At 65.4% G+C, this 52,703-nt stretch carries 49 protein-coding genes (1 of these 49 only partly in view); 23 read left to right on the top strand and 26 right to left on the bottom strand.

The features are described 5' to 3' along the window. The coding region (locus tag KHY18_RS04165; protein ID WP_249728899.1) for an NUDIX hydrolase at positions 1 to 675 on the top strand (675 nt) is incomplete at its 5' end. A 16-nt stretch (positions 676 to 691) separates the two neighbouring features. On the opposite strand, the gene KHY18_RS04160 is transcribed toward KHY18_RS04165, so the two are convergent. From KHY18_RS04160 to KHY18_RS04145, 4 genes are all read right to left on the bottom strand, one after another. Next, positions 692 to 2,353, bottom strand: coding sequence for a Na/Pi cotransporter family protein (locus KHY18_RS04160; RefSeq protein WP_213294618.1), 1,662 nt, complete (start codon positions 2,351 to 2,353; stop codon positions 692 to 694). 461 nt (positions 2,354 to 2,814) lie between these two features. After that, on the bottom strand, positions 2,815 to 3,321 hold the full coding sequence (gene lspA, locus KHY18_RS04155) for a signal peptidase II (protein WP_213294615.1): 507 nt from the start codon (positions 3,319 to 3,321) through the stop codon (positions 2,815 to 2,817). Beyond that, positions 3,321 to 6,173, bottom strand: coding sequence for an isoleucine--tRNA ligase (ileS, locus tag KHY18_RS04150; RefSeq protein WP_213294612.1), 2,853 nt, complete (start codon positions 6,171 to 6,173; stop codon positions 3,321 to 3,323). Before ileS ends, lspA begins: the two co-directional genes overlap by 1 nt. A gap of 108 nt (positions 6,174 to 6,281) precedes the next feature. Continuing rightward, positions 6,282 to 7,331: a bifunctional riboflavin kinase/FAD synthetase gene (locus tag KHY18_RS04145; protein ID WP_213294609.1), complete on the bottom strand. Its 1,050-nt coding sequence runs from the start codon at positions 7,329 to 7,331 to the stop codon at positions 6,282 to 6,284. A gap of 165 nt (positions 7,332 to 7,496) precedes the next feature. Here KHY18_RS04145 and KHY18_RS04140 point away from each other — a divergent pair, with 165 nt between their 5' ends. After that, positions 7,497 to 8,066, top strand: a complete 570-nt coding sequence (locus KHY18_RS04140; protein WP_213294606.1) for an HNH endonuclease — start codon at positions 7,497 to 7,499, stop codon at positions 8,064 to 8,066. Positions 8,067 to 8,103: 37 nt separating this feature from the next. Here the strand turns inward: KHY18_RS04140 and KHY18_RS04135 are convergent, their stop codons facing one another. From KHY18_RS04135 to KHY18_RS04115, 5 genes are all read right to left on the bottom strand, one after another. Continuing rightward, complete coding sequence (locus tag KHY18_RS04135; RefSeq protein WP_213294604.1) at positions 8,104 to 9,303, bottom strand: PepSY-associated TM helix domain-containing protein; 1,200 nt, start codon at positions 9,301 to 9,303, stop codon at positions 8,104 to 8,106. After that, positions 9,303 to 11,762 carry a TonB-dependent siderophore receptor gene (locus KHY18_RS04130; protein ID WP_213294602.1) on the bottom strand — a complete coding sequence of 820 codons (2,460 nt, stop codon included), beginning with the start codon at positions 11,760 to 11,762 and terminating at the stop codon, positions 9,303 to 9,305. The genes KHY18_RS04135 and KHY18_RS04130 overlap by 1 nt, the downstream gene beginning before the upstream one ends. Before the next feature lie 105 nt (positions 11,763 to 11,867). After that, positions 11,868 to 12,833 (bottom strand): FecR family protein, encoded by a 966-nt coding sequence (locus KHY18_RS04125; RefSeq protein ID WP_213294600.1) that lies wholly within the window; start codon positions 12,831 to 12,833, stop codon positions 11,868 to 11,870. 42 nt (positions 12,834 to 12,875) lie between these two features. Continuing rightward, positions 12,876 to 13,352 carry an RNA polymerase sigma factor gene (locus tag KHY18_RS04120; protein WP_213294598.1) on the bottom strand — a complete coding sequence of 159 codons (477 nt, stop codon included), beginning with the start codon at positions 13,350 to 13,352 and terminating at the stop codon, positions 12,876 to 12,878. Between the two features lie 159 nt (positions 13,353 to 13,511). Further along, positions 13,512 to 14,438, bottom strand: a complete 927-nt coding sequence (locus KHY18_RS04115; RefSeq protein WP_213294639.1) for a LysR family transcriptional regulator — start codon at positions 14,436 to 14,438, stop codon at positions 13,512 to 13,514. Between the two features lie 107 nt (positions 14,439 to 14,545). Here KHY18_RS04115 and KHY18_RS04110 point away from each other — a divergent pair, with 107 nt between their 5' ends. Both KHY18_RS04110 and KHY18_RS04105 read left to right on the top strand, forming a co-directional pair. Further along, complete coding sequence (locus KHY18_RS04110) at positions 14,546 to 15,217, top strand: orotate phosphoribosyltransferase (protein WP_213294596.1); 672 nt, start codon at positions 14,546 to 14,548, stop codon at positions 15,215 to 15,217. Further along, positions 15,214 to 16,473, top strand: a complete 1,260-nt coding sequence (locus KHY18_RS04105) for a hydantoinase/carbamoylase family amidase (protein WP_213294593.1) — start codon at positions 15,214 to 15,216, stop codon at positions 16,471 to 16,473. The genes KHY18_RS04110 and KHY18_RS04105 overlap by 4 nt, the downstream gene beginning before the upstream one ends. 32 nt (positions 16,474 to 16,505) lie before the next feature. Here the strand turns inward: KHY18_RS04105 and KHY18_RS04100 are convergent, their stop codons facing one another. After that, entirely contained in the window at positions 16,506 to 17,129 is a 624-nt protein-coding gene (locus tag KHY18_RS04100) for a DUF2238 domain-containing protein (protein ID WP_213294590.1), read from the bottom strand. Between the two features lie 167 nt (positions 17,130 to 17,296). Here KHY18_RS04100 and KHY18_RS04095 point away from each other — a divergent pair, with 167 nt between their 5' ends. Beyond that, complete coding sequence (locus KHY18_RS04095) at positions 17,297 to 18,244, top strand: bestrophin family protein (RefSeq protein ID WP_213294587.1); 948 nt, start codon at positions 17,297 to 17,299, stop codon at positions 18,242 to 18,244. Positions 18,245 to 18,248: 4 nt separating this feature from the next. Here KHY18_RS04095 and KHY18_RS04090 read toward each other — a convergent pair whose 3' ends face one another. The 3 genes from KHY18_RS04090 to KHY18_RS04080 form a co-directional block, all read right to left on the bottom strand. Continuing rightward, on the bottom strand, positions 18,249 to 19,364 hold the full coding sequence (locus KHY18_RS04090) for an acyl-CoA dehydrogenase family protein (protein WP_213294584.1): 1,116 nt from the start codon (positions 19,362 to 19,364) through the stop codon (positions 18,249 to 18,251). Positions 19,365 to 19,373: 9 nt separating this feature from the next. Continuing rightward, on the bottom strand, positions 19,374 to 20,555 hold the full coding sequence (locus tag KHY18_RS04085; RefSeq protein ID WP_213294582.1) for an acyl-CoA dehydrogenase family protein: 1,182 nt from the start codon (positions 20,553 to 20,555) through the stop codon (positions 19,374 to 19,376). Between the two features lie 132 nt (positions 20,556 to 20,687). Then, entirely contained in the window at positions 20,688 to 21,374 is a 687-nt protein-coding gene (locus KHY18_RS04080) for a YceH family protein (protein ID WP_213294580.1), read from the bottom strand. Positions 21,375 to 21,394: 20 nt separating this feature from the next. Between KHY18_RS04080 and purN the strand changes: the two genes are divergently transcribed. After that, positions 21,395 to 21,979, top strand: a complete 585-nt coding sequence (gene purN / locus KHY18_RS04075) for a phosphoribosylglycinamide formyltransferase (protein ID WP_213294578.1) — start codon at positions 21,395 to 21,397, stop codon at positions 21,977 to 21,979. Positions 21,980 to 22,275: 296 nt separating this feature from the next. Here the strand turns inward: purN and KHY18_RS04070 are convergent, their stop codons facing one another. Further along, positions 22,276 to 22,563, bottom strand: a complete 288-nt coding sequence (locus KHY18_RS04070) for a DUF1653 domain-containing protein (protein ID WP_213294576.1) — start codon at positions 22,561 to 22,563, stop codon at positions 22,276 to 22,278. A gap of 109 nt (positions 22,564 to 22,672) precedes the next feature. Here KHY18_RS04070 and KHY18_RS04065 point away from each other — a divergent pair, with 109 nt between their 5' ends. Together KHY18_RS04065 and KHY18_RS04060 are read left to right on the top strand one after the other, a co-directional pair. Continuing rightward, positions 22,673 to 23,944 carry an RsmB/NOP family class I SAM-dependent RNA methyltransferase gene (locus KHY18_RS04065; RefSeq protein ID WP_213294575.1) on the top strand — a complete coding sequence of 424 codons (1,272 nt, stop codon included), beginning with the start codon at positions 22,673 to 22,675 and terminating at the stop codon, positions 23,942 to 23,944. Positions 23,945 to 24,060: 116 nt separating this feature from the next. Further along, positions 24,061 to 25,275 (top strand): DesA family fatty acid desaturase, encoded by a 1,215-nt coding sequence (locus KHY18_RS04060; RefSeq protein ID WP_213294574.1) that lies wholly within the window; start codon positions 24,061 to 24,063, stop codon positions 25,273 to 25,275. A 4-nt stretch (positions 25,276 to 25,279) separates the two neighbouring features. Here KHY18_RS04060 and KHY18_RS04055 read toward each other — a convergent pair whose 3' ends face one another. The 4 genes from KHY18_RS04055 to trxB form a co-directional block, all read right to left on the bottom strand. Continuing rightward, a complete protein-coding gene (locus KHY18_RS04055; protein WP_249728897.1) occupies positions 25,280 to 26,455 on the bottom strand; it encodes a S8 family peptidase in 1,176 nt (391 codons plus the stop codon). A 227-nt stretch (positions 26,456 to 26,682) separates the two neighbouring features. After that, entirely contained in the window at positions 26,683 to 26,853 is a 171-nt protein-coding gene (rpmG, locus tag KHY18_RS04050) for a 50S ribosomal protein L33 (RefSeq protein WP_008904999.1), read from the bottom strand. Between the two features lie 20 nt (positions 26,854 to 26,873). Continuing rightward, on the bottom strand, positions 26,874 to 27,107 hold the full coding sequence (rpmB, locus tag KHY18_RS04045) for a 50S ribosomal protein L28 (protein WP_159910637.1): 234 nt from the start codon (positions 27,105 to 27,107) through the stop codon (positions 26,874 to 26,876). A gap of 198 nt (positions 27,108 to 27,305) precedes the next feature. Further along, positions 27,306 to 28,256 (bottom strand): thioredoxin-disulfide reductase, encoded by a 951-nt coding sequence (trxB, locus tag KHY18_RS04040; protein ID WP_213294571.1) that lies wholly within the window; start codon positions 28,254 to 28,256, stop codon positions 27,306 to 27,308. A gap of 231 nt (positions 28,257 to 28,487) precedes the next feature. On the opposite strand from trxB, the gene KHY18_RS04035 reads away from it, so the two are divergent. Beyond that, positions 28,488 to 30,812: a DNA translocase FtsK gene (locus tag KHY18_RS04035; RefSeq protein ID WP_213294568.1), complete on the top strand. Its 2,325-nt coding sequence runs from the start codon at positions 28,488 to 28,490 to the stop codon at positions 30,810 to 30,812. Between the two features lie 27 nt (positions 30,813 to 30,839). Continuing rightward, positions 30,840 to 31,472, top strand: a complete 633-nt coding sequence (gene lolA / locus KHY18_RS04030) for an outer membrane lipoprotein periplasmic chaperone LolA (protein WP_213294565.1) — start codon at positions 30,840 to 30,842, stop codon at positions 31,470 to 31,472. Here the strand turns inward: lolA and brnQ are convergent, their stop codons facing one another. Beyond that, complete coding sequence (brnQ, locus tag KHY18_RS04025; RefSeq protein WP_213294564.1) at positions 31,473 to 32,786, bottom strand: branched-chain amino acid transport system II carrier protein; 1,314 nt, start codon at positions 32,784 to 32,786, stop codon at positions 31,473 to 31,475. 291 nt (positions 32,787 to 33,077) lie between these two features. Between brnQ and KHY18_RS04020 the strand changes: the two genes are divergently transcribed. Further along, positions 33,078 to 34,382, top strand: a complete 1,305-nt coding sequence (locus KHY18_RS04020) for a replication-associated recombination protein A (RefSeq protein ID WP_213294563.1) — start codon at positions 33,078 to 33,080, stop codon at positions 34,380 to 34,382. Between the two features lie 3 nt (positions 34,383 to 34,385). Here KHY18_RS04020 and KHY18_RS04015 read toward each other — a convergent pair whose 3' ends face one another. Beyond that, positions 34,386 to 35,153, bottom strand: a complete 768-nt coding sequence (locus KHY18_RS04015) for a sulfite exporter TauE/SafE family protein (protein ID WP_213294562.1) — start codon at positions 35,151 to 35,153, stop codon at positions 34,386 to 34,388. A gap of 94 nt (positions 35,154 to 35,247) precedes the next feature. On the opposite strand from KHY18_RS04015, the gene KHY18_RS04010 reads away from it, so the two are divergent. The 3 genes from KHY18_RS04010 to KHY18_RS04000 all read left to right on the top strand — a co-directional run bounded on the left by KHY18_RS04010 (position 35,248) and on the right by KHY18_RS04000 (position 38,415). Next, entirely contained in the window at positions 35,248 to 36,264 is a 1,017-nt protein-coding gene (locus KHY18_RS04010) for a LysR family transcriptional regulator (protein WP_213294561.1), read from the top strand. Positions 36,265 to 36,734: 470 nt separating this feature from the next. Beyond that, entirely contained in the window at positions 36,735 to 37,382 is a 648-nt protein-coding gene (locus KHY18_RS04005) for a DUF47 domain-containing protein (protein ID WP_213294560.1), read from the top strand. A 22-nt stretch (positions 37,383 to 37,404) separates the two neighbouring features. Beyond that, positions 37,405 to 38,415, top strand: coding sequence for an inorganic phosphate transporter (locus tag KHY18_RS04000; protein ID WP_213294559.1), 1,011 nt, complete (start codon positions 37,405 to 37,407; stop codon positions 38,413 to 38,415). Between the two features lie 57 nt (positions 38,416 to 38,472). On the opposite strand, the gene KHY18_RS03995 is transcribed toward KHY18_RS04000, so the two are convergent. Beyond that, positions 38,473 to 38,928 (bottom strand): hypothetical protein, encoded by a 456-nt coding sequence (locus tag KHY18_RS03995; RefSeq protein ID WP_213294557.1) that lies wholly within the window; start codon positions 38,926 to 38,928, stop codon positions 38,473 to 38,475. A gap of 32 nt (positions 38,929 to 38,960) precedes the next feature. Continuing rightward, entirely contained in the window at positions 38,961 to 39,494 is a 534-nt protein-coding gene (locus tag KHY18_RS03990; protein ID WP_213294554.1) for a GNAT family N-acetyltransferase, read from the bottom strand. A 124-nt stretch (positions 39,495 to 39,618) separates the two neighbouring features. On the opposite strand from KHY18_RS03990, the gene rpsP reads away from it, so the two are divergent. The 6 genes from rpsP (at position 39,619) to KHY18_RS03960 (ending at position 43,885) form a co-directional block, all read left to right on the top strand. Further along, on the top strand, positions 39,619 to 39,870 hold the full coding sequence (rpsP, locus tag KHY18_RS03985) for a 30S ribosomal protein S16 (RefSeq protein WP_159910627.1): 252 nt from the start codon (positions 39,619 to 39,621) through the stop codon (positions 39,868 to 39,870). A 248-nt stretch (positions 39,871 to 40,118) separates the two neighbouring features. Beyond that, positions 40,119 to 40,688 (top strand): ribosome maturation factor RimM, encoded by a 570-nt coding sequence (gene rimM / locus KHY18_RS03980; RefSeq protein ID WP_213294551.1) that lies wholly within the window; start codon positions 40,119 to 40,121, stop codon positions 40,686 to 40,688. A gap of 51 nt (positions 40,689 to 40,739) precedes the next feature. Continuing rightward, positions 40,740 to 41,507, top strand: coding sequence for a tRNA (guanosine(37)-N1)-methyltransferase TrmD (gene trmD, locus KHY18_RS03975; RefSeq protein WP_213294548.1), 768 nt, complete (start codon positions 40,740 to 40,742; stop codon positions 41,505 to 41,507). A 136-nt stretch (positions 41,508 to 41,643) separates the two neighbouring features. Then, positions 41,644 to 42,054, top strand: coding sequence for a 50S ribosomal protein L19 (gene rplS / locus KHY18_RS03970; protein WP_159910624.1), 411 nt, complete (start codon positions 41,644 to 41,646; stop codon positions 42,052 to 42,054). 111 nt (positions 42,055 to 42,165) lie between these two features. Next, complete coding sequence (locus KHY18_RS03965) at positions 42,166 to 42,858, top strand: CoA pyrophosphatase (RefSeq protein WP_249728896.1); 693 nt, start codon at positions 42,166 to 42,168, stop codon at positions 42,856 to 42,858. A 40-nt stretch (positions 42,859 to 42,898) separates the two neighbouring features. Further along, positions 42,899 to 43,885 carry a CobD/CbiB family protein gene (locus KHY18_RS03960; RefSeq protein WP_213294545.1) on the top strand — a complete coding sequence of 329 codons (987 nt, stop codon included), beginning with the start codon at positions 42,899 to 42,901 and terminating at the stop codon, positions 43,883 to 43,885. A gap of 27 nt (positions 43,886 to 43,912) precedes the next feature. Here the strand turns inward: KHY18_RS03960 and rsgA are convergent, their stop codons facing one another. From rsgA to KHY18_RS03945, 3 genes are read right to left on the bottom strand one after another with little or no spacing between them, the layout of a single operon-like run. Beyond that, complete coding sequence (rsgA, locus tag KHY18_RS03955; RefSeq protein WP_213294542.1) at positions 43,913 to 44,869, bottom strand: ribosome small subunit-dependent GTPase A; 957 nt, start codon at positions 44,867 to 44,869, stop codon at positions 43,913 to 43,915. Beyond that, the gene (locus KHY18_RS03950; RefSeq protein ID WP_213294539.1) at positions 44,866 to 45,204 is read right to left on the bottom strand and encodes a 4a-hydroxytetrahydrobiopterin dehydratase; all 339 of its coding nucleotides are present in this window, start codon (positions 45,202 to 45,204) and stop codon (positions 44,866 to 44,868) included. The genes rsgA and KHY18_RS03950 overlap by 4 nt, the downstream gene beginning before the upstream one ends. Continuing rightward, complete coding sequence (locus KHY18_RS03945) at positions 45,201 to 46,526, bottom strand: M48 family metallopeptidase (RefSeq protein ID WP_213294537.1); 1,326 nt, start codon at positions 46,524 to 46,526, stop codon at positions 45,201 to 45,203. The genes KHY18_RS03950 and KHY18_RS03945 overlap by 4 nt, the downstream gene beginning before the upstream one ends. Before the next feature lie 30 nt (positions 46,527 to 46,556). Between KHY18_RS03945 and orn the strand changes: the two genes are divergently transcribed. After that, positions 46,557 to 47,150, top strand: coding sequence for an oligoribonuclease (gene orn / locus KHY18_RS03940; RefSeq protein WP_213294535.1), 594 nt, complete (start codon positions 46,557 to 46,559; stop codon positions 47,148 to 47,150). A gap of 293 nt (positions 47,151 to 47,443) precedes the next feature. Then, positions 47,444 to 49,528 carry a DEAD/DEAH box helicase gene (locus KHY18_RS03935; protein WP_213294532.1) on the top strand — a complete coding sequence of 695 codons (2,085 nt, stop codon included), beginning with the start codon at positions 47,444 to 47,446 and terminating at the stop codon, positions 49,526 to 49,528. A gap of 111 nt (positions 49,529 to 49,639) precedes the next feature. On the opposite strand, the gene KHY18_RS03930 is transcribed toward KHY18_RS03935, so the two are convergent. Next, entirely contained in the window at positions 49,640 to 50,620 is a 981-nt protein-coding gene (locus KHY18_RS03930; protein WP_213294529.1) for a helix-turn-helix domain-containing GNAT family N-acetyltransferase, read from the bottom strand. Between the two features lie 192 nt (positions 50,621 to 50,812). Here KHY18_RS03930 and KHY18_RS03925 point away from each other — a divergent pair, with 192 nt between their 5' ends. Continuing rightward, a protein-coding gene (locus tag KHY18_RS03925) for a membrane-bound PQQ-dependent dehydrogenase, glucose/quinate/shikimate family (RefSeq protein WP_213294526.1) crosses the window boundary here: on the top strand, positions 50,813 to 52,703 show its 5' portion. 527 nt of this gene lie beyond the right edge of the window; 1,891 of the gene's 2,418 nt are visible here — the first part of the coding sequence; its start codon is at positions 50,813 to 50,815; its stop codon lies beyond the right edge, outside the window.

Raw genomic sequence — 52,703 nt, 5'->3', positions numbered from 1 at the left:
CTGCGCGCGATGGGCATCGATATCGTGCGCCGCGATGCGGCGGGCGAAACCGGCTGGTGGCTGCAGGTGCAGGCCGGCGAGGGCGCGACGCTGGCGCTGAACCGGCTGGCCCAGGTGCTGCGCGCCGACGGCCGCTGCGGGCCCTGGCGCAACGAGCAGCTCGCGGTGCGCAATGCGGCCGGCGAGTCCATCGCGACCGTGGAGCGCGGCGCGGTGCGCGTGCTGGGCATTCCCACCCTGGCCGTGCACTTGGTGGGCGTCGCACCCGACGGCAGGCTATGGGTGCAGCAGCGCGCGGCCGACAAGGCGATGTTTCCGAATCGCTGGGACACGCTGATGGGCGGCATGGTGTCTGCGCAGGACGATCTCGACACCGCGCTGGCACGCGAAACCTGGGAAGAGGCCGGTCTGCGCCTGGAGGCGCTGCGAGACCTGCGCCATGGCGGATTCTTTGAATTGAACCAGCCCAGCGACGAAGGCGACGGCTGCGGCTATATCCGGGAGCGCATCCATTGGTATGTGGCGACCGTGCCCGATGGCGTGCTGCCCGACAACCAGGACGGGGAAGTCCAGGGCTTTGCGCTGCTGCCCGCCGACCAGGTCCAGGCCTGGGCCGGCGAGGAGCGCTTCACGCCCGAGGCGGCGCTGGTGTGGGCCGGGTATTGGGGCTGGTAAGCCCGCCCCGGCACTGTCACTCCTGCTTGGCCAGGGGCTTCTCGCGCAATCGGCTGGGCGCCAGCGCGCCGGCCGATTCGAGAATGGGATAGGCCACCGAGCACAGCAGCGAGTTGATGCGCTTGAGTTCGCTGATCAAATCGATGTGTAGCGAGCTGGTCTCTATGCTGGGCATGGTGTTGTCCGACAGCCGCACCAGATGCGAGGCCGAGTACGCCAGCTCCAGATCGCGAAACCGCGCCTTTTCTTCGAGCAGCTTCTGCGCGTCGCGCACATTGCCCGTGAGGAACACGCTCATCGCCAGCCGCAGGTTGTCGAGCAGGCGGGCATGCAGGTCGTTGATTTCCTGCAGGCCGGCCGCGGAGAACTGCCGGCCCTTCTTGATCTTCTTGGTCTCGATGTCCTGCAGCACGCGCTCGATCAGGTCGCCGATCTGCTCCATGTTGATGGTGAAGCTGATGACTTCGGTCCAGCGCTGGCCTTCCTTCTCGTCGAGCTCGGCGCGCGAGATCTTGGTCATGTAGTACTTGATCGCCGAGTACAGCTCGTCGACGGTGTCGTCGAGATGGCGCAACTCTGCCGACAGCTTCAGGTCGTCGTTGACCACGACCTTGTGCATGCCGATCAGCATGGCTTCGACGATGTCGGCCTGGTGCAGCGCTTCGCGCGCGGCGCACGAAATGGCCAGCGACGGGGTAGCCAGCGCCGACGCGTCGAGGTGGCGCGGACGCAGCGGATTGCCCGAGCCCGGCGCGGGCTTGGGCAGCAGCGTGGTGACCCATTTGGCGACCATATTGGTCATGCCTATGAAGAACAGCGTATTGAAGATGTTGAACGCGAGGTGGAACAGCACCACGTTGCGCGCACCGTCGCCGATGATGGGTCGCACATGCTGCATCCACAGTCCGACCGCGGGCAGGGCCAGCGCCACGCCCATGATCTTGAACAGCATGTTGCCCACGGTGACCTGGCGCACTTCGGCGCTGGACTTGGCCGTGGTCAGCACGGCGACCAGGCCGCTGCCCAGGTTCGCGCCCAGCACCAGGCCCAGCGCCACGTCGAGCGGCACGGCGCCCGAGCTGGCCATGGCGGCAATCAGCAGCACGATTGCCAGGCTCGAATAGGCCATGACCGCGAGCACCGCGCCCATCAGCAATTCGAGGAAGATATCGCTGGTCATGGAACCGAGCAGCGTGCGTATCACGTTGGACTCGACCAGCGGTTCCGTGGCTTCGACGACCAGGCGCAGCGCCAGCAGCATCACGCCCAGGCCGATCAGCACCCGGCCTATGCGCCCGGCCGTGCTGTCCTGGCGCGTGATGAACAGCACCACGCCGACAAAAATCAACAGCGGAGAGAGCCAGGAGAGATCGGTGGCGAACAGCACCGACATCATCGCCGTGCCCACATCGGCGCCGCGCATCACGGCCAGCGCCGAGGGCAGGGTGATAAGGCCCTGGCCGACGAACGACGAAGTCATCAGCGAAGTCGCGGTGCTCGACTGCACCAGCGCGGTCACGCCTATCCCGGAGAGCACCGCGGAAACGCGGTTGCCCATGCTGCGGGCAAGCAGATTTCGCAGGTTCGCACCGAAGACGCGCAAGACCCCGGTTCGAACCATGTGGGTACCCCACACAAGCAGTGCGACGGCGGCCAGAAGGTTGAGTAAGTGTTTCATGGGCAGAACCAATCACTATAGCGCGATGTGCGTGTCTGCGCCACAAAAGTGGTCGAAATGACGCGTTTGCGCGCGTTTATGCGCGTTTGACCTACGTGGCGCAGTGTTGGAGCTCGCTCATCCATGCGCAATGTTAAGCGAGGCTTGGGCTCGAAATTCCGTTCGTGCTGAGCGGGGTAAGCGAGCCGAAGTCTCGCAAGGCATCAAAAAGAAACATCGGGCCTCGACCCCCGTTCGTCCTGAGCTTGTCGAAGGATGAACGGCCTGCGCTCAAGTCATGAGGACGGGCCGTTCATGGTTCGACAAGCTCACCACGAACGGGTCACTGTTTTGTCGCCGTTTGCAAAAAATAGACCACCTTCTAAGTCATTGATTTGGTTGACAAAAACCTGTCTCTTGAGATCCGTCGCGACCAAGGATGAACGGCTTGCCCTATGACCACAGGGCCGGCTACGGCCGTTTCAGGCGCCGCTCTTCTTGCGCATGCGACGCAGCTCGTCGAGGATCAGCAGCACCGCACCGATGCTGATCGCCATGTCGGCCACGTTGAACGCCGGAAAGTGCGACGTACCCCAGTAGAAGTCGAGAAAATCGACCACATAGCCATGCTGCAGGCGGTCGACCACATTGCCGATCGCGCCGCCCAGGATGCTCGACAGCGCCAGGCCCAGCAGCCGTTGGCCGCGGTGGGCGTGCAGCTGCCAGACGATGACCACGGTCGCGACCACGCCAATGCCCGTGAACAGCCAGCGCTGCCATCCGCCGGCGTCCGCCAGGAACGAGAACGCCGCGCCGGTGTTGTGCGCGCGCACGATGTTGAAGAAGCCCGTGATCGGCGTGAAATCACCGAGCTGGTAGTACGCCAGGATCCACTGCTTGGTGAGTTGATCGACGACGATCAGCAGCAGCGCCCAGGCCAGCCACGGCCAGATGGCCGGGCGCGAGGCGGTGGGAATGGCTGTGACCATCAGGCGACTTTCCGGTCTTCACCGGCGCCATGCAGATTGCTGTCGCAGCGGCCGCACAGCGTCGGGTGGGCGGGGTTGACGCCCACGTCTTCGCGGTAGTGCCAGCAGCGCTCGCACTTGTCGTGCGCGCTCGGGGCCACGGTCGACTGCAGTGCAGCGCCGGCCACGGCCTGCGCGGCCGAGGTGATGAACACGAACTTCAGGTCGTCGCCCAGGCTTTGCAGCAGCGCCAGATCTTCGGGTTCGGCCGCCAGCGTGACTTCGGCCTGCAGCGACGAGCCCACTTGGCCCGTGGTGCGCACGGCTTCGATGTCCTTGTTCACCAGATCGCGGATTTCGCGGATGCGCGCCCACTTGGCGAGCAGCGCCGCGTCGCCCGCGGGCAGGTCGCTGAACTTCTCCAGGAAAATGGTTTCGCTGTCGCCGAAGATCTTCCAGGCTTCTTCCGCGGTGAACGACAGGAACGGCGCCATCCAGCGCAGCATCGCATGCGTGATCTGCCACAGCGCGGTCTGCGCCGAACGGCGTGCCAGGCTCTTGGGCGCGCTGGTGTACAGGCGGTCCTTGAGCACGTCGAGGTAGAAGCCGCCCAGGTCTTCCGAGCAGTACAGCTGCAGCTTGGCGACCACGGGGTGGAATTCGTAGACCTGATAGTGGCCCAGGATCTCGCCTTGCAGCTGGTGCGCGCGCGCCAGCGCGTAGCGGTCGATTTCGAGCATCTGCTCGAAAGGCACGCTGTCGGTCGCGGGGTCGAAGTCGCTGACGTTGGCCAGCAGGAAGCGCAGCGTGTTGCGGATGCGGCGATAGGCATCGACCACGCGCGCCAGGATCTTGTCGTCGATGGCCAGGTCGCCCGAGTAATCGGTCGAAGCCACCCACAGGCGGATGATTTCGGCGCCCAGCTTGCTCGACACGTCCTGCGGCGCGACGGTGTTGCCCACCGACTTGCTCATCTTCTTGCCCTGGCCGTCGACGGTGAAGCCGTGGGTCAGCAGGCCGCGATAAGGCGCGCGGCCGTAGATGGCCGAAGCCAGCAGCAGCGACGAGTGGAACCAGCCGCGGTGCTGGTCATGGCCTTCGAGGTACAGGTCGGCTTCGGGGCCGCTGTCGTGGTGCATGTCGGGGTGGGTGCCGCGCATCACATGCCAGAACGTCGAGCCCGAGTCGAACCAGACTTCGAGGATGTCGGTGCTCTTGGTGTACTGGGCGGCTTCCTCGGCGCCGAGGATTTCCTCGGTGCTCACGCGGCTCCAGGCCTCGATGCCGCCTTGCTCGATCATGGCCGCGGCCTGGTCGATGATTTCCATGGTGCGCGGATGCAGTTCACCCGAGTCCACATGCAGGAAGAACGGCAGGGGCACGCCCCAGCTGCGCTGGCGCGAGATGCACCAGTCGGGCCGGCCGGCGATCATCGCGCGCAGGCGCTCCTTGCCGTTTTCGGGGTAGAACTGGGTCTGCTCGATCGCCGCCAGCGCGGTCTCGCGCAGCGTGCCCGGCGCCTTGTCCTTGGTGAACACGCCTTCGCCTTCATCCATGCGCACGAACCACTGGGCGGCCGCGCGGTAGATCACCGGCGTCTTGTGGCGCCAGCAGTGCGGGTAGCTGTGGGTGATGGTCTGGCTGTCGAGCAGGCGGCCGGCGTCGCGCAGCGTCTCGATGATGACCGGCGCGGCCTTCCAGATATGCTGACCCGCGAACAGCGGCAGCTCGGGTGCGTACACGCCGTTGCCCTGCACGGGGTTGAGGATGTTGTCGTACTCCAGGCCGTTGGCGACGCAGGAGTTGAAGTCATCCACGCCATAGGCAGGTGCCGAGTGCACGATACCCGTGCCGTCGTCTGCCGTGGCGTAGTCGGCCAGGTAGACGGGCGACAGGCGGTTGTAGCCGGCGTCGACTTCGGCCAGCGGGTGGCGGAAGTTCAGGTGGTCGAGCTTCTCGCCCAGCGCCGTGGCCAGCACCGTGCCTTCGATATTCCAGCGGGCCAGACACTTCTCGACCAGCGCGCTGGCGACGATCAGCACGCCGCGCTCGGTGTCGACCAGGCTGTATTCGAGCGCGGGGTTGACGTTGAGCGCCTGGTTCGCGGGGATGGTCCAGGCGGTCGTGGTCCAGATGACGATATAGGCGGTCTTGGACAGCTGGGGCAGACCGAAGGCCGCGGCCAGCTTTTCAGGCTCGGCCGAGGGGAACATCACGTCCAGCGTCTGGCTCTTCTTGTCGGCGTATTCGATTTCGAACTCGGCCAGCGACGAGCCGCAGTCGAAGCACCAGTACACGGGCTTGAGGCCGCGGTAGACGTAGCCGCGCTCCATGACACGCTTCAAGGCGCGCAGTTCGGCGGCCTCGTTGGCGTAGTTCATGGTCTTGTACGGGTTGTCCCAGTCGCCGAGCACGCCCAGGCGCTTGAAGTCGGCCATCTGCTGGGCGATCTGCGCGGTCGCGAACGCGCGGCTCTTGGCCTGCATTTCGTCGCGCGGCAGATTGCGGCCGTGCAGCTTCTCGATCGCGTTCTCGATCGGCAGGCCGTGGCAGTCCCAGCCCGGCACGTAGAGCGCGTCAAAGCCTTCGAGCTGGCGGCTCTTGACGATCATGTCCTTGAGCACCTTGTTGACCGCGTGGCCGATGTGGATCTGGCCGTTGGCATACGGCGGGCCGTCGTGCAGGATGAACTTGGGCGCGCCGCAGCGTGCGTCACGCAGCTTCTTGTAGACACCCTGGTCTTCCCATTCCTTGGTCCAGCCGGCTTCCCGCTTGGGCAGGTCGCCGCGCATGGGGAACGGGGTGTCGGGCATGTTCAGGGTGCTGCGATAGCTGCTGGCAGCGGCGGGGGTATTTTTGGCTTGATCGGACATGGAAACCTTCAAAGCGAAGCGTTGCCCGGGGAAGTGGCCCGGACATGGAAAGCGGGGCGGGAGTGGAGCGCGGGCGACATGCCCAGCTCCTGAAGCGCAGGGCGCGCGTCAAATTCGATCGCGGGTCGTTTGCCGACGGGTTTCGGTGTAAGTGGGCGCGGGCAGCGCGGCAAACAGCGCGCGCGCATCATCGCAGTCCTTGGCAATCCCTTCGGTGAGAGATTGCAGACTGTCGTACTTCAACTCGTCATGCAGTTTGTGCAGAAGTTCCACGCGGATGATTTTACCGTATGCCCCTTCAGCCCCCAGGTGGGCGGGCCAATCGAGGCAGTGGGTTTCGAGCAGCACGCGCCCGCCGTTGACGTCGTTCGGGTCCAGCGAAGGGCGCACGCCCAGGTTGGCGACGCCTTGCAGCGGCTGGTCGGACAAGCCGTGCACATGCACGGCGAAAATGCCGCCGGCCGCGGGCTTCCAGTGCGCGAAGCGCAGGTTCAGCGTGCGAAAGCCGTCGTGCGCGCCCGCGCTCGACTCGGCGAGCTGGCGGCCGAGCTTTCGGCCATGCAGAACATGGCCCGAAATCGTATACGGGTGGCCCAGCAGGCGCGCGGCGGCGTCCATCTGGCCCGCGGCCAGCGCGTCGCGCACCGCGGAACTCGACACGCGCAGGCCGTGCACTTCGTAGCTGTTCATGCGCGCCACGTCGAAGCCGCTGCGCTGGCCCGCGGCGTCGAGCATGGCGTAGTCGCCGGCGCGCTTGGCGCCGAAGCAGAAATCGTCGCCGACCAGCACATAGCGCGCGCCCAGACCTTCGAGCAGCACTTCGTCGATGAAGGCCTGGGGCGACTGGCTGGCCAGTTGCTGGTTGAACGGCAGCACCACGACCTGGTCCACGCCGCAGCGCTCCAGCGCTTCGAGCTTGTCGCGCAGCGTGCAGATGCGCGCCGGCGCGAGCCCGGGCTGGTTCAGCACCTTGGCGAAATAGTCGCGCGGATGCGGCTCGAACGTGAGCACGCAGGTGGCGACGCCGCGCTGCCGGGCTTCGCCCGCGAGCAGGGACAGCATGGCCTGGTGTCCGCGGTGGACACCATCGAAATTGCCAATCGTCAGGGCACAGGCTGGTTCACGCCCCGAGTGCTGGAAGCCGCGGAAAATCTTCATCAATATGCTTTGGTTTTGATAGCGATGCGCGCATGTCCATCCAGCGCAGCCTGCGGGTTTTCGCTCAAAGCGAGTATATTGCCAGAGACACGTTGGCTCCGATCCACGGGTTGTTTCGGTCGGGCCGATGTTCCTTGGCGATGGTGATTGCAAAGGAGGCATGTTGTGAAGGTGCTGAAATTGTCCGCGCAGGGACTGCCCCAGTCCTGGCTCACGCTCGAACAGGCGGTGTTGTATTACGCCGCCGATGCCGTGCGCTGGGAGTCCGGGGGCGCGATCGCCTGTTTTCGCGGCGGCCACAACGCGCGCACCGGCCTGCAGTCGGTGATCCACGTCAACAGCATCATCGGCACGCGCGGCATGCCCGCCATCAACCCGCATGCGCTCAAGCCCGGCCTCACCAACAGCAAGCTGTTCGCGCGCGACCGTTGCGTCTGTGCCTACTGCGGCCAGCTTTTTGCCGACAGCGACCTGACGCGCGAGCACATCCTGCCCCAGGCCGCGCGCGGCCAGGACCACTGGATGAACGTGGTCACGGCCTGCCGCCCCTGCAACCACCGCAAGGGCGCGCGCACGCCCGAGCAGGCGCGCATGCCGCTGCTCTATGCACCCTATGTGCCCAGCCTCTGGGAAGACTTCATCCTGCGCAACCGCCGCATTCTGGCCGACCAGATGGAGTTTCTGACCGCGCATCTGCCCAAGAGCTCACGCATGCTGCTGGGCCCCGAGGGCTGAAGCCGATTTTTCCCGGACCCGCGCCGCCGGAAAGTTCTCAGCGCCGGGCACGGGCACGCCGCTTGCGCAGCCAGATCAGCACGCCGGTGATGCTCAGCATGGCGATGCCGGCGCCTGCGCCGGTCATTGCGACCTTGTAGGCGCTGCCGCCTACCGCGGCCATGTGCAGGCTGCTGATCCAGGTGATGAACGTGTCGCCGCCCGCCGCTCCCGTGGGAAACCAGGTGGCGACCAGCGCGCCGCTGTTGCCGTCCAGAAACAGCCGCGTGCTGCCGCCGCGGTCCTTGATGTCCAGGCTGCTGCGCACGTCATAGCGGTAGAGCCCCCGAACGGGGTCGTAGGCCAGTGAGCTTTCGCGCAGCACGGAAAAACCATGCAGTGCGGCCTGGGCCTGCATGAGCGCCCGGGCACGCAGATGCGCCGCACGCCAGTCCAGGGCGGGCTGCCGCAACGCTTGGGACCGACGTGGCAGATCCGCGGTGCCGGGCTGTTGCATGCTGACGGTCCGCAGCAGGGGATCGTGCCATTGCGGCAGATTGAGCGCAAAGCTGCTCCAGGCGAGAACGAACAGCACCGGCCACAGCCACAAGCCGCCGGCGCGGTGCAGATCGAACGTCGCCCGCCAGCGGCTTTGCAGGTCCAGCTTCCAGGCGCGCGCCCAGCGCGCAGACCAGGCGGAGCGAGGGCTTTTCGACCGGGCCGGCAGCGTGAGATAGAAGCCCGCGAAGCTATCGAGCATCCACAGCAGCGACACCAGTCCCAGCAGCCAGGTGCCTACCGTCCCGAGCGCAAGAGAATAGTGCAGGCGATAAAGAAAGGGCATGAGGTTGCGCCAGGTCTGCGACACATCGCCCCATCGGCGCTCTCCCAATATGCGCGCGCTGTAGGGGTCGATGAAGACCTGGTCGTTCTCGAGCCGGCCTGCGCCGGGCAAAGGCCGCAGCAGAAACACCGCCGCCTCGCCGGGCTCGGGCGCGAGGGGCACGCGTGCCGCCAGGGCCTGGGGATGGCGCGCCTGCACCGCTTCGCGCAGCGTCAGTGCATCGAGCGCGGGCGCGCCCGGGGACGGCGGCTGCACGCGGAACCAATGCGGATTGATCGCGGCGTCCAGCTCCGCATGCCAGGCCAGCAAGCTGCCCGTGAGCCCGGCCATGAGCAAAAAGGCGGCCAGCGTCAGACCGGCCAGCCGGTGGGCCACCACCATCCCTGCGCGCAGGGACGCTCCAGGCCTGGGCATCACCAGCGGTAGATCAGGTTGGCATTGGCCTGGCGCGCGTCGCCGTAGCGGCAGATGGCGAACTCGCAATAGGTGAACTTCTTGTTGGCCAGGTTGCTGACGTTGAGGCTCAGGTCCCAGTGCGCGTCGATGCGGTAGGCGAGCATGGCGTCGATCAGCAGGTAGGCCGGCATGGGCGTCGCAATGCCGGATGCCTGCGTCGTTCCCTTGTAGCGGGCGCCGGCCGCCAGGCGCAGCTGCGGCAGACCGAATGCGCCGAAGTTGTAATCGGCCCAGAGCGCGGCCTGGTGGTACGGCGTGTCCTCGCTGCGCTGGCCGATCTCGCTGGCGATGGTGCTGCGGGTCACACGCGCATCGGTGTAGGCATAGGAGGCAATCACGCTGAGCGCGCGGGACAGCTCGGCCTTGGCTTCGACTTCGAAGCCGCGGGAACGCATGCGGCCTGTCTGGCGGTAGCTGTTCTGCCCGGCGTCGAACTTCAGCACATTGGCCTGCTCCAGCGTGTAGACCGCGGCGCTCAGCAGCATGCGGCTGCCTTCGGGCTGGAAGCGCACGCCAGCTTCGTACTGCTTGCCGCGCGTCGGACGGAAAGTCTGGCCCGAGACTTCGGACACGGACACCGGGAAGAACGATTCGCTGTAGCTCAGGTACGGCGCCAGGCCGTTGGCGGCCTTGTAGACCAGGCCGGTGCGCCATGTGGTGGCTTCGTCCTTCTGCACGGCATTGCTGCCGTCACGGTGCGCGGTCTGATCCTGTTCGGCCCAGTCATGGCGCATGCCGAACAGCAGCGACCAACGTTCACCCAGGTTGATCTGGTCCTGCGCGTACAGGCCGGTCTGCGTGGTCTGCAGGCGCGAGCCGCGGTTCAGCGAAGGGGAGCGATTGACCACCACCGGCTGGCCGTAGTTGTAGGTGGCGAGGTTCAACGACGAGGTGTTCGCGCGGAAGTTCTGCGAGTCGTAGTCCATGCGGTAGATGTCCAGTCCCGCCAGCAGCTTGTGTTCCGCGCCCCACAGCGAACCGTTCCACTCCACCCGGGTGTCGGAGGCCAGGCCCTTGGCATGCTCCTGCCGGTCGCTGTACTGGCGGCGCAGAATGCCCGTCGAGGCCGCCGCGCCAATGGCCGCGGCGCCGGTCTGCGCCTGCAGATAGTTCCAGGTCACCTTGGACTCGAACAGGCGCAGGCGGTGGTTGATGCGCGTGCCGGCGTTCAACGCGTGGTCCAGCTCATAGCCCAGCGCGAACATCTCGCCGTTCATCTTGTCGTAGCCGGGCTCGCCGATGAAATCGCCGCGCGCGATGGTGTAGGGGCCCTTGCCGACGCCGTCGACCAGCTCGAAAGGCAGGGGCGCCGAAAAGCGCGTGTCGGTCTTCTGGTAGAAGGACAGCAGCGTGAAGGACGTGTCCGCGCTGGGCCGCCAGGTGAGTGCCGGAGCGATGTAGAGCTTGTCGTCCTGAACATGCTTTTCTGCGGTGTTGCTGTCGCGCGCCAGCATGGTCAGCCGGTAGTCGAGCGTTTCGCTGCCGGGCACCGCGCCGCTGAAGTCGGCCGTCAGTTGACGGCGGTCGTGGTTGCCCAGCTGCAGACCCAGCTCGCGCAGGGGCTCCGACGTGGGGCGCTTGCTGACAGCGTTGACCACACCGCCGGGTGAAAGCTGGCCGTACAGCACCGAGGCCGCACCGCGCAGCACTTCCACGCGCTCCAATCCATAGGGCTCCTGAATGCCGTCGTAGGAATTGCTCTGCAGTCGCAGCCCGTCGCGCATGGAGCCGCTGTTCGCGGACTCCACATCGATGCCGCGAATGCGGAAGCGGTCGGCCGTGCGGTTGAAGCTCGTCGGCTGGCTGGTGAAGCCGGGCGTGTAGTTCAGCGCCTGGGCCAGGGTTTCGGCCTGGCGGCTGCGCAGTTCCTCGTTGGTCACCACCGAAATCGACTGCGGCGTCTCGATGATGGGCGTATCGGTCTTGCTGCCCGACATGGCGCGTCTGGCCACATAGCCCGACAGGGGCCCGGTGGGCGTCTCGGCGTCGACGGCCGCCGTCACCGTGACGGCGGGCAGCGCCGGGTGGGCATTGCCCACGGGCAGCTGCGGGCGGATGGAGATGGTGCGCGGGCCGCTGTGCACGGCGGTGAGGCCGCTGCCAGCGAGCGCCCGGTCCATGGCCTGCTGCAACGTGAGGCCGCCGGGCAGGGCCGGCGCCACTTTGCCTTGCAGCAGCGCCGCGTCGGCGCCAATCGCCATGCCTGTCTGGCGTGACAGCGCATTGAGCGTCTGTGCCAAGGGCTGGGCCGGCAGCGCGTTGGGTACGCGCTGTTCGCTGGCGGGCGGCTGTGTCTGGGCATGGACGGCGGCGGCGCTGCCCAGCGCGGCCAAGGCCGCGGCACAGGCCAAGGTGCGTACCGCCCATGATGGAGCGTACAGTCGCGCGGTCCGCGCTGCGGGAGGGAGTCTGGTCATGAGAAAGTGCTTCTGTTGGAGGGTTTCCTGCAGAAGACTCACGAAAGCCCCGAACCCTGACAAAAAATCTTCGCCTTTTTTCACACCGCGTCATGGGCGCGTGGCTCAGCGCAGCTCCACCTGCATTTCGCCCGCGGCATTGCGCAGCACGCGCACCGGCAGCATGTCGGGCAGACCGGTGAGGAATGCCTGCGGTTGGCGCAACGGGAAACTTCCCGAAAGCCGCAAGTGCTTCAGGCGCGGGTGGCTGCCCAGCCGCAAAGGCTGCTGCAGATAGTCGTTCCATTGGGCCAGCACCTGGCCCAGCGGCGTGTCGTGGAACACCAGCCATCCGCTGCGCCAGGCGCCCACGTTGTCGGCGGGAATTTCCGTGCGCGGGCCCAGGCCCTGGCCGTTCGCCTCGACCGCCTGCCCCGCCGTCAAGGTGACTGCCGCGGCGGGCTCCACGCCGGTGGATGCGCCGGCGCCATCTCCACGCAGCACCGCGACCTGGCCTTCAGCCACTTCCACGCGCATCTGACCGTGGCGGGTGCTGACGCTGAACGTGGTGCCGAGCACACGCACCAGGCCCCATTGCGTCGCGACGGTGAACGGGCGATCCGTGTCTCGGGCCACATGGAAGCGCATTTCGCCCTGCATCAGCTGCACTTCGCGCCGGTCACGGTACAGCACGATGCGCGTGCGGGTGTGCGGCGCCAGGCTGACTTCGGAGCCGTCAGGCAAGCGCATTTCACGCTGCTGCGCATGTTCCGTTTGCAGCGCCAATTCGTAGACGGGCTGCTGCCAATACCAGCGGCCGCCACCCCACAGCAGCGCGGCGAGGCCGCCCATGCCCAGCACTCCCAGGGCGTTGCGCCGCGTGCGCGCGGGACTCTGGCGCTGGGGCACCGGAATGTCCGACTGCAGGAAGCTCGCGTCGGTGCTGTCCCACAGGTTTTGCGCGGTCTGCAGCGCGGCGCGGCATTCGGGCGAGCCGGTACGCCACTTTTCCAGTTCGCTCTGCGCGGCCGCGGCCTTTTCGGCGTCACCGTGGTGCACGCGGCCGACCAGCAGCAGGGCGGTTTCCACCATTTTGCGCGGAGGTTCAGAAAATGCCATGGCTGGTTTTCGTTTTCAGTGGCGCGACGGCGCATGGGCCGCGCAGTCGAGAATGCCGCGCATGACGTGGCGTTCGATATTGGTTTCGGTGGTCCCCAGGTGTTCCGCGGCTTCGCGGTAGCTGTAGCCATAGATGCGGACCAGGATGAAAACGTCGCGGCGCTTGCGCGGCATGGCCTCCAGGCGCGCCAGGAAGCGGTTCAGCTGTTCACGCGCTATCGCGCTGCTTTCGGCGCAAGGGGCATGGGAAGGTGCGACCAGCGCCAGCGCGTCGAGCACGCGTTGTTCGGTCGCACGGCGCGTCGCACCCCGCGCGGCCAGGTTGCGCGCGGTCTGGTAGAGCAGGGCGCGGGCGTCGAGAACGCTGCCGCCAGAGTGCTGCAGCGCGTAGATGCGCGCGTAGGCGCTCTGTACCAAGTCGGCGGCGACATCGCGGTCGCCTGCGCTGCGCGTGAAATACCGCAGCAGTTCTCTGTAATAGCGCTCGGGCACAAGCACACCTCAGCCGGATGACGGAAAGAGAACTCCTAGCTTGGCTGAGATGCGGGAAAAGCGCCCTGTAGCTGGGGAGGAGGGAGCCTGGATTCTACCGGCGCGCGCGCAAAGACTGCGCTGGCGGCTGGGAGAACCTGCGCTGGCAACGCGGCCCGTCTAGACCTGCTTTTCCTGCACCAGCGCCGCCGCGAAATGCCGCGCGGGCGCGGGCAGGTCGGCAAAGCGCGTCGCATACAGGTTGAGGCCGCGTTCGGCCCAGGCGTCGGTCAGCGGCACGGCATGCAGCTCGCGCGTTTCGCCCAGCCGCTGGTAAGCGCCTTCGGGCATCACACCCACGCCCAGTCCGCATTCGATCATGCGGCACATCGCGCTCAGGCTGTCGACTTCGATGCGCTGGCGCAGCATGCGCCGGCCCGAGCGCGCTTCGCGGTCCAGCGTTTCCTGCACGATGGAGCTGTCGCGCAGGCCGACCTGCGCATAGTCGAGCGCCTCCTCATAGGCGAGCTGCGTGTGGCGCGCCAGCGCGTGGTCGCCCGGCATGATCAGCACCATGCGTTCGCGCCGGTAGGGCATGGATTCGAGGCCTTCGGCTTCGTCGCAGGGGCTGCACACGCCCAGGTCGGCCAGATGGTCGCGCACCGCGCGCGCCACGTTGCGGCTGGTCGCCTGGCGCAGGTCGATGCGGATGTCGGGGTGGCGCTGCGCGAACAGCGCGATGTGCTCGGGCAGGAACTGCTCCACGGCCGAGGCGTTGGCGCTCAGGCGCACCAGGCCGCGCACGCCGCGCGCGTATTCAATCAAATCGTCGCGCAGGTGTTCCACGTCGAGCAGGATGGTGCGCGCGTGTTCGAGCAGCACTTGCCCGGCAGGCGTGGGGCGCACGCCGCGCGCGTGGCGCAGCAGCAGCGGGGTGCGCGCCAGCGACTCGAGTTCGGCGATGCGCTTGCTCACTGCAGACGCGACCATGCCGCCATGCTCGGCGGCGCGCGCGATGCTGCCGTGCTCGCAGATGAGCACGAACAGGTCGAGCGAAGCGAGGTCGATCTGGCGCAGAAAGCTGCGCGAGGAAGTGAAGTCGGACAAGGGCATGCAGCGCGAGCCATCGTGGTTGGGAACGGCTTGAGGAATTTTAGCCACTTCTGGTTGGACGGCTTGGTTCTTAACATGGCGTTTTGCCCACGGACATTTCCATGCTTCTTTCCGACTCCGACGCACCCCGCGTTGCCCAGGCCTTGGTAGGGCTGGGTGCCGTGCGCATTGCCGCGCACCAGCCGTTCTTCTACACCTCGGGCTGGGCCAGCCCGGTCTATGTGGATGCGCAAGTGCTGATGTCGGATGTCGCGCTGCGCGGCGAAATCATGGACCTCGCGGCGCGCTGCGTGCAGCCGGTGATCGCCGCGCGCGGCATCAATGCCATCGTCGGCACCGAAAGCTCGGGCATTGCCTTTGCGGCATGGCTGGCCGAGCGACTGGAGCTGCCCATGCTCTATCTGCGCAAGCGCCCCGTGGGCTGGGACATCACGGCCCAGCTCGAAGGCCGGCTGCCCGCCGATGCCAAGGTATTGCTGGTCGACGACGTGACCACCGACGGCCGCTCCAAGGCCGGCACCGTCGCGGCGCTGCGCCGCGCGGGCCCCGTTGTTGAAGACGTGCTGGTGCTGCTCGACTACGCGCTCTACGCCCAGGAGGCCAGCACGCTGGCCGAGCATGGCCTGTCGCTGCATGCGCTCGCCACCTGGAAGCATCTGCATGAAGCCCTGCTGGCCAGCGGCCAACTGAGCAGCGCGCAACAAGCCACGCTCGCCGACTTCTCGGCCTCGCCCGTGGCCTGGTCGCTGCGCAACGGAGGGACCGGCGCATGATTGCCTGCACCACTGTGACCGACACCCGTGCGCTGGCCGAATCGCTGCTGGCCGACATCCGCGAAGCCACGCGCGACGGCCTGGGAGTGACGCGCGAGAGCTATGGCAAGGGCGAGAACACCGCGCTGCGCATTCTCGCGGACAAGGCCGATGAACTCGACCTGCGCCACGAAACCGACCGCGCCGGCAATCTGTGGCTGAGCCTGCCCGAAGACCAGCGCGACGCGCCTTATCTGGTGATAGGTTCGCACGCCGATTCCGTGCCGCAGGGCGGCAATTTCGACGGCCTGGCCGGCATCGTCGCCGGCATGCTGATCCTGGTGGGCCTGCGCGGCCGCCATGAAGACGCGCCGCCGGTGCGCGTGCTGGCGCTGCGCGGCGAGGAAAGCGCTTGGTACGGCAAGGCCTACCTGGGTTCGCTGTCGCTGCTGGGCAAGCTGCCTGCGGCCACGCTGGCGCGCCCGCGCCGCGACGGCCTCGATACCTTGAGCGAAGCCATGACGCGCTGTGGCGCCGATGTCGCGGCCATAGGCCGCGGCGAGGCGCTGATCGACATCGCCGATATCGCTGCCTACCTCGAAGTGCATATCGAGCAGGGCCCGATCATGGTCAACCGCGGATGGCCCGTGGCCCTGGTCACCGGCATACGCGGCAATGTGCGCCACAACCTGATCCGCTGCATAGGCGAGTCGGGCCACTCGGGCGCCGTGCCGCGCTGGCTGCGCAAGGACGCGCTGCTGGCCGTCGCCGAGCTGCTGTCGCGCATGGACGAACACTGGCGCGTGCTGCTGCAGATGGGCATGGACATGGTGATGACCACGGGCATTTGCTCCACGTCGGCGCAATCGCATGCGGTCTCGGTCATTCCCGGCGAAGTCGCTTTCAGCTTCGAAGTGCGCAGCCAGGACACGCAGACGCTCGAACGCTTCTACACCTTGATGCGCGAAGAGTGCGCGGCCATCGAGCGCGCGCGCAACGTGCGCTTCGAATTCGACGACCGCCTGTTCACCGAGCCGGCGATCATGGATGCGGGCTGGCTCGATCGCATGGAGGCGGTCGCCGCACCGGGCGACAAACTCGAACGCATCGCCAGCGGCGCCGGTCATGACGCGGCCGTGTTTGCCAACGCGGGCGTGCCTTCGGGCATGGTGTTCATCCGCAACGAGAACGGCTCGCACAATCCGCACGAAGCGATGGATATCGATGATTTCCTGGCGGGCGTAGCATTGCTGCAGCGCAGCATGCTGTCGGTCTGAGAATGCGCCAGGCGCGGGCCGGCCGGCGCCCTTCAGCGGGCGGCGGTCAGTTGTGCGATCTGTCGGTCCTGCCAGCGCGACAGCGACAGCAGGGCAACCACCGCGCCGAGCAAGGCGAAGGCCATGTCCGATTGTGTGTCCCAGGGATCGCCCTGCGTGCCCAGAAATTCGTCGGCGCCCTGGCCCAGCGCAATTGCCGCGGCCCATTCGATCAGCTCGTAGCTGGCGCTGATGGCCAGCACGATGCAGACGACGACGAAAGCCAGCATTCTTGCGCCTTTGACATAGCCGCCGCGCAGCAGGATTTCACGCGCCACCAGCGCCGGCACGAAGCCCTGGGCGAAGTGGCCTATCTTGTCGTAGGGGTTGCGCGACAGGTCCAGCCACGACTGCATCTCGAAGCCGAATGGCACGCGCGCGTACGAGTAGGTGCCGCCGACGATCAGCACCAGCGCGTGCAGGCCTATGCAGACGTAGAGCAGGGGCGTGAGCGGAAAGCGCGAGCGCGTGGCCCACAGAATCGGCAGCGCGATGAGCACAGGCGCGACTTCGAGCCACCAGGTGGTGCGATCGAACGGCGCCACCGAAGACATGATCAGGGCGATCAGGCACAGCAAGGTCAGTGCGGACAATGGCTTGAAAGCGGAATTTCCCATTTGCATTGAGCGCCTTTTTTTGTACTGGCGAAAGTGCGCCGCATATCCAGTGAGGAACGCATGGCCTTGCGCTCTATTCGATAATCTTTGGCTGTGCTGAATATTTCGATGGCATGACCGTCGGAAACTGCATTGTAGTGTTGACCTTTTCCTGACTGCCCCCCGCAATGATCGTTCGCGAGCGCCCGGCCGGTTTCCGGCTTTTCCTCATCTTGCGGGGCTCTGTGTTGCAGCGCATTCGCCTGTCACTGACCATCAACACGCTGCTGGCGATTGCGGTGACGCTGGCCCATGGCAGCCTGTTCTCCGTGAAGATCACGCTGACGCCCATTCCCTTCACGCTGATCGGCCTGCCGCTGGCGATCTTCCTGGGCTTTCGCAACAACACCGCCTACGACCGCTACTGGGAAGGCCGCAAGCTCTGGGGCGAGATGGTGATCCAGGCGCGCACGCTCGCGCGCCAATGCCTGGGCCTGATCAATCTGCCGCAGGCCGTCGATGCCGCGCAGCGCGACACCGATGTGCGCGTGCGCATGGTGCACCGCGCGATCGCCTATGCGCATGCGCTGCGCCTGCAACTGCGCGACCAGCCCGAATCCGACGACGTGCAGCGCTGGCTCACGGCGAAGGAGTGGGAGGCCTTGCGCCGCAAGCCCGTGGGCAAGCGCGCCGACGCGCTGATGATGACCATGGGCCAGGAGCTGGGCGACTGCGTGCGCCGCGGCGAGATCGACCCCTGCCTGGCCACGCGCTTCGACACCACGCTGACCGAAATGCTGGGCGCGGCGGCCTCGTGCGAGCGCATACGCCACACGCCCATGCCGTTCTCCTATGCGCTGCTGCTGCACCGCACGGCCTACATGTATTGCTTTTTGCTGCCGTTCGGCCTGGTCGACATCACGGGCTTCATGACGCCGTTCGTCGTCGCCATCGTCGCCTATACGTTCTTCGGCCTCGACGCGCTGGGCGACGAGCTCGAAGAGCCGTTCGGCATCGAAAGCAACGACCTGCCGCTGGACACTATCTGCCGCGGCATAGAGATCAGCCTGCTCGAGGCCTTGAACGACCCGAACGTGCCGGTTCCTCTGCAGCCGGTCAATTACCAGCTGACCTGAGACTTCAGGCGAACACTCCCGCCGTCTCCTGCATCCCCGCCGACACTTCGCCCAGATGGTGCAGGCTGTCGCCGAACGTCATCTCGAGCTGCGTGAGCCGCTTGAAATAGTGGCTCACGATGTACTCGTCGGTCACGCCTATGCCGCCGTGCAGCTGCACCGCCTGCTGGCCCACAAAGCGCATCGCCTGGCCCAGCTGCACGCGCGCACGCGCTATCGCCAGGTGGCGTTCTGCGGCCGGGGCGGTGATCTTGAGGCTGGCGTAATAGCTCATCGAGCGTGCGAGTTCGAGCTGCATCTTCATGTCGGCGACGCGGTGGCGCAGCGCCTGGAAGCTCGCGATCACCACGCCGAACTGCTTGCGCTGGTTCATGTAGTCGACGGTGATCGCCAGCGTCTGCTCCATCACGCCCACGGCTTCGGCGCACAGCGCGGCGTTGGCTACATCGGAGGCCAGCGTCAGCGCCGTGAGGCCGTGCTGGGTCAGCAGCGTGGCCGGCGCATCGGTGCATTGCAGTTCGGCCGCGCGACCGCCGTCCTGCGTGCCGTAGCCGCGCAAGGCGACGCCGCTGGCGTTGCGCTCAACGAGGAACAAGGCGATCTGGCCGCCCAACTGTGCCGGCACCAGGAAAGCGTCGGCCTGGTCGCCCACGGGCACCAGGCTCTTGTGCGCCGTGACCACATGGCCGTTGCCCGAGGCTTTGGCCGTGGCGCTGCAGACATCGAGGCGGTAACGCGCCTTGCGCTCCTGTTGGGCGAGCACGACCAGGGCCTCGCCGCTGGCGATCTTCGGCAGCCACTGCGCCTGGACATCGGCGGGCGCGTACTGGCTCAGCACGGCGCTGGCGACCACGGCCTGGGCCAGCGGCTCGAGCACGATGCCCCGGCCCAGCTCTTCCATCGCGACCATCACGTCGACCGGGCCCTGGCCCAGTCCGTCATGCGCTTCGGGCACGGCCAGCGCGGTGAGCCCCAGTTCGGCGAGTTCGGTATAGGCAGCGCGTGAAAAGCCGCCTGCGGCCACGATTTCACGGCGGCGCTCGAAGGTATAGCCCTTGCTCACCCAGCGGCGCACGGCGTCGCGCAGTTGCTGCTGGTCTTCGGAAAAATTGAAATCCATGATGTCTCCTCAGCCGAACACGGTTTGCGCGACGATATTGCGCTGGACTTCATTGCTGCCGCCATAGATGGTGGTCTTGCGCATGTTGAAGTAGGTCGAGGCCAGCGGCGCATTTGCCACATCGCCGCCGGGGAAGTCGCCCTGCCAGCCGGCTTCCATGGCCTCTTCGATGAAGGGCAGGCTGAACGGGCCCGCGGCCAGCATCATCAGCTCGCTGTAGCGCTGTTGAATCTCGCTGCCCTTGATCTTCAGCAGGCCCGCGATGTCCAGCGGGTTCTTGCCCGAAGTCTCGGCCGAGAGCACGCGCAGCACCATCATTTCGAGCGCGATCACATCGATTTCGAGCAGCGCGATCTGGTCGCGAAAGCGTTGGTCTTCCCAGACGCCTTCGGCCTTGGCGATGCGCTTGAGGCGCTCGAGTTCGCGCTTGGAGCGGTTCACGTCGGCGATGTTGGTGCGCTCGTGCGACAGCAGGTGCTTGGCATAGGTCCAGCCCTGGTTCTCTTCGCCGATCAGGTTCTCGACCGGCACCTTGACGTTGTCGAAGAACACTTCATTGACTTCGCATTCGCCGTCGAGCAGCTTGATCGGGCGCACGGTCACGCCGGGCGTCTTCATGTCGATCAACAGAAAGGAGATGCCGGTCTGCGGCTTGCCTTCGGTGCTGGTGCGCACCAGGCAGAAGATCCATTCGCCATACTGGCCCAGCGTGGTCCAGGTCTTCTGGCCGTTGACCAGGTAGTGGTCGCCCTGGCGCTCGGCGCGCGTCTTGACCGATGCCAGATCGGAGCCCGAGCCCGGCTCGCTGTAGCCCTGGCTCCACCAGACTTCGCCGCTGGCGATGCCCGGCAGAAAGCGCTGCTGCTGCTCGGCATTGCCGAAGGCCATGATCACCGGCGCGACCATCACCGGGCCGAACGGAATGACGCGCGGCGCGCAGGCCAGCGCGCATTCTTCCTCGAACAAATGCTTTTGCACCGCGCTCCAGCCCGGCCCGCCGAAGGCCGTGGGCCAGCCATGGCCCAGCCAGCCGCGGTTGCCCAGAATCTTGGCCCAGCGCTGCAGGTCGTCGCGCGACAGCCGCAAAGCGTTGCGCACCTTGTGCGCGATGTCCTCGGGAAGATTGCTGCGGACCCAGGCGCGAACTTCTTCGCGGAAGGCCTGCTCTTCAGGGGTAAATGCGAGATCCATGCGTCAGTCTCCTGTGATGGGAGATTTGTAGCACGGGCGTGCTTTTTTGTGCTGTCCGCAGCGGGACACCCGGTGCCCGGCGCCCGGTGCGTCAGCGCCGGGCGCCGTTGCGCCGGGCTTGCCCGAGGATGCTCAATCCTGCGTCGGTGCGGAAGTCGGCTCCACGCCCAACTGCTGGCACAGCGCATGCAGCTGGGCTTCGAGCTGCTCCACGCGCGCTTCGAGCGCGGCGATGCGCTGCTCGGCGCCGCTGCTGGCCGCGGCACGCGCGGCGGGCGCCGCGGGCAGGGCCGACAGATCGATGGGGCCGCCCAGCAGCGTCGCCCAGCGCGGTTCGCGCGCGCCCGGCGCACGCGGCAGCAGCACCACCAGCGGGCCGCCTTTTTCCTCGCTGCGTTCCTGCAGTTCGTCGAGGAAAGCTTCGACCGAAGAGATATCGGCAAAGCGGTGCCAGCGCTCGGCGTTCAGGCGCAGCTCGGCCGCGGTCTGCGGGCCGCGCAGCAGCAGCAGCGACAGCAGCACCGCCGACTGCTCGGGAACGCCCACGCCGCGCGGAAAGTTGTGCTCCCAGCGCTGGGTGCGGTTGCCGCTCACGGGCGTGACCAGGCTCTGGCGCAGCAGATCGTCGAGCGCCTGCTGTACGTCGCCTTCATCGAGTTCCATCACGGGGTCGCGGCTGCTCTTCTGGTTGCAGCCGTTGAGCAGGGCATTGACCGACAGTGGATAGCTGTCCGGCACCGTGCGGGCTTTTTCCATCAGCGTGGCAAGCACGCGCGCCTGGACGGGATTCAACGGGGTGGAGCGTGGGTCAAAGGGCATGGATGAGACAATCGGTGGCAATGAAAAACATCGTGATTTTGATCTCTGGCGGCGGCTCCAACATGGCAGCCATCGTGCAGGCCGCCCGGCAACAGGACTGGGCCCAGACCTTGAACGCGCGCGTCGCCGCGGTCATCAGCAACAAGGCCGACGCCAAGGGCCTGGATTTTGCGCGTCAACATGGTATCTCCACCGACGTGCTCGACCACAAGACCTTTGCCAGCCGCGAAGCGTTCGACGCGCGTCTGAGCGAAGTCATAGACCAGTACCAGCCCGCGCTGGTGGTGCTGGCCGGGTTCATGCGCATTCTGACGCCAGGCTTCGTGAGCCATTATGCGGGCCGGCTGGTCAATATCCACCCTTCGCTGCTGCCGGCCTTTACGGGTTTGCACACGCACCAGCGCGCGATCGATGCGGGCTGCAAGTTCGCGGGCGCGACGGTGCATGAAGTGACGGCCGAACTCGACGTGGGCCCGATTCTGGAGCAGGCCGTGGTGCCGGTGCTGGAAGGCGACACCGCGCAGACGCTGGCCGCGCGCGTGCTGGTGCAGGAACACGCGATTTACCCGCTCGCGGTAGCGCACTGGCTCAAGAAGCAGGCTTGATAAGCTGCTCTTTCAGGCAAGCTCACCAAGAACGGGTTTTACCGTTCGCGCTCTTCGTTTTTCGCCCCTACCCCCCGTTCGCCCTGAGCTTGTCGAAGGGTGAACGGCCTGCGCTCCAGGCATGAGGACGGGTCGTTCATGGTTCGACAAGCTCACCACGAACGGTTCACAGTTTTGCCGCCGCTTCCCCTAATTGACCATCTTCTAAGTCATTGATTTAGTTGAAAAACTGTTTCTTGAGAGCCTGCCTCGCCGGCCGCGTCGAAGGATGAACGGCCTGCGCTCAAGTCAGGCCGTCATGCCCGCGCAGCGCTCTCGGCTTCAGGCGAGTAGTCGCCCAGTCGCGTGAACCGCAGCTGGCGCTGACCGTCGATTTCCACGCTTTCGCCGAACATGGCCGCGGGCCTTACCCAGAGGCCGCGCGCGCCGTAGAGCGCGCGGTACAGCGTCATGGCTTCCAGCGTTTCGCTGTGGCGCACCATGTCGATCACTTCGTAGAGCCCGCCCTTGTAGTGGCGGTAGAGGCCTGGCGGCGTGGCGTGCAGGGGTGGCAGATCGTGGTCGGTGGCTTCGGTGGCGGACATGTGAAAAACAGATGAAATTCGAGGAAAACAGCGCAATCTAGCCTGTTTACGGGTGCGCGCAGTGGCCAGCGCAGGCAGGGGGAACTCCGCAAATGGGACAATCGGCCCCATGCATCCCAACGCCCTCCTTGATGCTTGCTCCGAACTGGTCAAGCGCACCCTGACATTTGAACACCCGGCCGATGCCGTGGTGTCCCGCTTTTTCCGTGAAAACCGTGGACTGGGCCAGCGCGAGCGCGCCGCCCTGGCCGAAACGGCTTACACCGTGCTGCGCAAGAAACTGTTGTTCGAAAGCCTTGCGCGTTCGGGCAGCGGTCCGCGCGAGCGCCGTCTGGCCATTTTGGGCTATCACGGCCCGCGCGACTTCCTCAAGGCCGCGCTCAACGACCAGGAACTGGCCTGGCTGGCCCAGTGCGATGCGGTCAAGCCCGAAGAGCTGATGGAGTCCCACCGCCACAACATGCCGGCCTGGCTGGTCGAGCCGCTCAAGGCCCAATTGGGCGACGGCTTCTGGCCGCTGGCGCAAAGCATGGAAGAGGGTGCTCCGCTCGACCTGCGCGTCAACGCCTTGAAAGACAAGCGCGCCGATGTGCAAAAAGAGCTGCTCAAGGCCGGCATCCGCTCCGTGCCCACGCCGTTCTCGCCCTGGGGCCTGCGTGTCGAAGGCAAGCCGGCGCTGACCCGCTACGACGTGTTCATGCGCGGTGCCATCGAAGTGCAGGATGAAGGCTCGCAGCTGCTGGCCCTGCTGCTAGACGCCAAGCGCGGCGAGATGGTGGTCGACTTCTGCGCGGGCGCGGGCGGCAAGACGCTGGCGCTGGGCGCGAGCATGCGCAGCACCGGCCGTCTGTACGCGTTCGATGTCTCCGGTCACCGCCTCGAAGCGCTCAAGCCGCGCCTGGCGCGCAGCGGGCTGTCGAACGTGCACCCCGCGGCCATCGCCCATGAGCGCGACGAGCGCGTCAAGCGCCTGTCGGGCAAGATCGACCGCGTGCTGGTCGATGCGCCTTGCTCGGGCCTGGGCACGCTGCGCCGCAACCCCGATCTCAAGTGGCGCCAGTCCGAAGAGGCGATTGCCGAGCTGACCGTCAAGCAGACGTCCATTCTCGACAGTGCCGCGCGCCTGGTGAAGTCGGGCGGACGCCTGGTCTACGCGACCTGCTCCATCCTGCCCGAGGAAAACGAAGCGATTGCCGAAGCGTTCAGCGCGGCCCATCCCGACTTCGTTCCGGTCGACGCCGCCGAACTGCTGGAACAGCTCAAGGTGGCTGCATCGGCCAGCCTGTGCAGCGGCGGTGAGACGGGCGGGCGCTACCTGCGCATGTGGCCGCATCTGCACCAGACCGACGGCTTCTTCGCCGCCGTCTGGGTGCGCAAGTAGCCACCTGTTGCCAATTACCTGTAAGTGCAGGTAATTGGCTGACATCCTGCAAGGGCCTGGCCCTAAAATGAAACACCGCTTTTTCAGGCGGTGTTGCTTTTTGGAAGGGGCAGGCTATGTGGAATGATGCTGGTGCGCTATTGCTCGACTGGCTGGGCCATGGGCTGCTGCGGCTTTCCTGGTGGCAACTGGTGCTGGTCGCGCTGGCCACCACCCACCTGACCATCGTCGCGGTCACGGTGTTCCTGCACCGCTGTCAGACCCACCGCGCGCTCGAACTCGGCCCCATTCCCTCCCACGTGTTCCGCTTCTGGCTGTGGCTGTCCACAGGCATGGTCACGCGCGAATGGGTGGCGGTGCACCGCAAGCACCATGCCAAATGTGAAACGCCCGACGATCCGCACAGCCCGCAGCAGCGCGGCCTGCGCGCCGTGCTGTGGCGCGGCGCCGAGCTCTACCGCACCGAGACGGACAATGCGCAGACGCTGCGCACCTATGGCCAGGGCACGCCCGACGATTGGCTGGAGCGCCGCGTCTACGGCCGATTTCCGGGCCTGGGCATCACGCTGCTGCTGGTGCTCTACCTGCTGCTGTTCGGTTTCGCGGGCCTGGCGCTGTGGGCCGTGCAGATGGCCTGGATTCCATTCTGGGCCGCGGGCGTGGTCAACGGCATTGGCCATTACTGGGGCTATCGCAATTTCGAGGTCAAGGACGCGAGCCGCAATATCTCGCCCTGGGGCCTGCTGATAGGCGGCGAAGAGCTGCACAACAACCACCACACCTATCCGACCGCGGCCAAGTTCTCGGTCAAGCGCCATGAGTTCGATATCGGCTGGGTCTACATCCGGCTGCTGCAGCGCCTGGGCTGGGCGCGCGTCAAGAAGCTGGCGCCGCGCTGGCAGGAAGGCGAGCTGCGCGCCGAAGCCGACGAAGCCACGCTCGAAGCCTTGATTGCCCACCGCTACGAAGCCATGGCGCGCTATGCCCGCGGTCTGCGCGCGGCCTGCGCCGCGGAAGTCGAAGGCCTCAAGGCGCGGAGCGCGGGCCGTGATGAAGTCTCACTGCTCAAGTCCGTGCGGCGTTCGCTGGTGCGCGACCAGGAGCGGCTGCCGCAGCGCGCGCGCGCGCAGATTGACCAGGTGCGCGCCGCGCATCCGGTGATAGACCAGATGCTCACCATGCGCGAAGAGTTGCGCCAGCTGTGGCTCAACACTTCGCATACGCGCGAGCAGCTCACGGCCGACCTGCGTGCCTGGTGCCGCAAGGCCGAGGCCAGCAATATCCGCGTGCTGCAGGAGTTTTCGGTCGCGCTGCGCGCCGTGCGCGTGTAGTTTCTCAGGGCGCGGTCACCAGGCCCTGGCCTATGTCGGCTTCATCCGTGTTGGCGACAAACACGTTCTTGCGCGCATTCGATACCAGCCGCGCGGCCACGTTGCGCGCCGTGGGCTTGATGTCGGCCTGCTGCAGGAATTGCCACCACAGCGCTGCGACGCCGGCCACGTGCGGGCAGGCCATGCTCGTGCCGCTGACGGTGCGCAGGCCGCCGCCGGGCCAGGCCGACGTGATGTCGACGCCGGGTGCCGACAGCCGCGCCTGGATGTTGGAGAAGTCGGCGACGACGAACTTGCCGTCGGTGCGGCCCACGGCGGCGACCGAAATCACGTCCTCGGCGGCGGCCGGCAACGACGTCGCGATGCGGTAGTCGCGCTTGAGTTCGCGCCGGCTTTCGTTGCCGGCCGCAGCGACGACCAGCGGCGCGACGCCGAACGCGGCCTGGGCCTTGAGCACGGCCATGATGGCGTCGAACATGCGCAGGTTGCCGCCATAGGCTTCGAGCGCCGTGGATGTGGCCAGGTCCAGCGGCCAGCCTTCGGCCGTGAGGCGCGAGACCATTCCCGGGAAGTCAAAGCCCAGCGACATCGAAATGATGTCGGCCTGCTGCTCCATCGCCCAGGTCAGCGCATGGAACACCATTTCTGATTGGCCCGCGCCGTCATCGCCCAGCACCTTGCCGATCAGCGCGCGCTCTATGCCGCGCGCAATGCCCACGCGCTGGTGGCCGTCGTTGCGGCCGAAGATGGTGCCCGCGCAATGCGTGCCATGGCCGTTGCGGTCGCCGTTGCCGTGGTCGCTGAAGTCTTTTTCGATCAGCGTCATGCCGGCGAATGCGGGATGGTCGCGGTCTATGCCCGTGTCGAGCACGGCGACGCTCACGCCGGCGCCGTTGTAGCGGCTCTTGTCGGCGCGCACGGCCTTGATGCCCCAGTTGCTGGCCAGGGGGGTGTGCAATGCAGCGGGCTTGGATTCGACGGGGCTGATCAAGCGCGTGGGCATGGTCGGCACGACCAACTGAACCTGGGGATCGGTCTTGAGCTCGCTGACCGCATGCTCGGGCAACTGCTCGGTCGAGACCGCAGGCATGGCGCTTTCCAGCGACAGCACGCCGGTATCGAGTTCACGTTTGCTGATGCGCCGCTGATAGATGTACTTCAGGATGATGTAGCGTTTCATGTGCGCTCCACGGGCTGCATCAGCCGAATGAACCCCATTCACAGCTGTGTCGGCTCCCGAAAGATAGTGTGCACTCACTTGGATGGGGCCGCAAGGATGCGCTCAGGCGCCACGGCGGCGTGTGGCGGCCGCAGCGTGGCGGCGCGCCAACGCAAAAAGGACACCGAAGTGTCCTTTTCAAAGAAGCGTGAAGCGTTGTTGCTAAAGCAGCAAGCTTCTGGAAGCGCTTACTTGAGCTTCATTTCCTTATACTCGACATGCTTGCGAGCCTTGGGATCGAACTTCATGATCAACATCTTTTCAGGCATTGTCTTCTTGTTCTTGGTAGTGGTGTAGAAGTGACCGGTACCCGCAGTGGATTCCAGCTTGATCTTGTCGCGTCCGCCTTTAGATGCCATGGTATTTCTCCTTCAGGGAATTAGGCTTGGCCACGGGCACGCAGGTCTGCGAGCACAGCGTCGATGCCGTTCTTGTCGATCAGACGCAGAGCGGCGCTGGAAACGCGCAGGCGCACCCAACGGTTCTCGGTTTCCACCCAGAAACGACGGTACTGCAGGTTAGGCAGGAAACGACGCTTGGTCTTGTTGTTGGCGTGGGAAACATTGTTTCCCACCATGGGCTTCTTGCCCGTTACATCACATACGCGTGCCATGAGGACACTCCGATAGTTTTTTACAGCCATGGTCACCGAGCCCCGCGCGGTTGCGCAAGTCGTGTCCATGGCCTCACCTCGCCAGAATTCGGGTGGCGGTAACCCGTCGCTGAACCTGTGGCAAGCCGGTGCACACCCCCTGTGGGGCATGCTCAAATTCAGCAAAGCCTGCGATTATAGTCGCGTACTCTAAAAACCTTATTCCTGCTCAAGGAAACGCTGGGCGTCGAGCGCAGCCATGCAGCCCGTGCCGGCGCTGGTGATGGCCTGGCGGTAGACATGGTCCTGCACGTCGCCCGCGGCGAACACGCCGGGAACGCTGGTCTGCGTGGCAAAGCCCTTGAGGCCGCCCTGGGTCACGATGTAGCCGTTCTCCATCTCCAGCTGGCCCTGGAAGATATCGGTGTTGGGCGAGTGGCCGATGGCGATGAAGCAGCCTTGCAGCGCGATGTCTTCGGTATGGCCGTCCTGCGTGCTCTTGAGGCGTATGCCGGTCACGCCGGATTGGTCGCCCAGCACTTCGTCGAGCGTGAAGTGGGTCTTGAGCTCGATCTTGCCGGCCTTGACCTTCTCGTGCAGCTTGTCGACCAGGATGGGCTCGGCCTTGAACTTGTCGCGGCGGTGGACCAGCGTGACCTTGCTGGCGATGTTGGACAGATACAACGCTTCTTCGACGGCCGTGTTGCCGCCGCCGACCACGCAGACCGGCTGCTCGCGGTAGAAGAAACCGTCACAGGTCGCGCAGCCCGAAACGCCGCGGCCCATGAATGCCTCTTCGGACGGCAGGCCCAGGTACTTGGCCGAAGCGCCGGTGGCGATGATCAGCGCGTCGCAGGTGTAGGTGCCCGAATCGCCGGTCAGCGTGAACGGGCGCTGGCTGAAGTCGACCTTGTTGATGTGGTCGAAGACGATCTGCGTCTGGAAGCGCTCGGCGTGCTGCTGGAAGCGCTGCATCAGTTCGGGGCCTTGCACGCCCATCACGTCGGCGGGCCAGTTGTCCACGTCGGTGGTGGTCATCAGCTGGCCGCCCTGGGCCATGCCGGTCACGAGCAGCGGCTTGAGGTTCGCACGCGCGGCATAGATGGCGGCGGAATAGCCGGCGGGGCCGGAGCCGAGGATCAGAACTTTGGCGTGTTGCGTAGTGGACATCGTTGCACTCATGGAAAACATGCCGCAGTCGGCATGTGGAGGTTCATCAATAAGACGGATGGTGGAGTATCCCCCGCACCAGAAGTTTGCGCATGCGCAGTCCGTCAATCACCGGGATTGTAAAAAATCATCAAATGCTTGAAATTGGAACGTCTTGTTGCAAGTGTCTGCTTTCGCCGACACCGCAAGCCCTGTGCGCGGGCGGGCGGTGGGGTAAGCTCCCGCTTGCGTATGACTTACACATTGAACGCCCTGAACGGTTCCTCAGGGAAATCATCTACCCGCACCGGACTGGCCCGCTTTGGCCATGAAGTCAGCCTCATCGTGGGGCTGTTGGCGCTGGTGTTTCTGCTGCTGTCGCTGCTGAGCTATTCGCCGCAGGACCCGGCCTGGTCGACCTCGGGCGCGCTCGAAGGCCGCTGGGTGAACAACTGGGTGGGCCGATCGGGCGCCTGGCTCGCCGACACCTGCTATTTCGGCTTTGGCTTCTCTATCTGGTGGCTGGTGCTGGCCTTCGTGACGAACTGGCTCAGCTCGCTGCTGCGCTGGACGCGCGGCGGCGTGCCGCCGGCCGACCCGCTGTGGCTGCGCCGCCTGCGCTTCTGGGGCGGGCTGGCGCTGCTGCTGATGGCCAGCACCTCGCTCGAATGGTCGCGCATGTACCGTTTCGAATCGCTGCTGCCCGGTCACGCGGGCGGCGTCGTGGGCTATGTGTTCGGGCTCAACGCCATGCAATGGCTGGGGTTCACGGGCTCGGGCCTGGCGGGCATCGTGCTGCTGGTGCTGGGCGCCGCGCTGGTGTTCGGCTTTTCCTGGGGCCAGCTCGCCGAGCGCCTGGGCAAGCGCATCTATTCCATGGTCCGCGTGAGCCGCGCCCAGCATGAAAAAGCCAAGGACGTCGCCGTGGGCCGCAAGGCCGCGCGCGCGCGCCAGGTCGATGTGCAGGAAGAGCGCATCGAGAACGTCGAAAGCCATCCGCAGCCGGTACAGATCATCGAGCCGGTCATGGAGGCCGCCGCAGCGCCCAGCGAGCGCGTGATCAAGGAAAAGCAAAAGCCGCTGTTCCAAGAACTGCCCGACACCAAGCTGCCCCAGGTCGACCTGCTCGACGCCGCGCAGCAGCGCCAGGAAACCGTCTCGCCCGATACGCTGGAAATGACCAGCCGCATGATCGAGAAGAAGCTCAAGGACTTCGGCGTCGAAGTGCGCGTGGTCGCGGCCATGCCCGGACCGGTCATCACGCGCTACGAAATCGAGCCCGCGACCGGCGTCAAGGGCTCGCAGGTCGTGGGCCTGGGCAAGGACCTCGCACGCTCGCTGTCGCTGGTGTCGGTGCGCGTGGTCGAAACCATTCCCGGCAAGAACTACATGGCGCTGGAGCTGCCCAACGCCAAGCGCCAGTCGATACGTCTGTCCGAAGTGCTGGGCTCCAAGGTCTACCACGATGCAAAGAGCATGCTGACCATGGGCCTGGGCAAGGACATCGTCGGCAACCCCGTGGTCGCCGATCTCGCCAAGATGCCGCATGTGCTGGTCGCGGGCACCACCGGTTCGGGCAAGTCGGTCGGAATCAACGCCATGATCCTGTCGCTGCTGTACAAGGCCGAAGCGCGCGACGTGCGCCTGCTGATGATCGATCCCAAGATGCTCGAAATGTCGGTCTACGAAGGCATTCCGCATCTGCTGTGCCCCGTGGTCACCGACATGAAACAGGCGGCCAACGGCCTGACCTGGTGCGTGGCCGAAATGGAGCGCCGCTACAAGCTGATGAGCAAGCTGGGCGTGCGCAATCTGGCCGGCTACAACGCCAAGATCGATGAAGCCAAGGCCAAGGAAAGCTTCATCTACAACCCGTTCAGCCTCACGCCTGAGTCGCCCGAACCGCTGGATCGCCTGCCGCACATCGTGATCGTGATCGACGAGCTCGCCGACCTGATGATGGTCGTCGGCAAGAAGATCGAGGAGCTGATCGCGCGCCTGGCGCAGAAGGCGCGCGCCGCGGGCATTCACCTGATCCTTGCGACCCAGCGCCCCAGCGTGGACGTGATCACCGGCCTGATCAAGGCCAACATCCCGACGCGCATCGCCTTCCAGGTCAGCAGCAAGATCGACAGCCGCACCGTGCTCGACCAGATGGGCGCCGAAGCGCTGCTGGGCATGGGCGACATGCTGTACATGGCCAGCGGCACGGGCCTGCCCATTCGCGTGCATGGTGCCTTTGTCAGCGACGAGGAAGTGCATCGCGTCGTCAACTACCTCAAGGAGCAGGGCGAGCCTGACTACATCGAGGGCGTGCTCGAAGGCGGCGTCGCCGATGGCGATGGCGAAATCGGCGGCGACGGGGATGGAAACGGCGAAAAAGACCCCATGTATGACCAAGCTGTCGAAGTGGTCCTCAAGGACCGCAAGGCCAGCATCTCGTACGTGCAGCGCAAGCTGCGCATTGGCTACAACCGCTCGGCGCGCCTGCTCGAAGACATGGAAAAAGCGGGTCTGGTGAGTTCGCTCACGACCAGCGGCCAGCGCGAAGTGCTGGTGCCGGCGCGCAATGAATAGGTGCTTGCGCCATAGGATGGAGAGTGTATGAAGCGATTTTTGACCAGTATCTTGTTCGTGGCCGGTGCCGGTCTGGCCCAGGCCGACGGACTGCAAAGCCTCGAGGCGTTCATGCAGGGCGCGCAGGCGGGCAAGGCCGAGTTCACCCAGACCGTGACGGCACCGGCCAAGGACGGCCAGGCCGCGCGCAGCAAGACGTCGAGCGGTCAGTTCTCGTTCCAGCGTCCGGGGCGCTTCAAGTTCGAATACCGCAAGCCGTTCGAACAGGTGATCGTCGCCGACGGCAAGACGCTGTGGATGTATGACGCCGACCTGAACCAGGTCACGCAGCGCGCCCAGGCCAAGGTGCTCGACGCCACGCCCGCGGCCATCCTGGCCTCGGCGGCCAACGTGCAGGCCTTGCGCGCCGATTTCGATCTCAAGGCCGCGCCCGACCAGGACGGCCTGCAATGGGTGGAGGCGCTGCCCAAGGCCAAGGACGGCCAGCTCAAGAGCGTGCGCGTGGGTTTTGCGGGCGACAAGCTGTCGGCCATCGATATGCTAGACAGCTTCGGCCAGCGCTCGCTGATGCGCTTCACCAATGTGCAGACCAGTGCCAGTCTGCCCGCCGAAACCTTCAAGTTCGTCGCGCCCAAGGGCGCCGACGTGCTCGCGCCCTGATCAGACCGCGCGCTGGCGCACCGGCTGCAGTCTGTCCAGCAGCCCGCAGGCCAGCAGCGTTGCGGCCACGGGCAGCAGCCAGCCCAGGCCCATGGCGCTGCCGGGCAGCAACTGCAGCCATTGCGGTGTCCAGCCGTCGAGGCCTATGGCCTGCACGGCATTGATCAAGCCGAAGACCAGCGCGACCAGCATCACCGGCACGAACACGCGCGGCGCTGACTTCCAGACATCCGACAGCAGGCTCAGGCACACCAGGGCGATCGCCATCGGGTAGATGGCCACCAGCACGGGCACGGCGACCGAGATCAGCTGCTCCAGGCCCTGGTTGGAGAGCAGCAGGCTGACCAGGCTCAGCGCCAGGACCATGCCGCGGTAGGACGATCCCGGAACCAGGGCGCTGAAATAGGTCGCGCAGGCGCTGACCAGGCCCACGCCCGTGGTCAGGCAGGCGAGGATGATCACCGCCGCCAGCAGCAGCAGGCCGGGCAGGCCGAACGTGTGCTGCACATAGGCGGTCAGGATCTGCACGCCGCTGCTGGCCTCGGGCACCATCGAGCCGCTGTGCGCGCCCAGATGCATCAGCGAGATATAGACCAGGCACAGCCCGATGGCGGCGATCACGCCGGCGACGATCGCATAGCGCGTCTGCAGCCGTGCATCGGTCACGCCCGTGTCCTTGATGGCGTTGACGATCACGATGCCGAACACCAGCGCGCCCAATGCATCCATGGTCTGGTAGCCCTGGGTGAAGCCTTCGGCCAGCGCCGCCTGCTGGTAGTCGACCGCGCTGGGCAGCATGCTGCCCGCGGGCAGAAGAAACGCCGCGCCGCCGAGCACGGCCAGCGCCAGGATCAGTACCGGAGTGATCAGCTTGCCCACGGTGTCCATCAGCTTGCCGGGAAACAGCGCGAGCAGCATGACCAGAACGAAGTAGACCGCGGTGTAGCCCAACAAAGCCCCGCCGCCATGACCGACGAACGGCGCCACGCCCATCTCGAACGAGACAGTGGCGGTGCGCGGCGTGGCGAACAGCGGGCCTATGGTCAGATAGACCGCAATGCCCAGCAGCGTGCCGGCCACGCGGCCCAGCGGCGCGGTGATCGCATCCATGCCGCCGCCCACGCGGGCCAGCGCGACCACGGTCAGCAGCGGCAGTCCCACGCCGGTGAGCAGGAAGCCCAGCGCCGCGCTCCACAGGTTTTCACCCGCGGCCAGGCCGACCATGGGCGGGAAGATGATGTTGCCCGCGCCGAGAAACAGCGCAAAGGTCAGGAAGCCAAGCGCAATGAGGTCGCGCGGTTGAAGAGTCTGCATAGAAAGGAGTTCGTGCCGTGGGCCATCTGCTGGCGCAGGAAAAAGGGTTGGATTCTAAGTGGGTGCCCACTGGCCGGTAAGACAAGGGCGGCAATGCCTGTCGGCCAGCCCAGGTTTGCTGGGCCTATTCGTCGCATTGCGCGCCAGCGGCCAGGCAAGCGGCTAAGCTTGGTGACACAGCCTCGCTGCCGCGTTCCATCACTGCCATGCTTATTTTTGTCTACTGTTGTTACTCACCTCCGGCCCGGAGCCTGCGCGCGCGCAGACCGGCCCCCTGCCTGGAGGCCAGCCATGTCTGATCTTTTCGCACAGGACCCCGTCGCGCCGCTGGCCGAAGCCCTCAGGCCCAGGACCCTGGACGACGTCGTCGGTCAGTCGCACCTGTTGGGCGAAGGCAAGCCGCTGCGCCTGGCGTTCCAGTCGGGCAAGCCGCATTCGATGATCTTCTGGGGGCCGCCAGGCGTGGGCAAGACCACGTTGGCGCGGCTCACGGCGACCGCGTTCAAGTGCGAGTTCATCGCGTTGTCGGCGGTGTTCTCCGGCGTCAAGGACATACGCGCCGCGATGGAGCAGGCCCAGCAGAACCTCGCGATGGGCAAGCACACCATCCTGTTCGTCGACGAGATTCACCGCTTCAACAAGTCCCAGCAGGATGCGCTGCTGCCCTATGCCGAAAGCGGCCTGGTGACGTTCATAGGCGCGACCACCGAGAACCCGTCGTTCGAAGTCAACTCGGCCCTGCTGTCGCGTGCCCAGGTCTATGTGCTCAAGTCGCTGACCGACGACGAACTCAAGCTGCTGCTGCAGCGCACGCAGGAAAAGGCGCTGGGCGAGTTGTCATTCGACGACCAGGCGACCGACACCCTCATCGGCTACGCCGACGGCGACGCGCGCCGCTTCCTTAATCTGCTGGAGCAGACCGGTACCGCGGCCAAGACTTCGGGCATCACGCGGATCACGGCCGAGTTTCTCGAGAACGCGCTGACCCTGAACGCGCGGCGCTTCGACAAGGGCGGCGACAACTTCTACGACCAGATCTCGGCGCTGCACAAATCGGTGCGCGGCTCCCACCCCGATGCCGCGCTCTATTGGCTCACGCGCATGCTCGACGGCGGCGCCGACGCGCGCTATCTGTCGCGGCGCATCGTGCGCATGGCCTGGGAGGACATTGGGCTGGCCGATCCGCGCGCCATGCAGATCGCCAACGACGCCGCGCTGACCTACGAGCGCCTGGGCAGCCCCGAAGGCGAACTGGCGCTGGGCCAGGCGGTGATCTATCTGGCGATCGCCGCCAAGAGCAATGCGGGCTACAACGCCTACAACCAGGCCAAGGCCTTCGTGAAGCAGGACAAGAGCCGAGAGGTGCCTGTTCATCTGCGCAATGCGCCGACCAAGCTCATGAAAGAGCTGGGCTACGGCCATGAATACCGCTATGCGCACGATGAGCCCAATGCCTACGCGGCCGGCGAAACCTATCTGCCTGAAGGCATTGCCGAGCCGCGCTGGTACCAGCCCGTGCCGCGCGGCCTCGAAAGCAAGATTGCCGAAAAGCTGACGCTGCTGAGGAAATGGGACGACGAAGCGGGCGGGAAGTAGGCTTCAACCCGGGTCCAGGGTTTTGGCGCCGAGGAAATGGGGCAGGGCTGAGGCCATCAGCGCCATGCCCGAAGTGGTGAGCAGCAGCAATACCATTTGGCGAAACCGCGCTTCGCTCAGTCGCACATAGAGTTTCGCGCCCAGCAGCGTGGGCACCAGCATGGCCGGCGCAACGATGGCGAAAAAGGGCAGCATGTCGCGGGTGACGATTCCGGTCGCGAGATAGGTTCCCATCGTGACCAGCAGCATGGACAGGTTGAAGTTCTGTATCACCGCGCGCTGCGCGTCCTTGTCGAAGCCCCTGAGCGTGCACCACAGCGTGGGCACGGCGCCGGTCATGCCGCCGATTCCGCCCATGACGCCGCCCACCATGCCCGCCATGGCGTCGCCCAGGCGCCCGCCGGCATTCCAGCGGGGCAGCTTGCCCGCAAGCAGCATGCAGGGGCACCAGATGACCAGCAGCGTGCCCAGCAGCAGCTTGAACCAGTGAATGCTCAAGTGCGGAAGAACCGCCACGCCTAACGGAACGCCTGCCAGGCCGCCGAGCACAAACGGCGCCAGCAGCTTCCAGTCAAAGCCGCGTCGCACGCTCAAGGCGGCAATGATCTGGCCGGTCAGCGCGCCGAACACCGTCAGCGCGGCCGCCAGCCGCGGCTCCAGCGTCCAGACCCAGAACGACATCGCCACCATGCCGAAGGCAAAGCCCGACAGTCCCTGCACAAAGCCCGCAACGATCGCTCCCACGGCCGCCCAGACATAGACCTGTTCCATGTTCTCCCCCCTGTTTTGTTCTGATGGAGGTGATTGTCTGGCTGCCTCATAAGTAGATAATTTGTAATTCATATATATCGATATGAGTTTTCTTATGCCGCCACGCATTTCGGATCTGCCCGCCTCGGGTCTGGCCCAGCGCCTCGCCACCCGCCTCAGGATGAAGCACCTGCTGCTGCTGCAGGCGATCCGCGCGCACCGCTCGCTGACCCGGGTGGCCGAGCAGATGGCGACCAGCCAGCCCGCCGTGACCCAGAGCCTGGCGGAGCTCGAAGCGCTGTTTGGCGCGCCGCTGTTCCAGCGCACTTCCCAGGGCATGGTGCCCACGCCTACCGGTGAGCTGGTGCTGTCGCGCTGCGAGACGATGCTGGCCGATCTGCGGCACTGGGCCGACGACATCGAGGCCGTGGGCCAGGGACGGGCCGCGCATCTGCATGTGGGCGTGATTCCTTTCCTGCCGGGCAAACTGCTGGCGGCGGCGATAGCGCGCACCCGCGCCCAAGGTCGCGAAGTCACGGTCACGCTGTATGAAGACACCAGCGATCAGCTGCTGCAGAAGCTGCGCGCGCATGCGCTTGACTGCGTGATCGGCCGCACGTCCGCGGTGCTCGACATGTCGCAGCTGCGCCATGAGATCCTGTATGCGCAGGAACCCCGTCTCATTGCCCACCGCCGTCTGGCCGCGCGGCTGGCGCGGCGCCCGCTCCAATGGAATGAGCTGACGGAACTGGATTGGGTGCTGGGGCCGCGCAGCACGCCCATGCGCGAGCAGATCACCGATTTCTTCTTGCGTGCCGGGGTCAAGCCGCCGCCGCCGTTTGTCGAAAGCCTGTCGGCCAAGGTGATTGGGGAGCTGGTGGCCGCCAATGAACGCGCGGTTTCCATCGTGCCGCTCGACGTGGCCGAGGAACTGGTGCGGATTGCGGGCGTAGCAATGGTCGCGCATCGCTTTGACTGGAGTCTGCCGCCGATCACGCTGTTCCGGCGTGCCTCGGGCGCTGAATATGACGAGGTGAATGTGTTTGCCGCAGCGCTGCGTTCGGTCAGCGCCTCCATGGCAACGGGGACGCCCAACCAGGCGCAGCGCGCAGCGGTTTCCCGTTCGTGCTGAGATTTTCAACGCCAAGCCGGTGGTGGGCTGTTTCGGTTTGCAGCAATTGCATTCGCGAATTGATGCGATTTCGCGCGATTTAACGTGCTTGTTTTCGGTGCTTTTCGGTTGTGCGCAATCTGGCAAAAATCGTGCAGCGACTTATGACATATTTTTGTCTTTTAAGCCGAAATCGGCGCTGAAGCCTGTCACATTCGGGGTGTTCCGCGCGGGCCGGTCGCGATTATTTTCGGCTGTTGGTTTTATGACTAACAGCGCTGCAAGCCGCAGCCCGCCTTGATATCTCGCCCCCGGCACCGAGTGCTCAAGCGTATGCGCAAGCGCTCATTGATCGCAGATGCGTTCGATTACGAGACGATTACATTGCCGGGAGTACACTTCGCCCCGTTGACGCCGGCAAGCCTCCCAGCCGCGCTTTCGTGTGTGCGAGTTCGCCTGCGTGTCCGTCAGAAACCCTGGTAAGGAATCCCATGCTATTTGGCAAACTGCTGCCACGCGAAGGTAATTTTTTCGAAATGTTCAACCAGCACGCCGACCGCATCGTCGAAGCGGCGCATGCGTTCTCGCAGCTGGTGGCGAACTACAACGACCTGCATCTGCGTGAGAAGTACGGACAGGACGTCGACAACGCCGAGCGCGCTGCCGACCGCGTGACGCACGACGTGAACAAGGCCTTGCACAAGACCTTCATCACGCCGCTGGACCGCGAACAGATCCACTCGCTGATCAACACCATGGACGACGTGGCCGACCTGATTCAGGATTCTGCCGAGACCATGGCGCTTTATGACGTACGTCATATGACAGAAGAAATCACGCGCCTGACCGACCTGAGCGTCAAGTGCTGCGAGCGCGTGCGCGACGCCGTCAAGCTGCTCGATCGCATTTCGGACGCCAACACCGCCGAAGCCGCGCTCAAGACCTGCGAGGAAATCGACCGCCTCGAGTCCGACGCCGACCGCGTGATGCGCGCGGCCATGAGCAAGTTGTTCCGCGAAGAGCCCGATGTGCGCGAAGTGATCAAGCTCAAGGCAATCTACGAACTGCTCGAGACCATCACCGACAAGTGTGAGGACGTCGCCAATCACATCGAGGGCATCGTCCTCGAGAATTCCTGATCCGGCGCGGAGTCCTGAAGTAATGGAAACCGTACAAGCCGCCCTCTGGGTCGTGGTCTTGCTGGTGGCGCTGGCCTTGCTGTTCGACTTCATGAACGGCTTTCACGACGCGGCCAACTCGATTGCGACCGTCGTCTCCACCGGCGTGCTCAAGCCGGCGCAGGCCGTTGTCTTCGCCGCATTCTTCAACGTCGTCGCGATCTTCGTGTTCCACCTGAGCGTCGCCGCGACGGTGGGCAAGGGCATCGTGCAGCCGGGCATCGTCGACACCCATGTGGTGTTCGGCGCGCTGGTCGGCGCGATCGCCTGGAACCTGATCACCTGGTACTACGGCATTCCCAGCAGTTCCTCGCATGCGCTGATTGGCGGCATCGTGGGCGCGGTGATCGCCAAGGCGGGCGCGGGCTCGCTGATCGCCAGCGGCATCTGGAAGACCGTGGCCTTCATCTTCGTCTCGCCGCTGCTGGGTTACCTGCTGGGCTCGCTGATGATGGTGCTGGTCGCCTGGATCTGCCGCCGTGCCAGGCCCAACAAGGTCGACAAGTGGTTCCGCCGGCTGCAACTGGTTTCGGCCGGTGCCTATAGCCTGGGCCACGGCGGCAATGACGCGCAAAAGACCATAGGCATCATCTGGCTGCTGCTGATCGCCACGGGCTACACCAGCGTCAATGACGCGGCGCCGCCCACCTGGACCATCATCTCCTGCTACATCGCCATCGGCCTGGGCACGATGTTCGGCGGCTGGCGCATCGTGAAAACCATGGGCCAGAAGATCACCAAGCTCAAGCCCGTCGGCGGCTTCTGCGCCGAAAGCGGCGGCGCGCTGACGCTGTTCATCGCCACGGCGATGGGCGTGCCGGTCTCGACCACGCACACCATCACCGGTGCGATCGTCGGCGTGGGCTCGACCCAGCGCGCCAGCGCCGTGCGCTGGGGCGTGGCCGGCAACATCATCTGGGCCTGGGTGCTGACCATTCCGGCCAGCGCGTTCGTGGCTTCGATCGCCTACTGGGTCAGCCTGCAGATCTTCTGATCTTGCGCTGCATCCAGGCAAAAGCCGTCGCCCCCTGGGGTGGCGGCTTTTTTCATTTCAGCTCTGCGGCTGCGAGATCTTGCGCGCTTCCTCGATCTGGTATTCGAAGTAATGCTGGAAGCTGTAGGCCAGGCTGGCCATGAGCACCGTGGCGCCCATCATCAGCGACAGGCCGATCGCAAACACCGTGCCCCAGTGCGTGCGGCCGGGCTCGGCGTCGGCGCTGTCGGCCGGGTTGAAGCGCGCGTTCCAGGCGTCGGCGGGCGTGAGTCCATACAGAATGGCGCGCAGCGCGCAGCCGGCGATGGTGAAGCCCAGCAGCGGAATCAGCAGCCAGCTGAGCTGGTCGTCCTGGCCCAGTGCCTGCACGCGCTGTATGCCGTAGATGCCCAGCGCCGTGGGCAGCGGCAGCAGCCAGCCGCGCCAGTCGAGCAGGCCGTAAAGGTAGAAACGGTGCAGGCCCAGCGGCCCGCCGATAAAGGCCAACCAGGCGGCCAGGGTCTTGCTTTTCATGCGGCCATTATTCGCATGAATGGCCGCCGCGCCTATCGGGCGACTACCGGGGGCGTGGAGTCGCCTTCGCCCAGCGTCTTTTCCATCAATACGATGTCGAGCCAGCGGTCGAACTTCCAGCCCATGGAGCGCATGACGCCGATTTCGCTGAAGCCGGCCGCGCGGTGCACGCCTATCGAGCCCGCGTTGGCCGAGTCGCCGATCACCGCCAGCAATTTGCGCACGCCCGCGGCCTGGGCCTGGTCGCAAAGCGCCTGCAGCAGCAGCCGGCCCACGCCCTGGCCGCGGGCGGAATCGGCCACATAGATCGAGTCTTCGGCCGAGAAACGGTAGGCGGGACGCGGCTTGAACCAGTTGGCGTAGCTGAAGCCCAGGATCTGGCCGTCTTCGCCTCCGGCCACGATGTAGGGCAGGCCGCGCGAAAGAACGTCGGCGCGGCGTGCGGTCATATCCTGCTCGCTGGGCGGGTCAATTTCGAAAGTGCCCGTGCCGTGCAGTACGTGGTGGCGGTAAATCGCGGTGATTGCGGGGATGTCTGACTCGGTGCTGGCGCGGATATTAGGCATAAAGGAAAGAAGTCGATATAATCGTGAGCTTTGCTGCGTGTCGCTGGCCGGGTGGCCATGTCGCGTGTCTCAACGTGGCAGAAAACATTGCAGCAGATGCTGCAAACCACCCAAAGGATAAATTATGGTCGTCATTCGACTTTCTCGCGGCGGCTCCAAGGCCCGTCCTTTCTACAACATCGTAGTGGCTGACAAGCGCACCCGCCGTGATGGCGCCTTCATCGAGCGTCTGGGTTTCTACAACCCAACCGCACGTGGCGGCGAAGAAGGTCTGCGCATTGCGCAAGACCGTCTGACGTACTGGAAGAGCGTGGGCGCACAATCGTCGCCTACGGTGGACCGCCTGATCAAGCAAGCCTCCAAGGCAGCTGCTTAATCTGACGCTTCCCTAAAGGCGGGTTCCGTGGCTTATGCTTGCGGAACCCGCCTTTTTTTTGCCGCCGGGCCGCCCCAAGGCAAAAAAGCCCCCTTGGGGGGCAGCGCAGCTACGCGTAGCGAGCCAGCGTGGGGGCATTTTTTTGCCGCCGGGCCGCCCCAAGGCAAAAAAGCCCCCTTGGGGGGCAGTGCAGCTACGCGTAGCGAGCCAGCGTGGGGGTATTTTTCATTTCTAATTTTGCTTGAACCATGGCCCTTCTTCCTGTATTCGAACCCGCTCAACTGCCTGCCGACGCCGTAGAGGTCGGCCGCATCGCGGACGCCTGGGGTATCAAGGGCTGGTTCAAGGTGTTGCCTTTCAGTGCCGATGCCGAAGTGCTGCTGTCTGCCAAGCAGTGGTTTCTGCAGCCTTCCGAGCGCGGCGCGCGCACGTTCTCCGGCACCGTGCTGCTGCCGGTCAAGCAGGCGCGCGAGCATTCGGGCTCCATCGTCGCTACGGCTGACATCGTCGCCGACCGCACGGCCGCCGAATCGCTCAAGGGCGTGCGCATTTTTGTCTCGCGCGCCGAGTTTCCCAAGGCGGCCGAAGACGAGTACTACTGGGTCGACCTGCTGGGCCTGGACGTGATCAACCGCGAAGGCCTGGTGCTGGGTCAGGTCAAGGATCTGATGTCGACCGGACCCCAGACCGTGCTGGTGATCGCCTACGAGGAAGATGGGAAAACGCTGGAGCGCATGATTCCCTTCGTGTCGGCCTATGTGGACAAGGTCGAATTGTCGGAGCGCCGCATCACGGTCGACTGGCAGACGGATTATTGATGGCCTGTGTTTCGTTGATGCTGCCCATGCCGAGCAGGAAGGGTCCAAGCCATGCGTTTTGACATCATCACTTTGTTTCCGGAGCTGTTCGCGCCGTTTCTCGCCAGCGGCGTCACGCGCCGTGCATATTCCACGGGCCAGGTCGCGGTGCGGCTGTGGAATCCGCGCGACTATGCGCAGGGCAATTACCGCCGAGTCGACGACCGGCCTTTTGGCGGCGGCCCCGGTATGGTGATGATGGTCGAGCCGCTGCAGGCCTGCCTCGATGCGATTCGCGCCGACCGCGCCGAAGACCCGGCCGAACAGGTGCCGCTGGTGCTGTTCTCGCCGATAGGCAAGAAGCTCGACCACCCGTCGGTGGAGCAGTGGGCGCAGAGCCCGGGCGCGATCCTGCTGTGCGGCCGCTACGAAGGCATTGACCAGCGCTTCATCGACACCCATGTGAATGCGCAGATCAGTCTGGGCGACTTCGTGCTGTCGGGCGGCGAAATCGCGGCCATGGCGCTGCTCGACGCGGTCACGCGGCTGCAGCCCGGCGTGCTCAACGACGAAGGCAGCCACCAGCTCGACAGCTTCAACCCCAGCCTCAACGGTCTGCTCGACTGCCCGCATTACACGCGCCCTGAAGTCTGGCAGGGCCAGGAAGTGCCGGCGGTGCTGATTTCTGGCCACCATGCGCACATCGAGCGCTGGCGCCGAGACCAGAGCCTGGAAATCACGGCGCGCAACCGCCCCGATCTGCTGGCCCAGGCGCGCGAGGGCGGGCATCTGACCCGCAAGGATGAAGCGGTTTTGGCAAAAATAGCAGACGGGCTATAATAGAAGGCTGTCGATCCTCTGCCGGCCGCTGCATTCGAGGAGCCCAAGCGTCAAGTGTTGGGCGAGTAATGCAGCCATACAGTACCAATCCCGGTGCTTGCCAATTGTGGCGCGGACAAGATCGTTGGATGTAACCATGAATCTGATCCAGACTCTTGAGCAGGAAGAAATTGCCCGCTTGAACAAGACCATCCCCGTTTTCTCCCCCGGTGACACCGTCATCGTGAGCGTGAACGTGGTTGAAGGCGCGCGCAAGCGTGTGCAGGCCTACGAAGGCGTCGTGATTGCCAAGCGCAACCGCGGCCTCAACAGCGGCTTCACTGTTCGCAAGATCTCCAGCGGTGAAGGCGTGGAGCGTACGTTCCAGACGTACAGCCCGCTGATCGCCGGTATCGAAGTCAAGCGCCGTGGTGACGTGCGCCGTGCCAAGCTGTACTACCTGCGCGAGCGCAGCGGCAAGTCGGCACGTATCAAGGAAAAGCTGCCAGCTCGCAAGACGGCAGCCGCGCCTGCTGCAGCTGCAGCAGCGCCCGCTACCGCCGCCTGAATCGCCTAGGCGCTTCGGGAAAGCCGCTACAGTTCGCTGTAGCGGCTTTTTTTGTTTTTGCGGGCAATCCGCATTTTTTGTCGGGACTGGCCAGTGCTCCCTTCTTCTTCCTTGGTTTCCCCCAGGCCCAGCCCGTTGGCGCCGGGTTTCGATCCGCGTTCGGTGCCGGTGCTGGCCGTCGACAGCCATCTGCCCGCCGTGCCCGCGAGCGCCCAGACCGCCCAGGCCTTGCGCCACCGCTTTGCGGCGCCGCCGTTGTGGTCGCCCGAGATCGAGCGCGAACTGCTGCTGCCCGACCGCGCGCCGGCCGAAGCCGCGGTGCTGATCGCCATCGTGCAGCGCGAGCAGCCCATGGTGCTGCTGACCGAGCGCACGGTGCATCTCTCGTCGCATTCTGGCCAGGTGGCGTTTCCTGGCGGCAAGCGCGATCCCGAGGATGCGGATGCGGCCGCGACGGCGCTGCGTGAAGCGCAGGAAGAGGTGGGGCTGGACCCGGCCCTGGTCGAAGTGCTGGGCAACCTGCCGCCCTATGTGACCACCACCGGCTTTGTCGTGACGCCTGTCGTCGGCCTGGTGTCGGCCGACGCGCGCTATCAGCCAAACCCCTATGAGGTGGCCGACCTCTTCGAAGTGCCGCTGGCCTTCGTGCTCGACCCCGCGAACCACCAGCGGCATGCGCTCGATAGACCCGAAGGGCGGCGCGAATGGTTGTCGATGCCGTACCAGGATGGGGACGTGCAGCGCTACATCTGGGGTGCAACGGCGGGCATGTTGCGCAACTTCTATCGCTTTATGCTGGCTTGAGACGGTAGGCCATGCCGCAGAGGGCAAGTATGATGGCCGCATGAGTTTCTTCGCCATCCTGTTTGCCTTGCTGATCGAGCAGGCCCGCCCGCTGGCCCGCAGCAATTCCGTTCACGCGGGATTGCGCGCCTGGACCGTCTCCGTGCGTCGCAATTTTGATGCAGGCCAGTCGTACCACGGCTGGGTCGCCTGGGGGCTTGCCGTGCTCGCTCCGGCGCTGCTCGCCCTGGGCGTGCATCTGCTGCTGATGTGGCTTGTGGGCTGGCCGCTGGCGCTGGTCTGGAACGTGGCCGTGCTCTACGTGACGCTGGGCTTTCGCCAGTTCAGCCACCATTTCACGCGCATCCGCGATGCGCTCGAAGCGGCCGATGAATTCACCGCGCGCGAAGAACTGGCGCAATGGCAGCAGGTCGATACCACCGAAGTGCCGCGCAGCCAGGTGGTGCGCCATGTGATCGAGTACTCGGTGCTGGCCGCACACCGCCATGTGTTCGGCGTGCTGTTCTGGTACTCGGTGCTCGCGGCCCTGGGCCTGGGCCCCATGGGCGCGGTACTGTACCGTTCGGCCGAATTCGTTTCACGCTACTGGTCGCGCCAGGGTTTCATGGGCGCGCAGCCCGTGAGCGAGCGCCTGCAGAGCGCGGCGCGCCAGGCCTGGATGTGGATCGACTGGCTGCCCGCGCGGCTCACGGCGCTGAGCTTTGCGGTGGTCGGCAGCTTCGAGGAAGCGATCGACGGCTGGCGCTTTCATGCGCAGCGCTTTCCCAACGACAACGACGGCGTGCTGCTGGCCGCCACGGCCGGTGCGATCAATGTGCGCCTGGGCGGCGAAGCGCTCAAGGCGCGCGAAGACGCGACGCTGATGCCGGGCTTTGATGGCGAGGCCGATTTCGACGACAGCGATTCCACACCGGGCCGCCTGCCCGAACTGAGCCACCTGCGCAGCGTGGTGGGCCTGGTCTGGCGTTCGGTGGTGGTGTGGTTGCTGCTGCTGGCGTTGCTGACCCTGGCGCGCCTGCTGGGCTGAGCCCTGGCGCCCCGCGCGGGGCGCTTTTCAATACCTTCGTTCGACGCTCAGCTCTTCGAACAGATCGCGGTAGATGCGGTAGCGATTGGCGCTGATGTGGTGCGGGCTGTCCTTGGCATCGACTTCGGCCATCACGGCGCAGCCGGGCTCGTGCAGGTGGGTGCAGTTGTAGAACTTGCAGTCGGCCGCGCGCGCGCCTATGTCGGGCATGCAGCGGGCCAGATCCATCGGGCCGATGTGGTGCAGGCCGAATTCCTGGAAGCCTGGCGAATCGAGCAGCGCGGTCTGGCGGTCTTCGTCGACCCAGTACCAGGTGGTGCTGGTGGTCGTGTGCTTGCCCGAATTCAAGGCCTGGGAGATTTCGCCGGTCTGCGCGCGCGCTCCCGGTATCAGCAGGTTGATCAGCGTGCTCTTGCCCGAACCCGATGGGCCGAGCACCAGCGTGGCCTTGCCCTTGAGGTGTTGCATCAGCGCGGCGCGGTCGGTTTCGCTCGATTCGGTCAGCGACAGCGGCAGCACGCCGTAGTTCGGCTGGTCGCTGCCGTGGCGCATGTGGCGGTAGGGCAGCAGCCGTTCCCAGGCGCGCGCAAAGGGCTCGACCAGATCGCTCTTGTTGAGCCCGATCAGCGGCTTGATGTGCGAGGCTTCGGCGGCAATCAGCGCGCGCGCGAGCTGGCTTTCGGAGAACACCGGGTCGGCCGCGATCAGAATCAATACCAGATCGATATTGGCGGCAAACGACTTGGTGCGGATCTCGTCCTGGCGGTAGAACAGGTTGCGCCGGGGCAGCACCTTCTCGATCGTGCCTTCGTCGCCCTGGCCTGCGGCGGGCATGATCCAGCGCACATGGTCGCCGACCACGGCCTGGCTCTTCTTGCCGCGCGGGTGGCAGATGCGGCGCGAGCCGTCCGGGGCTTCGACCACGCAGTGGCGACCATGGCTGGCAACGACCAGGCCTTCGGGGCGGGCGCTGTCCTGGGTCATGCGAGCAAGGCATCGATGCGGCGCGCGCAATCGAAGTCCGTGGCCGAGACGCCGCCGACGTCATGGGTGTTGAGGCGAACCGTGCAACGGTTGTAAGTCACCTTGAGGTCGGGGTGATGGTCCTGCTGGTGGGCGATCAGCGCCACGGCGTTGACGAAGGCCATGGTTTCGTAATAGTTCACGAAGGAAAACGTCTTTTCGATGGCCACATCGGGGCCGTCGCCGCTGAGCTGCCAGCCTTCGGCCTGGGCGAGTTGCGAGACCAGTTGTGTCGCCGACATTGCGCGGCGTGGCTGGGTGGACCAGTCCTGTTGCTTGAGTGGAGTAGTTGTCATGATGCGTTGGGGGCCAGGGCAGGCGCCGGCAGGCGCGCCAGGCGCTCGATGGCCGGTGGGTGCGAATAGTAGAAAGCGACGTAGGTCGGGTCGGGCGTGAGCGTCGAGGCGTTGTCTTCGTAGAGCGTCAGCAACGCCGACGCGAGGTCGCCGCCCTCGGCTTGCGCTGCGGCATAGGCATCGGCCTCGAACTCGTCGCGGCGCGAGAAATACGACATCAGCGGTGCGAGGAAGAAGCTGAACACCGGCGTCACGAGCATGAACAGCAGCAGCGCGACGGCTTCATTGCCCGCGAGCGCGCTCGCGCCCGTGAGCAGCATATCGAGGCTGGGGCGCACGCCCAGGCCGGTGTAGAACCAGGGCTGCTGCGACAGCCAGCCGAGCAGGGCCAGCGCGGCCAGGCTTATGGCAAACAGGCCGATCAGGCGCTTGGTGATATGGCGATGCTTGAAATGGCCCAGTTCGTGGGCCAGCACGGCTTCGACTTCACCCGGCGAAAGCTGCTTGAGCAGGGTGTCGTAGAACACCACGCGCTTGGCCGAGCCAAAGCCCGTGAAGTAGGCGTTGGCATGGGCCGAGCGGCGGCTGCCGTCCATGACGAACAAGCCCTTGGCCGAGAAGCCGCAGCGCTGCATCAGCGCCGTCACGCGCTGCTGGATGGCTTCGTCCTTGAGCGGCTCGAAGCGGTTGAACAGCGGCGCGATCACGCTGGGGTACAGCCACATCAGCAGCAGGTTGAAGCCGGCCCAGACGATCCAGGCCCAGAGCCACCACAGCGCGCCGCTGGAAGCCATGAGCCAGAGGATCAGCGCGGCCAGCGGCAGGCCGATCACGGCGCCGACCAGCGTCGACTTGAACAGGTCGGCGAGCCAGAGTTTAGGAGTGAGCTTGTTGAAGCCGAAGCGCTGCTCGATGACGAAGGTCTGGTACAGCGACAGCGGCAGGCCGATCAGGCCCGAAATCAGCGCGAACGCGGCGAGCAGCGCGATCTGCTGGTGCAGGCCCTGGCCCAGCCACTGCAGCAGTTGCTGGTGCAGCGCGTCGAGGCCGCCGAGCAGCGTCCAGCCCAGCAGCAGGGCAGTGGACAGCGCCAGATCGACCAGCGCGACACGCGCCTTGGCCAGCGTGTAATCGGCGGCTTTCTGATGGGCCGCGAGCCGCACATGCTGGGCAAACGCCGCGGGCACTTCGGCGCGGTGGCGCGCCACGTGGCGCACCTGGCGCGACAGCAGCCACAGCCGCGTGAGCAGTTGCAGCACCAGCAGCGCGGCAAAGCCCAGAGTCAACAGCAGCGAAGGTGAAAATGGGGTGGTGGAGAGCATCTGCGGGCAGTGTAGGCGACAATTCGCGCCATGTCCGATGCCCCCCTCTCCAACCCTCCCGTGCTTGCGAAATCCGATTTGAATCTCGTCTGGCTTGACTGTGAAATGACCGGCTTGCAGCCCGAGACCGACAGGGTCATCGAGATCGCCGTCGTGGTCACCAACTCCGACCTGTCGATACGCGTCGAAGGCCCGGTCTTCGCCATCCATCAGAGCGATGCGCTGCTCGACGGCATGGACGCCTGGAACAAGGGCACGCACGGCCGCAGCGGCCTGATCACGCGCGTCAAGGAATCCGAGGTGACCGAAGCCCAGGCCGAGAAGGAGCTGATTGCCTTCCTGTCGCGCTATGTGCCCAAGGGCAAGGTGCCGCTGTGCGGCAACAGCATAGGCCAGGACCGGCGCTTCCTGGTGAACTACATGCCCAAGCTCGAGGCCTTCTTCCACTACCGCAATGTCGACGTGAGCACGTTCAAGGAACTCGCCCGCCGCTGGAAGCCCGCGGTCTGCGCGTCGTTCAAGAAAGCGCAGCGCCACACGGCGCTGGCCGATGTGCATGAGTCTATCGACGAGCTGATCCACTATCGCGCGCATTTCCTCGCGCTCGAGCCAATCGCTGCCTGATCACAGCGTGGCGCGGCCTTGGCCTTGGCATTCCCAGGGCAATATCCGACCCGCGCTTGCGCTGAAGAAGTCAAACGTGTCATAATTCGCAGCTTGCCCCTACCCTTTGGGGTAATTTGCGCATCTCCCATCACTCACCGGGCCCCGCTTTTTGATCCGTGCTCCTCGCACGACAAAGCAACTTATGCCCAGCCGCCTCACTTCGAGCCGGCCACGTTTGACGGTTGATGTTTTTTAACCGTCATTGAAGCACCGCAGACATCTGTTCGGTGGCGCTTCATCGTGAGAAACAAATGAACGACAACATTATTGAGCAGGGCGTTGCCGCCGCTGCAGAATCTTCTTTGGACCATTCCATTTTGAACGCAGCGCATATTGCTGCCGACGACGCTGCCATCGTTGCAGACGCCGCATCCATCATTTCCGATTCCGAATCGCTGGAAACCGAAGCTGAACAAGCTGAAGTCGAGCAAAAGCCCAACGGCTTCGTGGAACTGGGCCTGGCTCCTGAACTGGTTCAGGCTGTCGCCGACCTGGGCTATACGCAGCCCACCGCCGTGCAAGCCAAGGCCATTCCCCTGGCCATGAACAAGGGCCCGAACGCGACCGCCTTTGTCGACCTGATGGTGTCGAGCCAGACCGGTTCGGGCAAGACCGCTGCGTTCCTGCTGCCCGTGCTGCACACGCTGCTCGAACAGCAAGCTGAAATCGAAGCCGAAGGCCGTGCCGAATTCGAGCGCGCCTGCGCCGAAGCCGCCGCCAATGGCGAGCCAGCTCCCAAGCGCAAGCGCAAGGACCCGACCAACCCCCGCAACTTCAAGGCTGCCGCTCCCGGCGCCCTGATCCTGTGCCCCACGCGCGAGCTGGCCCAACAGGTGGCGCATGACGCCATCGAGCTGGTCAAGCATTGCCGCGGCCTGCGCGTTGCCAACGTGGTCGGTGGTATTCCTTACCAACTGCAAATCGCCAAGCTGCAAAACGCCAATCTGGTGGTGGCCACTCCCGGCCGTCTGCTCGACCTGCAGCGTTCTATGCAGATCAAGCTCGACAAGGTGCAATTCCTGGTCGTCGACGAAGCCGACCGCATGCTCGACCTGGGCTTCTCGGACGACCTCGCCGAAGTCAACCAGATGACGTCGCAGCGCCAGCAGACCATGATGTTCAGCGCCACGTTCGCGTCGCGCATTCAGCAGTTGGCCATGCGTGTGATGCATGACAACGGCGCCGGCGTCAAGAAGATCCAGATCGACTCGCCGCAAGAAAAGCATTCGAGCATCAAGCAAGTGCTGTTCTGGGCCGACAACGCCCAGCACAAGCGCAAGCTGCTGGACCACTGGCTGCGTGACACCACGATCAACCAGGCCATCGTGTTCGCTTCCACGCAAGTGGAATGTGACGGTCTGGCCACCGATCTGCAGCAGGAAGGCTTCTCGGCCGTCGCTCTGCACGGTGCTCTGAGCCAAGGTCTGCGCAATCGCCGCCTGCAGGCACTGCGCGGCGGCCAGGTGCAAATCCTGGTGGCTACCGATGTGGCCGCACGCGGTATCGACGTGCCCACCATCACCCACGTGTTCAACTACGGTCTTCCCATGAAGGCCGAAGATTACACCCACCGTATCGGCCGTACCGGCCGCGCCGGTCGCACGGGTCTGGCTGTGACGTTCGCTGAATTGCGCGATCGTCGCCGCATCTTCGACATCGAAGCCTTCACGCGCCAGCAGTTCACTGCTGAAGTGGTGCCTGGTCTCGAGCCTACGCAGCGCGCTCCCCAGGGCGGTCGCCCTGACGGCCGTGGCCGTGGCGGCGAAGGCCGTGACTACTCGCCACGTGGCCGCAGCGGCGGCTTCGGCGGCGGCGGTGGTGGCGGTCGCAGCTTCGGCGGCGGCGGTGGTGGTGGCCGTAGCTTCGGCGGCGGTGATCGCGGCGGCTTCGGTGGCGGTGGCGATCGTGGCGGCTTCGGCGGCGGCGACCGTGGTGGTGATCGCGGCGGCTTCGGCGGCGGCGGTGACCGCGGTGGTTTCGGCGGCGGCGACCGTGGTGGTGATCGTGGCGGCTTCGGCGGCGGCGGTGATCGCGGCGGCTTCGGCGGCAACGACCGTGGCGCGGGTTTCGCTCCACGTGGCGGCGCTCCCCGTGACGACCGTGGCTTCGGCGGCGGCGCTCCACGCCGTGACGGCGAAGGCTTTGCTCCGCGCAAGCCTGCATTTGCCGACAACCGTGGTGGTGATCGCGGCGGCTTCGGCGGCGGCGACCGTGCTCCGGCACGTGAATACGGTGCGCGTCCTGCCTTCGCTGGCAAGCCCGCGGGCGGCCCTGGCGGCAAGCCTTCGTTCACGCCCCATGACGCTCGCAAGCGTCCCGCACGCCCAGCGCGCTGAAATCCAGAACTAGCGTGCGCAGGCTATGCAAGTAGCCTCGCCAACGCAAGAAAATGCCCTCCAGGTGCGAGCCTGGAGGGCATTTTTCATGGGCGATGTGAAAGTGGCGGATCAGCGCGGCGCTGGCCGCTGGCGCACAAAGCGGGTGCGTGACACCGGCAGGCCCCACAGGTCTTCGGCCTGGGTCTGCTGCGCGGCAAATCCGGCTTTGCGGTAGACCGCTTCGGCCAGCGGCGCTGTCTGGTCGGTGCGGGTGATCAGCGAGGCTTGCAGCACCAGTGACTCCTGATCGGCCTGGGCCAGTGCGGCCTGCAGCAGCATCTGGCCCGCACCCGTGCCGCGCACCGTGCGGTGCACGATGAACCAGCCAAGTTGCGCGCCCTGCAAGGCAATCGCGCCCAGCACCTGATCGCCTTCGCAGTACAGCCACAGGTGATGGCCGGGCTGGTCCAGCTGTGCGAGCAGCGCGCCGAACGCCTGGTGCATGGCGCGTTCGGCCGCCATGGCCTGGGCTGTCGGCAGGTCGGCCAGCAAATCCTTGGCGATCAGGCCCACCACATCGCCCTGGCAACCGGGCCGGTAACCGCGGTGCAGGCGTTCGGGGTGGGGCGTTTCCGTCCTGGGGTGCAGATTGGCCTGTGACAGCGCGCTGGCGTACAGCGACATATAGCGCCCCAGCGCCTGCTGCTGGGCATCGTCGAGCTGTTCGAGCACCTTGGCCACCTGGCGCGTGCCGAAATCATCGGCCTCCTGGTACAGCGCATGGCCGGCATCGGTCAGGAACAGGGCGTGGGAGCGCGCATCGGACGCCACGGCCTCGCGGCGCAGCAGGCCCTGGGCTTCCATCTTGCTGATCTGGCGGCTGGCATTCGACTTGTCCAGCCGCAGCGCGCTGGCCAGGTCGCGCGCCAGCATGCCGGGCTGCATGCCCAGCTCCAGCAGTGTGTGCACGGCCGATGGCGAGAGATCGCTGCCGGCCACGGGCGTGCGCAGATAGCCCAGCTCGCGCACCAGCTGGCGCGAGAAGTTGCGCAGCGCGCTGATTTTTTCGGACAGGTCTTCAGGTGAAGACGTTTTTTCATGGGGGTTCATTGCTATCAAAAGTGTAGCTACATCAAGGCGCGCACGTATCCCTGGCTGGCTCATGGCTATAGCCAAAGCTCTCTATAATCAAGTTGCGTATCGCAACTATCTTGAAAAAGCGTACGCAAATCAGGGAACACACACCCTGGCCGGCAGATGCCGGCCGCACTGGTGTGCTTTACATCTGGAGAGAGACTTTATATGACAACCCCTCAGCCCCCAAAAGTGGCGCGCGTGAGCCGTGTGCTCGCCGCCATCGTGGGCCTTCTTGTGATCGCCGTGGGCGCCTATCTGACCTATGGCGGAGTGCAGCTGCTCGGTCTGGGCGGCTCGCTGTACTACCTGCCCATGGGCCTGGCCCTGGTCGCTGCCGGCGTGCTGCTGGTGCGCGGCGATCTCCGCGGCAGCCTGGTCTTTGCCGCGGCCTTTGCCGTGACCGTGGTCTGGGCGCTGTGGGAGGCGGGCTGGCACTTCTGGCCGCTGGCCGCGCGCCTGGGCCTGCTGGCCGTGCTGGGCCTGTTGGTCGCCCTGGTCTCGGCCGGCCTGCGTGGCCGCGGCGACACCCGGCGTACGCGCATGCTGTCTTTCGGCTCGGCCGCCGTGCTGTTGTTGGGCCTGGGCGGCGCGCTGTTCGGTGCCTTCCAGCCGGTCTGGACCGTGAAGTCGGCCCAGGCGCCGCAAGCCGTGGACAACGGCTATGACGCTGCCAAGGATGTGGCCGACTGGACCAACTACGGCCGCACGCCCGACGGCACGCAGTTTTCTCCCGCCACGCAGATCACGCCCGAGAACGTGAACCAGCTGCAAGTGGCCTGGACCGTGCGCACCGGCGACTTCGCCTATGGCGGCGCCGAGAACCAGAACACGCCGCTGCAGATCGGCAAGACGCTGTATGCCTGCACGCCGACCAACCAGGTGTTTGCCATCGACGCCGACTCGGGCAAGCAGCTGTGGAAATTCGATCCCAAGGCCAATGCGGGCTACAGCCCGAGCTGGCAGCGCTGCCGCTCGCTGGCCTATTACGAGCTGCCTGCCGAAAAGGCCGAAGCCGAACGCCTGGCCCATGGCGCGGCCGCCTGTTCGCGCCGCATCTACGTGAGCACCGCCAATCTGAAGCTGATTGCGCTGGATGCCGCCAGCGGCCAGCCCTGCGCGGGCTTTGGCGAGCGCGGCGAAGTGTCCCTGGCCGTAGGCATGGGCGATATCGTGCCGGGCTTCTACAACCCCACGGCCGGCCCGGTGCTCGCGGGCGACCGTCTGCTTGTGGGTGGCTGGGTGATGGACAACCAGTCTGTGGACGAGCCTTCGGGCGCGGTGCGCGCCTTCGATACCGTGACCGGCAAGCTCGAATGGGTCTGGGATATCGGCCGCCCCGGCGTGAACACCGCCCCCGGCCCGGGCGAGCACTACACGCGCGGCACGCCCAACACCTGGGCCGCGCCAACCTATGACGCCGAACTGGGCCTGGTCTACCTGCCCACGGGCAACGGCACGCCCGACATGTACGGCGGCCACCGCACGCCCGAAACCGACCGCGTGAGCTCGGCCATCGTCGCGCTCGATGCGCGTACCGGCGCCGAGCGCTGGGTGTTCCAGACAGCGCACCACGATGTCTGGGACTACGATCTGCCGTCCAAGCCCGTGCTGTATGACGTGCCCGGCGACAACGGCGCGCGCATTCCCGCGCTGATCCAGACCACCAAGCGCGGCGAAATCTTCATGCTCGACCGCCGTACCGGCGTGCCGATAGCCGAAGTGGTCGAAAAGCCGGTGTCCACCGCAGGCCTGTCGGGCGAGAAGCTGTCGCCCACGCAGCCTTACTCGGTCGGCATGCCGCAGATCCGCCAGGGCGACCTGACCGAAGCCGGCATGTGGGGCATCACGCCGCTGGACCAGCTGGCCTGCCGCATCGCGTTCAAGCAGCTCGAGTACAAGGGCGACTTCACGCCGCCGTCGACGAACTGGTACATTCCGCACCCTTCGCCGTTCGGCACCATGAACTGGGGCGGCATCTCCATCGACAAGGTGCATGACTACCTGATCGTCAACGACATGCGCATCATGATGAAGGCCCGCCTGATTCCGCGCGAAG

Origin of the sequence: Acidovorax sp. CCYZU-2555 (assembly GCF_018413525.1) — a bacterium.
Lineage (GTDB): Bacteria > Pseudomonadota > Gammaproteobacteria > Burkholderiales > Burkholderiaceae_C > Comamonas.
Note: the sequence above shows the minus strand (reverse complement) of the source record. Positions and strands in the feature narration are given on the sequence as shown.

Coding starts and splice junctions, on each gene's coding strand:
- KHY18_RS04060 (WP_213294574.1), top strand. CDS start 24,061: ATGTGGAATGATGCTGGTGCGCTATTGCTCGACTGGCTGGGCCATGGG.
- ileS (WP_213294612.1), bottom strand. CDS start 6,173: ATGTCCGATCAAGCCAAAAATACCCCCGCCGCTGCCAGCAGCTATCGC.
- KHY18_RS04125 (WP_213294600.1), bottom strand. CDS start 12,833: ATGGTGGAAACCGCCCTGCTGCTGGTCGGCCGCGTGCACCACGGTGAC.
- KHY18_RS04135 (WP_213294604.1), bottom strand. CDS start 9,303: ATGCCCAGGCCTGGAGCGTCCCTGCGCGCAGGGATGGTGGTGGCCCAC.
- rpmG (WP_008904999.1), bottom strand. CDS start 26,853: ATGGCATCTAAAGGCGGACGCGACAAGATCAAGCTGGAATCCACTGCG.
- rsgA (WP_213294542.1), bottom strand. CDS start 44,869: ATGACCCAGGACAGCGCCCGCCCCGAAGGCCTGGTCGTTGCCAGCCAT.
- KHY18_RS04010 (WP_213294561.1), top strand. CDS start 35,248: ATGCCGCCACGCATTTCGGATCTGCCCGCCTCGGGTCTGGCCCAGCGC.
- brnQ (WP_213294564.1), bottom strand. CDS start 32,786: ATGCAGACTCTTCAACCGCGCGACCTCATTGCGCTTGGCTTCCTGACC.
- trmD (WP_213294548.1), top strand. CDS start 40,740: ATGCGTTTTGACATCATCACTTTGTTTCCGGAGCTGTTCGCGCCGTTT.
- KHY18_RS03960 (WP_213294545.1), top strand. CDS start 42,899: ATGAGTTTCTTCGCCATCCTGTTTGCCTTGCTGATCGAGCAGGCCCGC.
- orn (WP_213294535.1), top strand. CDS start 46,557: ATGTCCGATGCCCCCCTCTCCAACCCTCCCGTGCTTGCGAAATCCGAT.
- KHY18_RS04105 (WP_213294593.1), top strand. CDS start 15,214: ATGATTGCCTGCACCACTGTGACCGACACCCGTGCGCTGGCCGAATCG.
- KHY18_RS03935 (WP_213294532.1), top strand. CDS start 47,444: ATGAACGACAACATTATTGAGCAGGGCGTTGCCGCCGCTGCAGAATCT.
- KHY18_RS04000 (WP_213294559.1), top strand. CDS start 37,405: ATGGAAACCGTACAAGCCGCCCTCTGGGTCGTGGTCTTGCTGGTGGCG.
- rplS (WP_159910624.1), top strand. CDS start 41,644: ATGAATCTGATCCAGACTCTTGAGCAGGAAGAAATTGCCCGCTTGAAC.
- KHY18_RS03950 (WP_213294539.1), bottom strand. CDS start 45,204: ATGACAACTACTCCACTCAAGCAACAGGACTGGTCCACCCAGCCACGC.
- rpsP (WP_159910627.1), top strand. CDS start 39,619: ATGGTCGTCATTCGACTTTCTCGCGGCGGCTCCAAGGCCCGTCCTTTC.
- KHY18_RS03930 (WP_213294529.1), bottom strand. CDS start 50,620: ATGAACCCCCATGAAAAAACGTCTTCACCTGAAGACCTGTCCGAAAAA.
- KHY18_RS03990 (WP_213294554.1), bottom strand. CDS start 39,494: ATGCCTAATATCCGCGCCAGCACCGAGTCAGACATCCCCGCAATCACC.
- KHY18_RS04095 (WP_213294587.1), top strand. CDS start 17,297: ATGATCGTTCGCGAGCGCCCGGCCGGTTTCCGGCTTTTCCTCATCTTG.
- KHY18_RS04020 (WP_213294563.1), top strand. CDS start 33,078: ATGTCTGATCTTTTCGCACAGGACCCCGTCGCGCCGCTGGCCGAAGCC.
- KHY18_RS04130 (WP_213294602.1), bottom strand. CDS start 11,762: ATGACCAGACTCCCTCCCGCAGCGCGGACCGCGCGACTGTACGCTCCA.
- rimM (WP_213294551.1), top strand. CDS start 40,119: ATGGCCCTTCTTCCTGTATTCGAACCCGCTCAACTGCCTGCCGACGCC.
- trxB (WP_213294571.1), bottom strand. CDS start 28,256: ATGTCCACTACGCAACACGCCAAAGTTCTGATCCTCGGCTCCGGCCCC.
- KHY18_RS04005 (WP_213294560.1), top strand. CDS start 36,735: ATGCTATTTGGCAAACTGCTGCCACGCGAAGGTAATTTTTTCGAAATG.
- lolA (WP_213294565.1), top strand. CDS start 30,840: ATGAAGCGATTTTTGACCAGTATCTTGTTCGTGGCCGGTGCCGGTCTG.
- KHY18_RS04090 (WP_213294584.1), bottom strand. CDS start 19,364: ATGGATTTCAATTTTTCCGAAGACCAGCAGCAACTGCGCGACGCCGTG.
- purN (WP_213294578.1), top strand. CDS start 21,395: ATGAAAAACATCGTGATTTTGATCTCTGGCGGCGGCTCCAACATGGCA.
- KHY18_RS04145 (WP_213294609.1), bottom strand. CDS start 7,331: ATGAAGATTTTCCGCGGCTTCCAGCACTCGGGGCGTGAACCAGCCTGT.
- KHY18_RS04035 (WP_213294568.1), top strand. CDS start 28,488: ATGACTTACACATTGAACGCCCTGAACGGTTCCTCAGGGAAATCATCT.
- KHY18_RS04100 (WP_213294590.1), bottom strand. CDS start 17,129: ATGGGAAATTCCGCTTTCAAGCCATTGTCCGCACTGACCTTGCTGTGC.
- KHY18_RS03945 (WP_213294537.1), bottom strand. CDS start 46,526: ATGCTCTCCACCACCCCATTTTCACCTTCGCTGCTGTTGACTCTGGGC.
- KHY18_RS04085 (WP_213294582.1), bottom strand. CDS start 20,555: ATGGATCTCGCATTTACCCCTGAAGAGCAGGCCTTCCGCGAAGAAGTT.
- KHY18_RS04070 (WP_213294576.1), bottom strand. CDS start 22,563: ATGTCCGCCACCGAAGCCACCGACCACGATCTGCCACCCCTGCACGCC.
- KHY18_RS04065 (WP_213294575.1), top strand. CDS start 22,673: ATGCATCCCAACGCCCTCCTTGATGCTTGCTCCGAACTGGTCAAGCGC.
- lspA (WP_213294615.1), bottom strand. CDS start 3,321: ATGGTCACAGCCATTCCCACCGCCTCGCGCCCGGCCATCTGGCCGTGG.
- KHY18_RS04015 (WP_213294562.1), bottom strand. CDS start 35,153: ATGGAACAGGTCTATGTCTGGGCGGCCGTGGGAGCGATCGTTGCGGGC.
- KHY18_RS03995 (WP_213294557.1), bottom strand. CDS start 38,928: ATGAAAAGCAAGACCCTGGCCGCCTGGTTGGCCTTTATCGGCGGGCCG.
- KHY18_RS04055 (WP_249728897.1), bottom strand. CDS start 26,455: ATGAAACGCTACATCATCCTGAAGTACATCTATCAGCGGCGCATCAGC.
- KHY18_RS04080 (WP_213294580.1), bottom strand. CDS start 21,374: ATGCCCTTTGACCCACGCTCCACCCCGTTGAATCCCGTCCAGGCGCGC.
- KHY18_RS04110 (WP_213294596.1), top strand. CDS start 14,546: ATGCTTCTTTCCGACTCCGACGCACCCCGCGTTGCCCAGGCCTTGGTA.
- KHY18_RS04160 (WP_213294618.1), bottom strand. CDS start 2,353: ATGAAACACTTACTCAACCTTCTGGCCGCCGTCGCACTGCTTGTGTGG.
- rpmB (WP_159910637.1), bottom strand. CDS start 27,107: ATGGCACGCGTATGTGATGTAACGGGCAAGAAGCCCATGGTGGGAAAC.